50 protein-coding genes and 1 pseudogene (1 of these 51 running past the window's edge) are annotated in these 57,671 nt (G+C 43.5%); 18 read left to right on the top strand and 33 right to left on the bottom strand.

Annotated features, from left to right (window positions below; genetic code table 11):
• The 17 genes and pseudogenes from ABD772_RS15615 to ABD772_RS15535 all read right to left on the bottom strand — a co-directional run.
• Positions 1-451: the 5' end (the start) of a YifB family Mg chelatase-like AAA ATPase gene (locus ABD772_RS15615; protein ID WP_345106500.1), read on the bottom strand. 1,088 nt of this gene lie to the left of the window's left edge; 451 of the gene's 1,539 nt are visible here — the first part of the coding sequence; it begins with the start codon at positions 449-451; its stop codon lies off the left edge, out of view.
• Positions 452-641: 190 nt separating this feature from the next.
• Positions 642-872 carry a GNAT family N-acetyltransferase gene (locus tag ABD772_RS15610; protein WP_486348204.1) on the bottom strand — a complete coding sequence of 77 codons (231 nt, stop codon included), beginning with the start codon at positions 870-872 and terminating at the stop codon, positions 642-644.
• Positions 809-1,159: a hypothetical protein gene (locus ABD772_RS15605; protein WP_345106497.1), complete on the bottom strand. Its 351-nt coding sequence runs from the start codon at positions 1,157-1,159 to the stop codon at positions 809-811. The genes ABD772_RS15610 and ABD772_RS15605 overlap by 64 nt, the downstream gene beginning before the upstream one ends.
• Positions 1,160-1,208: 49 nt before the next feature.
• Positions 1,209-1,433: pseudogene (locus tag ABD772_RS15600) on the bottom strand (apiosidase-like domain-containing protein); the annotation flags it as partial.
• A gap of 128 nt (positions 1,434-1,561) precedes the next feature.
• Positions 1,562-3,145 carry a M1 family metallopeptidase gene (locus tag ABD772_RS15595; protein WP_345106494.1) on the bottom strand — a complete coding sequence of 528 codons (1,584 nt, stop codon included), beginning with the start codon at positions 3,143-3,145 and terminating at the stop codon, positions 1,562-1,564.
• An 81-nt stretch (positions 3,146-3,226) separates the two neighbouring features.
• Entirely contained in the window at positions 3,227-4,552 is a 1,326-nt protein-coding gene (gene ffh / locus ABD772_RS15590) for a signal recognition particle protein (protein ID WP_345106491.1), read from the bottom strand.
• Positions 4,553-4,670: 118 nt separating this feature from the next.
• A complete protein-coding gene (locus tag ABD772_RS15585; RefSeq protein WP_345106488.1) occupies positions 4,671-5,696 on the bottom strand; it encodes a DUF3078 domain-containing protein in 1,026 nt (341 codons plus the stop codon).
• Positions 5,697-5,770: 74 nt separating this feature from the next.
• Entirely contained in the window at positions 5,771-6,472 is a 702-nt protein-coding gene (locus ABD772_RS15580) for a hypothetical protein (RefSeq protein WP_345106485.1), read from the bottom strand.
• Between the two features lie 99 nt (positions 6,473-6,571).
• Positions 6,572-7,462: a glucosaminidase domain-containing protein gene (locus ABD772_RS15575; protein ID WP_345106482.1), complete on the bottom strand. Its 891-nt coding sequence runs from the start codon at positions 7,460-7,462 to the stop codon at positions 6,572-6,574.
• A gap of 20 nt (positions 7,463-7,482) precedes the next feature.
• Positions 7,483-8,040, bottom strand: a complete 558-nt coding sequence (locus tag ABD772_RS15570) for a glucosaminidase domain-containing protein (RefSeq protein ID WP_345106479.1) — start codon at positions 8,038-8,040, stop codon at positions 7,483-7,485.
• Between the two features lie 2 nt (positions 8,041-8,042).
• Complete coding sequence (locus ABD772_RS15565) at positions 8,043-8,681, bottom strand: O-methyltransferase (protein WP_345106476.1); 639 nt, start codon at positions 8,679-8,681, stop codon at positions 8,043-8,045.
• A gap of 187 nt (positions 8,682-8,868) precedes the next feature.
• Entirely contained in the window at positions 8,869-9,681 is an 813-nt protein-coding gene (gene dinD / locus ABD772_RS15560) for a DNA damage-inducible protein D (protein WP_345106473.1), read from the bottom strand.
• Positions 9,682-9,712: 31 nt separating this feature from the next.
• The gene (ruvX, locus tag ABD772_RS15555; protein ID WP_345106470.1) at positions 9,713-10,126 is read right to left on the bottom strand and encodes a Holliday junction resolvase RuvX; all 414 of its coding nucleotides are present in this window, start codon (positions 10,124-10,126) and stop codon (positions 9,713-9,715) included.
• 203 nt (positions 10,127-10,329) lie between these two features.
• A complete protein-coding gene (locus ABD772_RS15550; protein ID WP_345106468.1) occupies positions 10,330-10,773 on the bottom strand; it encodes an Hsp20/alpha crystallin family protein in 444 nt (147 codons plus the stop codon).
• Between the two features lie 457 nt (positions 10,774-11,230).
• Positions 11,231-11,842: a SprT-like domain-containing protein gene (locus ABD772_RS15545; RefSeq protein WP_345106465.1), complete on the bottom strand. Its 612-nt coding sequence runs from the start codon at positions 11,840-11,842 to the stop codon at positions 11,231-11,233.
• Between the two features lie 89 nt (positions 11,843-11,931).
• Positions 11,932-14,046 carry a ferrous iron transport protein B gene (gene feoB, locus ABD772_RS15540; protein WP_345106462.1) on the bottom strand — a complete coding sequence of 705 codons (2,115 nt, stop codon included), beginning with the start codon at positions 14,044-14,046 and terminating at the stop codon, positions 11,932-11,934.
• Entirely contained in the window at positions 14,047-14,265 is a 219-nt protein-coding gene (locus tag ABD772_RS15535; RefSeq protein WP_345106461.1) for a FeoA family protein, read from the bottom strand.
• 267 nt (positions 14,266-14,532) lie between these two features.
• Between ABD772_RS15535 and ABD772_RS15530 the strand changes: the two genes are divergently transcribed.
• Together ABD772_RS15530 and ABD772_RS15525 are read left to right on the top strand one after the other, a co-directional pair.
• Positions 14,533-14,985 carry a 3-oxoacyl-ACP synthase gene (locus ABD772_RS15530; protein WP_345106458.1) on the top strand — a complete coding sequence of 151 codons (453 nt, stop codon included), beginning with the start codon at positions 14,533-14,535 and terminating at the stop codon, positions 14,983-14,985.
• A 31-nt stretch (positions 14,986-15,016) separates the two neighbouring features.
• Entirely contained in the window at positions 15,017-15,670 is a 654-nt protein-coding gene (locus tag ABD772_RS15525) for a YceH family protein (protein ID WP_345106455.1), read from the top strand.
• Positions 15,671-15,785: 115 nt separating this feature from the next.
• Here ABD772_RS15525 and ABD772_RS15520 read toward each other — a convergent pair whose 3' ends face one another.
• From ABD772_RS15520 to ABD772_RS15510, 3 genes are all read right to left on the bottom strand, one after another.
• A complete protein-coding gene (locus tag ABD772_RS15520; protein WP_345106452.1) occupies positions 15,786-18,773 on the bottom strand; it encodes an outer membrane beta-barrel protein in 2,988 nt (995 codons plus the stop codon).
• A 28-nt stretch (positions 18,774-18,801) separates the two neighbouring features.
• Positions 18,802-19,590: a hypothetical protein gene (locus ABD772_RS15515; protein ID WP_345106449.1), complete on the bottom strand. Its 789-nt coding sequence runs from the start codon at positions 19,588-19,590 to the stop codon at positions 18,802-18,804.
• Between the two features lie 151 nt (positions 19,591-19,741).
• Complete coding sequence (locus ABD772_RS15510) at positions 19,742-20,848, bottom strand: sensor histidine kinase (protein WP_345106447.1); 1,107 nt, start codon at positions 20,846-20,848, stop codon at positions 19,742-19,744.
• Positions 20,849-20,966: 118 nt separating this feature from the next.
• Between ABD772_RS15510 and ABD772_RS15505 the strand changes: the two genes are divergently transcribed.
• On the top strand, positions 20,967-21,677 hold the full coding sequence (locus ABD772_RS15505) for a LytR/AlgR family response regulator transcription factor (protein ID WP_345106444.1): 711 nt from the start codon (positions 20,967-20,969) through the stop codon (positions 21,675-21,677).
• A 62-nt stretch (positions 21,678-21,739) separates the two neighbouring features.
• Here the strand turns inward: ABD772_RS15505 and ABD772_RS15500 are convergent, their stop codons facing one another.
• The 7 genes from ABD772_RS15500 to ABD772_RS15470 all read right to left on the bottom strand — a co-directional run bounded on the left by ABD772_RS15500 (position 21,740) and on the right by ABD772_RS15470 (position 28,746).
• Complete coding sequence (locus ABD772_RS15500; RefSeq protein WP_345106441.1) at positions 21,740-22,369, bottom strand: NAD(P)H-dependent oxidoreductase; 630 nt, start codon at positions 22,367-22,369, stop codon at positions 21,740-21,742.
• A 66-nt stretch (positions 22,370-22,435) separates the two neighbouring features.
• Entirely contained in the window at positions 22,436-24,664 is a 2,229-nt protein-coding gene (locus ABD772_RS15495; protein WP_345106438.1) for a transglycosylase domain-containing protein, read from the bottom strand.
• 89 nt (positions 24,665-24,753) lie between these two features.
• Positions 24,754-26,139 (bottom strand): hypothetical protein, encoded by a 1,386-nt coding sequence (locus ABD772_RS15490; protein WP_345106435.1) that lies wholly within the window; start codon positions 26,137-26,139, stop codon positions 24,754-24,756.
• 81 nt (positions 26,140-26,220) lie between these two features.
• Positions 26,221-26,607, bottom strand: coding sequence for an HYC_CC_PP family protein (locus tag ABD772_RS15485; protein WP_345106433.1), 387 nt, complete (start codon positions 26,605-26,607; stop codon positions 26,221-26,223).
• A gap of 167 nt (positions 26,608-26,774) precedes the next feature.
• Positions 26,775-28,118, bottom strand: a complete 1,344-nt coding sequence (locus ABD772_RS15480; RefSeq protein WP_345106431.1) for an MFS transporter — start codon at positions 28,116-28,118, stop codon at positions 26,775-26,777.
• Between the two features lie 126 nt (positions 28,119-28,244).
• Positions 28,245-28,427, bottom strand: coding sequence for a DUF6358 family protein (locus ABD772_RS15475; RefSeq protein ID WP_345106428.1), 183 nt, complete (start codon positions 28,425-28,427; stop codon positions 28,245-28,247).
• A gap of 4 nt (positions 28,428-28,431) precedes the next feature.
• Positions 28,432-28,746 carry a rhodanese-like domain-containing protein gene (locus tag ABD772_RS15470; protein ID WP_345106424.1) on the bottom strand — a complete coding sequence of 105 codons (315 nt, stop codon included), beginning with the start codon at positions 28,744-28,746 and terminating at the stop codon, positions 28,432-28,434.
• Positions 28,747-28,869: 123 nt separating this feature from the next.
• On the opposite strand from ABD772_RS15470, the gene ABD772_RS15465 reads away from it, so the two are divergent.
• The gene (locus ABD772_RS15465) at positions 28,870-29,988 is read left to right on the top strand and encodes a DUF4407 domain-containing protein (protein ID WP_345106423.1); all 1,119 of its coding nucleotides are present in this window, start codon (positions 28,870-28,872) and stop codon (positions 29,986-29,988) included.
• Between the two features lie 66 nt (positions 29,989-30,054).
• The gene (locus ABD772_RS15460; RefSeq protein ID WP_345106421.1) at positions 30,055-31,920 is read left to right on the top strand and encodes a M61 family metallopeptidase; all 1,866 of its coding nucleotides are present in this window, start codon (positions 30,055-30,057) and stop codon (positions 31,918-31,920) included.
• A 259-nt stretch (positions 31,921-32,179) separates the two neighbouring features.
• Here the strand turns inward: ABD772_RS15460 and ABD772_RS15455 are convergent, their stop codons facing one another.
• The 4 genes from ABD772_RS15455 to ABD772_RS15440 all read right to left on the bottom strand — a co-directional run bounded on the left by ABD772_RS15455 (position 32,180) and on the right by ABD772_RS15440 (position 36,306).
• Positions 32,180-32,674 carry a GNAT family N-acetyltransferase gene (locus ABD772_RS15455; protein WP_345106419.1) on the bottom strand — a complete coding sequence of 165 codons (495 nt, stop codon included), beginning with the start codon at positions 32,672-32,674 and terminating at the stop codon, positions 32,180-32,182.
• A gap of 48 nt (positions 32,675-32,722) precedes the next feature.
• Positions 32,723-33,469, bottom strand: coding sequence for an ABC transporter ATP-binding protein (locus ABD772_RS15450; protein WP_345106416.1), 747 nt, complete (start codon positions 33,467-33,469; stop codon positions 32,723-32,725).
• Positions 33,470-33,471: 2 nt separating this feature from the next.
• The gene (locus ABD772_RS15445; protein WP_345106413.1) at positions 33,472-34,950 is read right to left on the bottom strand and encodes a DUF5687 family protein; all 1,479 of its coding nucleotides are present in this window, start codon (positions 34,948-34,950) and stop codon (positions 33,472-33,474) included.
• Positions 34,951-35,025: 75 nt separating this feature from the next.
• Complete coding sequence (locus ABD772_RS15440) at positions 35,026-36,306, bottom strand: replication-associated recombination protein A (protein ID WP_345106410.1); 1,281 nt, start codon at positions 36,304-36,306, stop codon at positions 35,026-35,028.
• Between the two features lie 64 nt (positions 36,307-36,370).
• Between ABD772_RS15440 and ABD772_RS15435 the strand changes: the two genes are divergently transcribed.
• Positions 36,371-37,018, top strand: a complete 648-nt coding sequence (locus tag ABD772_RS15435) for a DNA-3-methyladenine glycosylase family protein (RefSeq protein ID WP_345106408.1) — start codon at positions 36,371-36,373, stop codon at positions 37,016-37,018.
• A 74-nt stretch (positions 37,019-37,092) separates the two neighbouring features.
• Here ABD772_RS15435 and ABD772_RS15430 read toward each other — a convergent pair whose 3' ends face one another.
• Positions 37,093-38,004 (bottom strand): hypothetical protein, encoded by a 912-nt coding sequence (locus ABD772_RS15430; RefSeq protein WP_345106406.1) that lies wholly within the window; start codon positions 38,002-38,004, stop codon positions 37,093-37,095.
• 276 nt (positions 38,005-38,280) lie between these two features.
• Here ABD772_RS15430 and ABD772_RS15425 point away from each other — a divergent pair, with 276 nt between their 5' ends.
• The 7 genes from ABD772_RS15425 to ABD772_RS15395 all read left to right on the top strand — a co-directional run bounded on the left by ABD772_RS15425 (position 38,281) and on the right by ABD772_RS15395 (position 48,326).
• The gene (locus ABD772_RS15425) at positions 38,281-39,855 is read left to right on the top strand and encodes a glycoside hydrolase family 10-like protein (protein ID WP_345106403.1); all 1,575 of its coding nucleotides are present in this window, start codon (positions 38,281-38,283) and stop codon (positions 39,853-39,855) included.
• Positions 39,856-39,863: 8 nt separating this feature from the next.
• Positions 39,864-40,322, top strand: coding sequence for a D-aminoacyl-tRNA deacylase (gene dtd, locus ABD772_RS15420; protein WP_345106400.1), 459 nt, complete (start codon positions 39,864-39,866; stop codon positions 40,320-40,322).
• 53 nt (positions 40,323-40,375) lie between these two features.
• The gene (locus tag ABD772_RS15415) at positions 40,376-41,116 is read left to right on the top strand and encodes a hypothetical protein (protein WP_345106396.1); all 741 of its coding nucleotides are present in this window, start codon (positions 40,376-40,378) and stop codon (positions 41,114-41,116) included.
• Between the two features lie 126 nt (positions 41,117-41,242).
• The gene (locus ABD772_RS15410) at positions 41,243-43,870 is read left to right on the top strand and encodes a glycoside hydrolase family 38 C-terminal domain-containing protein (protein ID WP_345106394.1); all 2,628 of its coding nucleotides are present in this window, start codon (positions 41,243-41,245) and stop codon (positions 43,868-43,870) included.
• Positions 43,871-43,932: 62 nt separating this feature from the next.
• Positions 43,933-44,715, top strand: a complete 783-nt coding sequence (locus ABD772_RS15405) for a carboxylesterase family protein (RefSeq protein WP_345106391.1) — start codon at positions 43,933-43,935, stop codon at positions 44,713-44,715.
• Positions 44,716-44,950: 235 nt separating this feature from the next.
• Complete coding sequence (locus ABD772_RS15400) at positions 44,951-46,777, top strand: glycoside hydrolase family 35 protein (protein ID WP_345106388.1); 1,827 nt, start codon at positions 44,951-44,953, stop codon at positions 46,775-46,777.
• Positions 46,778-46,790: 13 nt separating this feature from the next.
• Positions 46,791-48,326, top strand: a complete 1,536-nt coding sequence (locus ABD772_RS15395) for a glycoside hydrolase (RefSeq protein WP_345106386.1) — start codon at positions 46,791-46,793, stop codon at positions 48,324-48,326.
• Here ABD772_RS15395 and ABD772_RS15390 read toward each other — a convergent pair.
• Entirely contained in the window at positions 48,319-48,873 is a 555-nt protein-coding gene (locus ABD772_RS15390) for an RNA polymerase sigma-70 factor (RefSeq protein ID WP_345106384.1), read from the bottom strand. The two genes, ABD772_RS15395 and ABD772_RS15390, sit on opposite strands and share 8 nt — an antisense overlap.
• Before the next feature lie 128 nt (positions 48,874-49,001).
• Here ABD772_RS15390 and ABD772_RS15385 point away from each other — a divergent pair, with 128 nt between their 5' ends.
• The 5 genes from ABD772_RS15385 to ABD772_RS15365 all read left to right on the top strand — a co-directional run bounded on the left by ABD772_RS15385 (position 49,002) and on the right by ABD772_RS15365 (position 57,503).
• Complete coding sequence (locus tag ABD772_RS15385; RefSeq protein ID WP_345106381.1) at positions 49,002-50,093, top strand: FecR family protein; 1,092 nt, start codon at positions 49,002-49,004, stop codon at positions 50,091-50,093.
• 198 nt (positions 50,094-50,291) lie between these two features.
• Positions 50,292-53,663 (top strand): SusC/RagA family TonB-linked outer membrane protein, encoded by a 3,372-nt coding sequence (locus ABD772_RS15380; protein ID WP_345106378.1) that lies wholly within the window; start codon positions 50,292-50,294, stop codon positions 53,661-53,663.
• A gap of 19 nt (positions 53,664-53,682) precedes the next feature.
• Positions 53,683-55,191 carry a RagB/SusD family nutrient uptake outer membrane protein gene (locus tag ABD772_RS15375; RefSeq protein ID WP_345106375.1) on the top strand — a complete coding sequence of 503 codons (1,509 nt, stop codon included), beginning with the start codon at positions 53,683-53,685 and terminating at the stop codon, positions 55,189-55,191.
• A 22-nt stretch (positions 55,192-55,213) separates the two neighbouring features.
• Positions 55,214-56,266 (top strand): LamG domain-containing protein, encoded by a 1,053-nt coding sequence (locus ABD772_RS15370; protein WP_345106372.1) that lies wholly within the window; start codon positions 55,214-55,216, stop codon positions 56,264-56,266.
• A gap of 79 nt (positions 56,267-56,345) precedes the next feature.
• Positions 56,346-57,503 carry a glycoside hydrolase family 130 protein gene (locus ABD772_RS15365; RefSeq protein WP_345106369.1) on the top strand — a complete coding sequence of 386 codons (1,158 nt, stop codon included), beginning with the start codon at positions 56,346-56,348 and terminating at the stop codon, positions 57,501-57,503.
• The last annotated feature ends 168 nt before the right edge of the window (positions 57,504-57,671 follow it).

The raw sequence follows: 57,671 nt of genomic DNA, 5'->3' as shown, positions 1-57,671 counted from the left end.
GTTCATTGACAATGGCGGCTTCGCGCGCGTTTTGCCTGGGTAAAATAAAGCCTTTAAAGCCGTCTTTGCGGGCTTGTATAGCTATAGGTAATGCGCCTTTTATAGGCTGCAAGCCGCCATCCAGCGACAACTCGCCCATGATAAGGTATTTATCCAGCTTTTCGGCTTCGATCTGCCCTGATGCCGCCAATACTGCTGTGGCAATAGTGAGGTCGTATGATGAACCTTCTTTCTTGATATCGGCAGGCGCCATATTAACTACCACCTGTTGCCTCGGCATCCTGAAACTACAGTTTTTTAATGCCGATTCGATCCGGAAATAACTTTCTTTAACGGCAATATCGGGCAGGCCAACTATAAAATACTTGGTGCCGGCGGCTATATTGACCTCAACAGTAATGGTAATGGCCTCGATCCCGTAGACGGCGCTGCCAAAGGTTTTAACTAACACTATGATATAGATTTATGATAGCGTAAGATATAGAATTTATTTGGGGAGAAAAAAAGCGGCCTGCTCACGTAATGTTTATTATTAAACGGATAGACGGTGCAATATCTTTTAGATGAGGGCTATTGCTTTTATAAGCAGCCCATCGCTTGGTATTGCTGTAAATCCGTGTAAGCAATATCAAAGCAATGAGTTACAAAATCTTTTTCATCATAATGTCTGTTTGCTCCTCATCGCCCAGCCTGAAAATGTGTTTGTCGAACGCAGCAAATCCATTTTTTTGGTAAAAACTTATGGCCCGGTGATTTTCTTCCCAAACGCCGAGCCAAATAAAATCTACCCGGTTTTGCTGTGCTGTGTTTATGGCTTTTTCGACCAGGAACTGTCCGGCTTTTTTACCATGATATTCTTTGAGTACGTATATCCGTTCAATTCCAGGCTGTTGGTGGTTTTTAATTCGGTTTGCGCCTGCCCGGTGTTTAGTTTCAAATAGCCTATTATTTTGTCGTCAAGTACGGCGAAGTAAAACGCAGAGCCAGGGGTATTTAACTCATCAATAAGCCTTTCTGCTGAAAGGTTGCTTGCCAGATAATCAGCCATATTTTCGGAGCTGTTCAGCGAGGAGAACGTTTCGGTAAACGTTTCGATGCTGATATCGCGCAACTGCTTAATGTTGGTATGTAAAACCTGTATAGCCTTTAAATTTTCCATGAAAAATTAACGTGTGCTTATAGCTTATATTCTTTCGAGGCATCATTGATCACCAAAATCCAGTCATTGCCATAGCCAGCAAATCATTTTCTACAATGATACTTTGGTCCGGCACTCTTTCAAGCATGGGGTGCGACTCCATCAGCCTGCGTACAAATTGCATTTGTTTTGCCCCTGGCAGGTCTACAGCTTTATTCCAAAAAACAAGAGGGCCGTTTATGGGGTCATTCGCCGGCGAATACATTTGCCACACATCATGGCATCCGTAGGTGTGGCCAAGGCGCCCGAAAACAGATCAGTATAATGGCGTATGTCGTAAGCGCTTGAGGTACCGAGATCGGTAACGTTAGACGCTTAACAGGCGCTTTTCTAAGGTTCATTTATGTTGATTTACAAAAAATATTATACGCCATTAACCGTATAGTTTGCTAATAAATTAACATTCGGGTCAATCTTTATTTCGGGAGCCATTTTACCGGCGGCTATATGTACGGTGGTTGATTTTTCCGTTATGTCAATAGTTCGCGGTGCGCCGTCTATCTCAATCTCAAGTGGAAAAACATATAAGTCGCTTTGTTTTTGGTCTACCGTCATATCAACAATACGGGTTTTCTTATCATAACTCCATTTTATAGCCAGATCCGGGTGGCCGGCTGTATTGAGCCATTGATGAAAAAACGGCTTCAAATTTTGCCCGCTTATTTGCTCCATCACATTGCGGAAATCGTCAGTATTAGCGTTGGCCCCCTGATATTTCAGATAATAGGTATTTAATCCTTTCCAAAAAGCGCCATCGCCGAGCTTGCGACGCAGCATATGTAAAACCCAACTGCCTTTTTCATAACTGTTGGCATTAAGCAATGACATATAGTCTGTTTTAATAGCCGTGTCAATAACAGGTTCCAGGTGCCTTTTTTCAAACTTCAGGATCTTTATCCTGTCGGCCATTAGGCGTTTTTTCAGGGTATCAATGCCGTATTTGTTTTCCAGGTAATAGTTGGTCAGGTAAGTGGCAAAGCCCTCGCTTAGCCAAAGGTGGTGGAAATCTTTTTCGGTAACGGCATCGCCAAACCATTGATGTGCAATTTCATGAGCCATTAACTCCTCAATGCCTTTTGAACTGGTTGAGTTTTCAAAGTAAAAAATGCAGCTGGCGTTTTCCATGCCGCCAAATATGGTTTTTGATTGCACGTTAGCCAGTTTCTTATAAGCGTACGGGCCAATCTTTTTGATATAAAACGGCAGAATATCGCCGGCTATGGCGTAGCTTTTAAAGCCAACCATGGCATCCTGGGGGAACACATAGGTATAAATCGGGATGTTATTCACGTCTTTAGGATGATCGACAGCAAAATCTGCAACGCCGATTACCATTACTTTGGTGGGCAGTTGGGCGGTTTCTGCCCAATGGGTTTTTTTGAGCCGGCCGGGCAAAACGCGTTCGCTTTCCTTTAGGCCATTAGCTATAACTACATAATGATCTGGCGCTGTGACCGTAAAATCGACAGAGGCTTTGTCGGCGGGGTCATCAATGCAGGGTATCCAGTTGTGGGCCCGGTTGGGCCAGTTATCGCCAAAAAAAGTACGTTTACCAAATTTATTGGTGTCGATGATCAAGCCATTGGCAGGGATGCCCTCGTAATAAATAGTATAAATTTTTTGAGCGTTTTGTTTGGCTTGAGTACTTATGTTAATAGCAGTGCTATCCTGCTTAAAACGTATCGGTTTCCCATCTTCCAATACACGGTGCACGGTCATGCCCCGGCCGTCGGATTTTTTCCTGACCAGGTCGATGCGGAAGGTTTTAGGTGTTTTTAAAAATTTAACAGAAATGTCTGCCTTACCTTTGATAGTATTATTGGCATCGGTAAGCACAATATTATACCCATAGTGCAATACATCAATTGGAGCATTGGGTACTTGCGCCTTTGCTGATAGCGAAAACAGTGCGCATCCGGCAAAAAAGTATAACGTCGGTTTATTCATAGCGTTACTATCTTAATGTAAGATAAGCTAATTTGTTCAGATAAAAAAAAGCGACCTAAGTCGCTTTCTATATATTGGGGCCTATCTCGGCATCCTTTTCATCATGGCTGCCATGGCTGCCGGATTACTCATTTGCTTCATCACCTTACGCATATCTTCAAATTGCTTAATAAGGCGGTTAACTTCCTGGATGTCGCGGCCCGAGCCTTTCGAAATGCGGTTACGGCGGCTTGGGTTTATCAGGTCAGGGTTTTCCTTTTCGGCGGGGGTCATGGAGTTAATAATGGCCTCAATACCTTTAAAGGCGTCGTCGGGTACGTCAACATCCTTCATCATTTTACCAACGCCTGGTATCATGCCCATCAGATCTTTCATGTTACCCATTTTTTTGATCTGCTGTATCTGGTTAAAAAAGTCGTTAAAGTCGAACTTGTTTTTGCGGATCTTTTTTTGCAGCTCGGCAGCTTCCTTCTCATCGAACTGCATTTGTGCACGTTCCACCAACGAAACCACATCACCCATGCCCAGGATACGTGAGGCCATCCGATCAGGGTGGAAAACGTCGATAGCTTCCATCTTCTCGCCTGTACCGATAAATTTGATCGGTTTATTTACAACAGACTTGATCGATAAGGCCGCACCACCACGGGTATCGCCGTCTAGCTTGGTTAATACAACGCCGGTAAAGTCCAGGCGATCATTAAACACTTTGGCCGTATTCACGGCATCCTGACCGGTCATGGAATCAACCACAAATAAGATCTCATGGGGATTAACGGCAGCTTTTACCTGCTCAATCTCCACCATCATAGCCTCGTCAATAGCTAAACGGCCGGCGGTGTCAATAATGACGATGTTATTACCGTTTTGTTTGGCATGTGCAATGCCTTCTTTAGCTATAGCTATCGGATCTTTCGATTCGCGGTTGGTATAAACCGGCACGCCGATCTGCTCGCCTAAGACCTCTAATTGGTCAATAGCGGCAGGGCGGTAAATATCATCGGCAACCAACAGGGGCTTTTTGTTTTTCTGTGTTTTCAGAAAATTGGCCAGCTTACCGGTAAAAGTTGTTTTACCCGCACCGTTTAGTCCCGCAATTAATATAACTGTTGGCGATGCAGTAAGCGTTAACTCAGAAGTGGTGCCACCCATCAGCGCAGCCAGTTCGTCATTCATTAACTTGGTTAACAACTGGCCCGGCGAAACCGCTGTCAATACGTTGGCGCCCAATGCTTTTTGCTTTACATCATCAGTAAATGATTTGGCAGTTTTATAATTTACGTCGGCGTCAAGAAGGGCTTTTCTGATCTCCTTCATGGTTTCGGCCACGTTTATTTCTGTAATAGTTCCCTGACCCTTCAGGACTTTAAACGCCCTGTCTAGTTTATCCGAAAGATTTTCAAACATATTTTACCTGGTACTTTAATTAATCTTTTTTGAGGCTACAAAGGTATGATTTTGTATCAATTATGCCTTAACCACCTAAACAGATCGCTATAAATAAAAAGAAAATTTAAAAATTAGCTTAATAAGGGAAACGGTAGGTTATCCCCAGCGACAAACCCTCTGAAGCTTGCGGGTCTGGTTTAACACTTCTGTCATAAACAAATGTGCCGTTAACGGCACAGCTCACCAGGCGGGTTACCTGGGCGCTAAGGCCGGCATCTACACGGTGAGTAATAAATTTTATATTCTTTTCGTATGGGATGAATAGCGCATAACGGGTAGTCAGGTGCAATGTTTTTCTTTGGTCGAGATACTTATCAATGGTTGTAACCATCTGGAACGCCAGGTCATTATGGAACTTTTTACCTTTAGGTACGCCATAGTTATTGCCACCCAGATTTTTGTAAAGCGTATCATTGACCAGGAAGGTTTGACGGGCAGTACCGGTACCAATACGTAAGTCGAACCAGGGACTTGGCTTACACTCAAAACCGATAGACTCTGTCAGATAACCAGGCGCCAGGAAATCTGATATCAGGGTTAAAGAGCCATTGCGATTGTAATTATAACCCTTGTCAAACTGCGACTCGAACGTTAGCGACCCGAAGAAGAACCAGCTTTTTGACAATTGGGTTGCCAGTTTATTGTCAAAGTAAATGCGGTCGTTTGTTTTACGGGCGCCCTGACCTTTGTTTTTTGATTTAGCATACCATAAATGTAAATCGGTGACGTAGTCAAGCGTTCCCCTTTTGTATTCCGACCGATACTCAAAGTCTCCGCCGACGGCAATAGCGTTAGCGCCCCCTGAGACATAGTTATTGCTAAAAGACGATTGATTGAAGGCAATATTCAGGCTTATCCATTTGCGCCAGTAACTTACATGGTAGTCAAGCAGGGTAACCGGAATGAGCTCCTGTTTGACCTGGATGGTGCGTGTACGTACAGGCAACGAGTTTTTAGGCGCGTCAATATGATATTTGTTTAAGAGAGCGGTATCTATTTTAACGCTGTCTTTTTTTAATGAGTCGGTATTTTGCGCTGACGCGGATAAAGACGCAACGGTTAGCAGACCTAAAAAAAAATATCCAGATATGTTTTTTAACATAGGCAGACAAAGAAACACATTTTTCCCTTTAAATCAGATAGCAATAGTGCTATAAGGTTTAAAGCGGGGTAAATTTATTTTTTTAGCGAATCCAAAGGCATTAAAGCATGAGCAGCCGGATTGCGTAAGTATCGTTTTAAATTAGTACGGATGGACGTTATCAGTTCATAGTCGCTGGCACTTTGCAAAAAATAATAACCGGGGCGATATTTTTTCATAAAATCCTTTAAACGCTCGCCCTTCAAGCCGGTTATTTGTCCAACCAGGGCACTGTTAAAACGCGAATCTACCACATCTTGTTTGTAATCATTTTCAATTGTTTCGCGCAGGTGCGCAGCATTGCGGCCGCTGCGACTCAGCGCGTTCCAGATAGCGTCGATGCCTAACCCTACGCCCAGCCCGGGAGTAAGTGCTAAAAAGTCATTGCTGGCCAATGAACCATAGGCTTTGCTGTAGTCTTTTTTCTTTGCGTTGAGCCGCGCTTGCGGGTCCATCCTGTTCTCAAAAATATTTACTGGTTTAAGGTGGATGGAAATGCTTTTTAAGTATACGGCTATGGGAGTGTAATTACGAACGAGAATGGTATCCGGGTGATGGTCGGCCTGCGAGAAAACCAGCTTGTCGCCTATTTTGGCATCGATCTCAAAAACGCCGTTCAGGTTATCAAACACAAAGAAACCGCTTGAAAGATTGGTAATGTTAACCCGCGACAACCGGTCCTTGCTATCAGAATCAAAAATAATACCGGATAGTTTACCTTGAGCAAACGAGCGCATGAAAAATAAGCAGAATAACAAAATTAACGCATATCTCATTAAAGCAAAACTAAACTATGCTTGCGTTGCAGCGAAGTATTTAACAATAATTAACCAGGCTCATTTTGCTATTATTAAAGTCTGGCCAACTTTTATAATATTGTCTGACATATTGTTTAAAGCCTTAAGCTCATCAACAGTTAAACCAAAACGCCTGGAAACGTTGTATAGTGTGTCGCCGGTTTTTATAGTATACAATTTAGCAGATGGGGTGCTTTGTATCAGAGAGTCCTTTACGGCTTTGCCTATGTTTTGATTGATCTGTGCCAGCACCCGGTCTTCCCGCTTAATTTTCTGGATCTGGCCTTCGGGACGATCGTATTGGTCAAGGTGATATTTTTCGATAATGCCGATCAGCAGGTCTGGATATTTTGGATTGGTAGCGTAGCCGGCTTGTTTCAGGCCGTAAGCCCAGCCTTTGTAATCGTTCTTATCTAACTCAAACAGTGGCGCATAGCGCTTTCTTTTTAAAAACTCAGAATGGTCGCGGTAAGAGTCTTCAGGGTTATCATAAACCCTGAAGCAATCGTTCACCTGGTCGTCGTCTCGATAGTAGCTGCGCCCTTTCCAGTCGCTGGTGCATTTAATGCCGAAGTGATTGTTTGCGATTTTAGCCAGATCGCCATTACCAAAACCCGACTCAAACAACCCTTGCGCCAGCGTGATACTGGCGGGTATGCCATACAGGTTCATTTCTTTTATGGCGATGGTTTTAAACCGATCGATATAGGAGGCTACGGTGTATGGGACAAAAGCCGCTATGGCATCTTTGCGCTCTTTTTTAATAATGTCGTTATTCCGGCTGGCCTCATTGTTTGAAATAAGGCGGATGCCCGGAGCTTTGCTAACCGCTCTGCGGTGTGCCGAGCAGGACATTAAAAATATCGGGGCAATTAAGAAACAGCCTATAATTTGCCAACAGGCAATAGCACGTGGCTTTGCATTAGTCATGCTGCCAAAATAAGGATTTATTATTTTAAGTTACTGGCCTTGGGGTCGGTTTGTGCAACTTCTGCAGTTTTCACATCGTCCGGGGTATGGTCTAAATCATTTAACTGGTATTTGCGGATGATAGCCAATACCTGCGAAGCCCATTTTTTACTGCTGGCATAACCGCTTTTTTGAATGCCTTTAACCCATTTTACGTAATCATGCTGGGTAAGCTGATCTGATATGCGGCCCAGTTGACGGCGCTCAGTAATAATACGGGCAAAATCATCAAACGAGTCAAGTATAGAATCGTACTTTTTATAGGCCGATCTTACTTTCTTTTGATTTTTGTAGTAAACCGCACCGCCGCCGCCCTTTACACCAAACTGGTTGTTGAGGTGCTGTGCTATGCTGCTATTACCATTGCCAGACTCGTGCATGGCTATGCCTAAAATAATGCTGGCGGGGATACCCGTTTCATGCATAATTTTAATGGCATTATCTTTGAACTGTTCGATGTAACCTAATGAAGTGTTCTTTTGTGCAAACGCGCCAAACGATGATGTGAGCAGCGCTAAAATCAGTAAGGTTTTCTTCATAATTATTTTTTTCTGATGAGCAGAATGCCATCACGCACCGGTAATATCAGTTTTTCAACCCTGGTGTCAACAGCTATCTGGTCATTTAGTTTGCGGAAACTTTCGGTATCGGCGTCTTTTTCTGTGCCATAAACCTTCCCTTTCCATAAAACATTATCAATTATTATGATCCCTCCGGATCTGACCTGGTCTAAAATCAATTCAAAGTAAAGTAAATTATTCTTTTTATCGGCATCAATGAACACCATATCAAACACTTCTGTCTTCAAATCGGCCAGAATTTGCTCAGCAGGGCCAAAATGTTGTTTGATTTTTTTTTCAACATCTGTTAATGAGAAGTGCTTTTTCAGCATTTCGTCTAATTCGCGGTTCACTTCGATGGTGTGGATGATACCGTCCTCAGTAAGCCCTTCGGCCAGGCAAATGGTGGCATAGCCGGTAAAAGTGCCAATTTCAAGGATGCGGCGCGGGCCAATCATTTTACTTAGCATACTTAGCAGCCGCCCCTGGTAATGGCCCGAAAGCATATTTGGCTTGAGCACCTTTAAATACGTTTCGCGGTTGATAAACCGCAGGGCATCTGGCTCAGGCTCGCAATGGCTATTCAGGTACGCTTGTAAGTCGTCTGGCAAAATTTCCATGCGGCAAAGGTACGCATTTTGAAATTAAGGGGTTTTTTGCTGAGGTTGTTTAGCTATAATATAGCCCATGAAAAATCAGTGCCTGCCGATGAGGGCACGTTTAGAATTATTATGCAGGGCGCTAAAAAACCCGCTCGTTGTGTGAGGCAGGTAGTTGGGTTGAAGGTTATTTATTGAAATAAAGTTATTAGAGTTTATCTTTTTTTGACGTATCGACTTTTTTGATACTATCTTCGGTTGGTAAGTTTTCAGGCAAAGTGCCCCCTAATTCAATAATCGTTTGTCTAACTTTCTTACCGACCTCAAAATGTGCTTGATTGGCTTTTGTTTTCCCTTTGATTTTTTCTCGTCTGAGCTTTTCTTCTGTTTGTGTAGCCCGAAATAAGTTTGCCGCTAGCTCAGTACTTCCCATGTGGTCTAAAATATTCTGGCTCTTTTTTAATCCCTTTTTGGCCTGAATTTCTTTTGCCCCTAAACCATTATAAAGCCCCATGTATCCATGGTTTTGAAAGATCGCGTATTCCCAAGGCTGAATTACACCAGCATCTTTAGCCGCGTCCGCTAATTGTTTATTGTGTTCCGTCATTTCTTTTCTCAAAAAAAGACGCTTTTCATCCTCGTTCTTTAGTTGCTCAAAGGCTTGTTCTAATAGTTCCTGTTTTCGTGTTTGTATCGTAAAATATGTTTGTCCAAGAGCCACAACCTCTTTTGATGGATCAGAATTTTGAATTATCAAATAACAAGCATATCTAGAAAGGTGTAAGTCACCAATATCTCTATTTGCACCTGAGCCAATTGAGACCATTTTCTCCACCCGGGGAAAATGGTATTCCGAATCTTGTCCCGAGTTTTTACAGGCATCTTTGGCTTTATTAATAACATTAAGAAACTTATCCCATTTTAGGTATTCTAAAACCTTAAATAGTTCTCTTGCGCTCCAATATTCTTGGCCGATATCATTGAGGTGTTTAATTGATTCAAATTTATTTTGAGTTGTCATGTAATGCCCTGGTTGTGATAATTCCAATATACTAATAAATTTTTCTGTCCATCCAGCTTTGCAGCAAAATCACCGCCGAAATATTATCCACCAGTTCCTTATTTTGCCGGGCCTTTTTGCCCATGCCGCTTTGTGCTATAGTGGCCGACGCCATCTTTGAAGTAAAGCGCTCGTCCATCATCTCAACCGGAATGGCCGGAAAGGTTTTTTTAAGCAGATTAACAAAGCCCTTAACATGCATAGCCGATTGTGAAGGCGTGTTGTCCATTTGCTTAGGTTCACCTACCACAAAACGTTCCACTTGCTCAGTTTGCATATATCGTTTTAAAAAATCAATGATTTGCAAGGGGTGTACGGTGTCCAGTCCGGTAGCTATGATCTGCAGTGGATCCGTCACCGCTACCCCAATGCGCTTGGTGCCGTAATCGAATGCCATTATGCGCATGGTGCAGATGGATTTGGTGTCATGATCATGGTGGTAAAGATAGGCAGAATTAATTTCTGTTATTTCGGCAGAAAGAAAACGCTACCATACAAGTCTATATTGACAACGGTATATACATATCTCCCATGGGCTGCTTACCAACAAAAAAGCCGTCTCTGAAATCCGGAGGCGGCTTGCATTATTACAATTAATAAAACCAGGACTTATTTAATTTCTATTTGCCTGCGTACGGCTTTTGCTTCTTCGCGTTTAGAGATATCGATCTTTAGCACGCCATCTGCATATGCGGCATCGATCTGCTCTGCGTTAGCGCTTTCAGGCAGGGTAAATGAGCGCACCCATGAGGTGTAGCTGTACTCGCGTTTACTGTAATTCTTTTGCTCGTCGTTTTGCTCGTTTTGTCTTTCGACAGAAATGTTCAATACGTTGCGTTCGAGATTGATCTTAAAATCTTCTTTTTTTAAGCCCGGAGCAGCAAGCTCAACGTGGAAATGGTCTTCGCTCTCGCTAATGTTAGCTGCCGGAACACGCATGGTCATGCGATCGTTGAAAAAGGTGTCGTTAAAGATAGAGTCGAAAACGTCATTAAAGCCTGGCAATAATGAACTGTTGTTTCGTTTGTCGGAATTGAATTTAACCAATGTCATAGGTCTTCCTCCTTAATTAGTTTAATGAATGTTACGAATGCTATTAATTAAATAAGAACGCGCGTTCAACAGGCAATATTCAAGCGGCATGCCAAAGCAAAAAACTGAAAAAATTTCAGCAGGATCCTGTCAGATTTTCGTTGAGTGCAGCGTGAGCGTGGTGCTGTAGTGAAAAATTGTCACTTCCCGTTAATATATCCTAAAGTTGTAAACGTTAAAGACGGGTCACTAACATCGTATACGTACCCGGGGGGTGTTTCACTTTAGATTTTGCAAAAAAGTCCAAAAATAGCATAATCAGCTGTATAACAGGCGATTAAATGCATTTACCTAAACCTTTTGTACTGTTTCAAAGTGTTTCACTCTGTTTTTATAAACACCTGTATGGCAGCTTGTTATGGTAAAAAAGTGTTTCAGGTGTTTCAAAGTGTTTCACTTTTTAGTGAAACACCTGCACTCAATCGTTAACCACTTCAACCTCGGCAACCGGGCTAAAAAGATAAACGCGCCTGGTGGCAATTTCGGTGCATTTGTAGCGCTTCCGCAGCTTCTCTTCGCGGCGGAAGATGCGACCGTCTTTGAGTTTAAACAGTGCGTGTATAGGTAGCTTCTCTACGGTATGAATATCCTCCTTCGGCGCATCGTATTTGCGTAGCGAACGGTACAGCGTCAGGTCAGAACAGCTTGATGCTGCGGGATTATTGAGATAGCTAATTATGGCGTGTTTAACATCCGGCGGAAAGATATCCTTTTCAAAAAAAGGCTGCATCATTTTTTTAAAATTATGCTTCCACTCAGTGCCATGCGGCTTTGCCTTATGCTTATGTTCATTAAAGGTGTGCAAGTGTGCAAACTCATGGACAGTGGTCACCAGGAAAGCGTAGGGATTCAAATCATAATTGACAGATATGCGATGACCCTTGCCCTGATAGGGTGCCCGGTAGTCGCCAAATTTAGTGCCGCGGTTACGCGATATCTTAAATTCACATTTAAAGTAATCTATCCAACGGCCAATCAGCGGCGCAGCCTCGGGTGGCAGATACTTCTCTAATACTTTTACTTTATCCAATTCTTACCTCTATTCAAATATAGTTGTTTGAGCTGAAAGCAAAAAGACTAAAAGGCAAAGCTATTCGGCGTTATTTCAGGCAGAAGCTTTCATCTCAATAAATGATAAGCAATAAAACTAGCGGCATAAGCCAACACAGTCATATAAGCAAACTGTGCGGCTGGCCAGCGCCAGTTTTTGGTTTCGCGATATACAACAGCCACGGTGCTGGCGCACTGCATGGCGAAGGCATAGAACATCATCAAAGAGAAAGCTACAGCTACAGTAAACACGGGCTGTCCTGTCTGCGTGTTTTTGGCCTGCTGCATTTTTTCCTGTACGGATTGGATATTGTCCGCATCGCCGTTTACACTATAGATAGTTGCCATGGTACCTACAAAAACTTCTCGTGCGGCAAATGAGGTGATGAGCGCAATGCCGATCTTCCAGTCAAAACCCAGTGGACGGATAACCGGTTCAATAGTATGACCCAGCATGCCGGCGTAAGAGTTTTCCAGTTTTTCGGTTGCTATATCGCGGTTTATCTGATCCTGACTAATGGTTTTGGTATATTGCGGTTGCTTGTATTTGGCTTCGATGCGTTCAAAGCGGTTTGCCGGCCCATAAGATGCCAGCACCCACAAAACGATAGAGACCGCAATAATCACTTTCCCTGCCTGTACCACAAATGATTTTGAGCGCTCATACATCGAGAAGGCTACGTTTTTCCAGCGCGGCATGCGGTATACCGGTAGCTCCATAATAAAGTACCCACGCTCACGGCTCTTCAGTATAAATTTAAATACCCAGGCTACAATAATTGCCGATACCATGCTTAACACATACATGCCGGTAAGGGCCAGCCCCTGAAGGTTAAGCACCCACCAAACGTTTCTATTGGGTACTACTAAGGCAATCAATAAAGTATAAACCGGTAATCGCGCCGAGCAGGTTACCAACGGCGTAACCATGATGGTGATCATGCGATCTTTCCAGTTTTCAATGGTCCGCGTACTCATAATAGAGGGCACCGCACATGCAAATCCACCAATTAATGGCACTACTGATTTACCGTTCAAGCCAACCTTACGCATCAGCTTATCCATCATAAAGGTAACCCGCGACATGTAGCCGGTATCTTCCAGTATGGATATAAAGGCAAACAAAATGGCAATTTGCGGGATGAACACCATGATACCGCTTAAGCCGGCAATAACACCGTCGACCAGTAAACTTGTCAATGGCCCCGCAGGTAAAACCCGGTGTAATTCGTTTTGGGTCCAAACGAAAGAGTCTTCTATCAGACTCATCGGGTATGACGCCCAGGAGAATATCGCCTGGAACATAAATAATAGTATGGCAAAAAAGATTACAAAGCCAAACACCTTATGAGTTAAAACCTTATCGATCTTGTTACTTACGGTTTCGTCATGCGCTGTCGCCGGAATTTTTACCGTGTCGTACAACAATTCATTTATAAAACTATAGCGGGCTATGGTTTCGCTGCCCTGGGCCTTTTGCGAATGGAAAGAATGCTGTTTTTCAAGTGCTTCTATACGATCTGACTGCTCTGGGGAGAGGAATTTCAAGGTTTCATGCTGATGCGCAAGCTGTAAGGCGAAGTATGGGTTATCAACATTCATCTCTGCGCTGATGCTGTCTATTAACTCAGGAGCAAGAGATCTGACATCAATGCTTTCGCCTTGCATAGCTATCTTATTGGCATTAGCAACAGCTTGTTTAAGATTGTCTATGCCTTGTTGGCGGCGGGCTGCAATAGGTACTACCGGTACGCCCAGGTTTTTAGCCAGTAAATCAATATTAATGTCAATACCCGACTTTTTAGCCAGGTCCATCATGTTCAGCGCTATGATAACCGGGATCTTCAGATCGGCAACCTGGCTGTATAGCAATAAATTTCTTTTAAGGTTTGATGCGTCCAGGATGACAATTACGAGGTCGGGATTCAACCCGTTAGCTTTATCAGCTAATACAGAAAAAACAATGGATTCGTCCTGGCTTTTGGGATATAGACTGTAGGTACCTGGTAAGTCAACAATCTCGGCTGTACGGCCGTCTGGTAATTTAGAGTAGCCTACCTTTTTGTCAACGGTAACTCCTGGAAAATTTCCAATTTTTTGATTTAATCCGGTTAAAACGTTAAAGAGCGTTGATTTACCGGTGTTTGGATTTCCAACAAGTGCAACTCTTATATCGGCTTTCAATTATTTATGCAAAATGATAGTTGAAGCTTCGCGTTTACGCAAGCTCAGCTGGTATCCTGAAACGTTGATGGCTATAGGGTCGCCAAGCGGTGCAATGCGGTCAACTCTGATCTCTTCGCCCGGCAAGCAGCCCATTTCCATTAATTTTACTGACATTTCCAGATCAGTAAATTCTTTTACTACACCCTTTTGTCCTACTTCAAGTTGTGAAAGTTTCATCTTAAAATGTTAACGTTACAAATGTAGTTCTTATTTAAAATAAATCCAAATAAGCCGATTTATTTTATACTGATGATCAACTTATTGTAACAAAGGCGCCATCTAAAAATTTTTTTGCATGTATATACATCCATTTGGTAAAAAATGACGTTCTTTGTGTATTATCTGTAAGCTCACGCTTACAATGTGATAAGGTTTAGGTTGAAAGCCCCCAAGCAGCGAGTGTGCGGGGGCTTTTGTTTTGCCTTTTTTTTAGCATAAAACCCAGTGAATCAACTCAAACAACTATTATATCAGCAATGCCTTGATTATGTGCAGCAGCGCATGGATGCCGCCCAGCAAGGTATTGACGAAGCGCAGCAGGCATCAAAAGAGGATACAAAAAGCAGCGCCGGCGATAAATATGAAACGGGCCGCGCTATGATGCAGCAGGAAACCGACCGCAATATGGCACAACTTACCGAGGCCAATAAATTAAAAGTAGCTTTGAATCAGATTAATCCGGCAGTAAATAATGATCGCGCTGAAACGGGTAGCATAGTCATCACCAATCTTGCTAAATTTTATATATCCATAAGCGCCGGTGCTTTAAGTGTCAATGGCGATACTTATATGGCCATATCGCCGGCATCGCCCATTGGTTTAAAAATGAAAGGCCTGAAGGCCGGCGATGAATTTAATTTGAATGGGAAAGCTTATAAAATAGAAAGTATTTTATAAGTTCAACAATTTAAACTAATAACCAATTTAAATGGATACGCCGCAAGCTCTGCCCACACTTGACCCTATAGAACTAAGGGTACTCGGATCATTAATCGAAAAAAGTCGTGCTACACCCGACTATTACCCCATGACCGTCAATGCCATTACCCTGGCCTGCAACCAGAAAACATCGCGCAAGCCGGTGGTGCACTATGACGATGAGACAGTAATGGAGGCGCTGAATATGTTAAAACGGCGTGGATTGGTATCAACAGCAACGGGTGGTTCTATCCGCTCAGTAAAATATAAGCACAACTTTGCTATTGCATATCCGCTTATCCCGGCCGAACTGGCTATTATGTGCCTGCTAATGCTACGCGGACCGCAAACACCAGGCGAAATCAACACTAATGCGGGCCGCCTCTATGAATTTGAATCGATTGAGGAAGTGCAGGAGATGCTGGAAAAATTAGCCGATGGCGATGTCTCCTTTGTGTTGCAGTTACCAAAGCGGCCCGGGCAAAAAGAAGCACGTTATGCACATTTACTGGCCGGTGTCCCCGAGATAAGTGAAGAAGAAGACTATGACGATCAACCGTCAGGCCGATCAAACAGTGGGTTGGAGCCCCGCCTGGCTAAAGTAGAACAAGAACTGGCAGAACTTAAGGAAGCATTTGACAAACTGATGAAAGAATTGAGCTAATGGGCGGTAATTAGCTTTATGCTGCTGATTGATCCATAATTAAAGCATCTGTACAAAAAAGAAACGGCGATAGTTTAATTAAACTATCGCCGTTTCTTTTTATTTGAAATGTCGCTTAGTTGTAAATGAAGCTGCCATCGCCGCGGCGCTGCATATTGCGGCCGTTACGTTGCGGTGTACCGCTCCATTTTTGTAAGTTAAGGCGTAAACCCACCATAAAGTAACGGCTCAGGGTGTTAGATATGGTATTGGTTTCGCCCTGACCGGTTACGACTTTTTGCAGGTAGTTGTTTTGATGCAGTAAGTCATACACGTTGAAGGTCAATACCAGGTTACGCTTGGCCAGAAATTCTTTTTCAAAACCCGCATTGATAATCAAAGGGGTTGTATTTCCTCCATTTATCCCGCTGATAAACCTTTTTGTGGCGTCATAATTAATCTGCCAGGTTTTGAAAAAATACATGCGCCCCTGTAAACCCAATGAAGTAGTTTGCAGTTGAGTGGCGGTACTGTTAAAACCGTTGATTGATGTAGACCCCGATAAACCTGAATCCGGGATATTAGGTATTGAAGTAAAGTAACGCGCTATATCATACCCGAGAAACGGATTGATTTCAAAATCATCGGATGGGGTGATACGCGGACCCAACCGTTCGTCGAATCTCCAGGTAGTTTGATGATATAATTGGCCAGAACGCATTTGAGGTGAATAAGAGTAGGATACATTGCCGTTCAGCGCCAAATTTATAGCCCGGTTTTCTGACTGTTTTGAGATTGAATACCGACCCACCACAGACTTAGTGCCGTTAATATTCAGATATTCTGTTTCAGTTACTTTACGGCCGTTTACAGTTGGCGTGTTATTGTTTTGGATGATAGCATCATCTATCCGGGTGGCCACAACGCCAAATGATAAATTAAACTTCGAGTTTGCGAAATAGTTATTGTATTGGGCATTAATAGCGTTACTAAATGATGGCTTCAGATTGGGATTACCTACTATAATATGGCCCGGATTTGATATGTCGGTAAAAGGTTGTATCTGTGTAAAGCTTGGCTCTTGATTCCGGCCGCTATAGTTTAAAGTAAACCTCTCGGTTCGAGACCATGAATATGCAAAACGAAAGGCAGGAATAAATCTGAAATTACTTATAGATGAAGACGCATTTGTTCCTAAAGCGGCGTTTAGTTTAGTGCCATCCAAATAAAATGGTACCGCCGATGCACCCAATGATATATTAACCTTAGTATTCACAAAGCGATAGTCGACTGTAGCGCGGGCATCGGTCACTGTATAGTCGTAAATACTGCTATATTGAGGCGCGGCCTGTAAAGTATTGGTCAACGAATCATAAACAGACACTAATGAAGTTACTGTATTATTCCTGCGGCTCCAGTTGGTGCTAAATTCTAATAACGATTTGGTACCCAGTGGTTCAACATAAGTCATAACAGCTTGCAGGCTTTTAGTTTCGTTAGTACGGTTGGTGATGTTATGCGCTATTGAGTCCAAACCGGGCAGTGGCAGATTTAAAGTTTCGTCTGCAAAATAACTATAGACAGTGTTTTGCTCACTGTTAGCTTTTGATTGTGAATAATTATAAGCTAACTGAAGTGACAAATTACGTTTGGGTTTTTTAAACAAGTGCAGATAAAATGCAGTAATACCATAATTGCTGCTTGAATTAAGCGACGAATTGGTGCCATTATCTACACGGTGCTCAAAACGAGCAGAATCTCTAGCCGTTGCCGGGTAATAATTTACAGCATCTTGATATGAACTATTCATAGACGATGAATTATTATAGCTGTAGTTTGGCGTTAATTGTAAGTAATTGGCACTATCCAGGTTAATATCCATCTCGAAACGCAGGTTGTGCGATTTACTATCATTCTCAGAATTACTTTTATTGGCAAATGTACCGTTGGTTACATAATTTTTGCCATAGTTTTCGTTGAAGGAGTTATTGTCTCTGAAATTATAGGCATAGCTACCTACTACCTGTATTTTCTTGTTCCATTGATCGCGATAGTTAAACGACGGCGAACCCGAGCGTGTGGTACCTCCACTCGGGGCGTTTCCGCCACCACCACCGCCGCCGTTTCCGCCACCACGGGCGTTACTGCCTACACCGCTACCCCCGCCGCCATCATTGGTGGCCCCGCCTTGTAAGCCGGTAGACGATACGCCAAGCACCGTATTACGTAGATTGCCTATAATACCCAATTGCTGATTAGCATTAATCCGCTGAACAAATAATTGCGCATTGTATCGGCCGGCGCTACCATATTGTCCCGTGATTCGCCCCGTTGTACCTACTGATCGATCGGCTTTGGTGGTAACGTTCAGCACTTTTTGTGGATCACCATCTTTAATGCCGGTACGCGCAGCCTGGTCGCCGTAGTCATCAACAATCTGTACTTTTTCAATAATATCTGCCGGAAGGTTTTGAATAGCCTGGGCTACATCGCCGCCGGCATATTCTTTACCATTTAACTTGGCGCGGGTTACCTGCTGGCCCTGATGGGTTAATGAACCGTCACTGCCTACCTCCATGCCTTCCATTTTCTTTAAGAGTTCGTCGAGTGTTGCGTTTTCGCGTACTTTATAGTCGCTGGCACGGTACTCAACAGTATCTTCTTTGTATGTTACGCTTGGTGTGCCGTTAACGGTAACTTCACCAAGCCTGTTGCTCGCATTTTTCAAGGTAATGGGATCAAGCACCAGATTTTTTTTACTGGCGCTAAAGGCATACTTCTGTACAAATTGTCTAAGCCCTACGCTGGTAACGGTAACATTAAAAGTATTTTGCTTAACAGCGTGTATTACAAATATACCATCGGCGTTTGTTGCTACACTTATGGTATCAGACTTCGATTTAAGGACAACTGTAGCACCGATAACCGTTTGTCCGCTTTCATCTTTTACAATGCCGCTCACATCGCGGTTTGCCAATGGCGGAGCCACCGTGGTGTTTTGCTGCTGCGTGCCACGGCTAAACTGGCTGCGGCTACCTCCGCCGTCATCTCCACGGTCGCCCCTTTGAGCCCACAGCTGCCCTGCCGACAGCATAAGCAACGTAATTAGTGTTATTTTTTTCATTTTGTTGTGCTTGTTATGAGCCTGGATATTATTGTTTTTTTGCCAGCGTGTATTTCCCCCAAAAGTCGCTCGGTGTTACAAGATCCAGAAAGTCTAGAGCATTGCGCCCGCCTCCGCCACCACCAGCTCCTCCTCCTCCGCCGCGGCCTTCAACCTGGAAACCGTTCAATATAATGTGGTAAGCCAGCTCTTTGGTGTTATCGGCGGTAAGGTTGATCAGTTTTAGCGGGACAGCCATTTCAAATGTCAGGCTGCCATCTTTATCAAAATTGATAGCGGTTTTAATGCCATCGCTATTATAAATTGAAATCAGGGTGTCAGTAATACCAGTTATACCCAATACCCTTATTTGCTTTGCGGCTATAATTGTACGCTCATGTACCCTGTTCATTAACTCTGTGTCGGCACCGGCATTTCGGTTTTCAAACCGATTGCCCAAACCGCCCGCGAGCCGTTCTGGGTGCTCAATAATTGGGAAAGTGATGCTTGGGGCACCCTTATCTTTTTTCTTGCCGTCAGTGTTTATCAACAGGTTTATGCCACCTGAAATGATCTTGGCTGTCGTAGTAAAATCGGTTGATTTGGCCGCCAGGTATATGTTTTTTTCATCGTTGGATAAAATATAAAGCAACCGGGTGTTTCGGTTATAAGCTTTGAAATCGTTATTCCACTCGGTAAGTTTTCCGTCTATTTTAACCCGGGGTGTCAATACATTCCCCACTTGTACCGTGCTTAGTTTCTTTGGCTCGACCCCTTGCGCAAATAAGCAGGTGCCCGCCAATACGAATAAAACCGTTAAAGGGAGTAGCTTTTTCATTTTTTTTTATAGGCCCCGGGTTTTAACAAGGCATGAACAAGGTTAGCAATAGACTATCAAAGTAAGAAATAAAGTATACCACCCCGATGATTGTAGCGACAAATTTACGGATTGACGCGACCAGCAATTTGAGTTTTAACCGGTTAACGCGTTATTTAGACAGGGTTATGTAAAGGTTAACCGTGAAGGTATTGCGCTCATTAACGATGTCGAGATTGTGTTTGCCGGGATATAAAATAGCCAGGCGGCGGCGTACATTGACTATACCAATGCCCGAGTTGCTGTCTTTTGATACATCTTGAGGACTGATGATATTATCTACCTCAAAATGTAATTCATTTTTATCGCTATCCACCGAAACCAGGATATTGATAACAGGGTTCTCGATCATACCGATGCCGTGTTTAAAGGCATTTTCGACAAATGGGATAAGCAGCATCGGCTCGATAGTGTACATGTCAAGCTCACCAAAGGTTTGAAGGTTAATCTTTACATTGCTGCCATAACGCAGCATTTGCAGATTTATGTAACTTTTCAGGTAATCGACCTCTTTGCCCAAAAACACGCGGTTGTCATCGCTTTCATATAACATATACCGCATTAGCTGTGACAGGTTGATGAGCGATGGCTCCAGTTTGTCAGACTTTTTGCGTGCTAAAGAAACCAGGTTATTCAGCACGTTAAACATAAAATGCGGGCTTATCTGAGATCTCAAAAATGTAAGTTCCGACTGCAGGTCTATATTCTCACGCTCTTTAACCATTTGCTGACGGGCGCGGTTGTCTAAAATAACCCGGTAGCAAAAGCTGCACAGTATGGCTATGAATGACGATAGTATGGGCGACAAGTTAAACGGGTTTCGGAAATCGCGGCGCCAACGGCGCTCATGGTAACCTTGTTGTTCAAAAGGGTGATTGCCCCCCATCGGCAGCCTGTGCCCGAAATGGCCGGGGCGTGGAGCTTCGATATGTAATAAATGCCAGCAAAACCAATAACCGACAAGCAGAGCCAATAAGGCAAAAATGTAAAAAATGATCTTTTTATCCCAAAGCGGATATACCACATAGGTATGAATGTAGAACAGGCAAAGCAACAGGCTATAGCTGATCATTACATTAGTGATAAAACGCGCTCGCTCGGCGGTTGGAGCGTTATTATTACTATCTATGCCCAGGATAAAAGGCAGAACCAGTAATGATAGCCATACTATAAAAGGGATAGCCACCAGGAACCAGCGGTTGTCAATCAGTTTTTTCACAATGCAAATAAAACCAGAAAATAGCACAATGTAACATATATGAGACAAGACGCCGTATTGTTGCGACGAACAGTACATACTTTATGACAATAACTTAGTAATATTGTATAAACCAACCATGAACTGTATTATAATTGACGACGAACCCCTGGCACTCGAGCTGCTTGAAGACAATATCCGCATGGTAGAAAGCCTTGAACTGGTGGCGAGTTGCCAATCGGCTGCACAAGCCATGCAAGTATTGCAGCAGCAACCGGTCGACCTGATATTTTGTGATATACAGATGCCGGGTATAAATGGCTTGCAGTTTGTTAAAAGCCTGGCCAATAAACCTCTTATTATCTTTGTAACTGCTTATGATCAGTTTGCGCTGGATGGCTTTGAGCTGGACGTGGTTGATTATCTTTTAAAACCTGTAGCGGTGGAGCGCTTTTTAAAGGCCTGCAACAAGGCACGAACTATATTTGAGCAAAACAAGCGTAATGCGAATGCTGAAACCGACAAGCGCCGGAAATATATTTTTTTATATGCTGACTATAATCTGATCAAGGTAAATCACGACGATATTACTTATATAGAAGGCCTGAAAGATTATGTAAAGATATACCTGAACAACGCACCCAAAGCGATAATATCAAGAGTCACCATTAAATCGCTGGAAAGCCAGTTGCCGGCTGATGGTTTTTTCAGGATACATAAATCATACATCGTAAACCTTGACCATGTGCATTCTATCCGGAAGGGCCGTATTAAAGTGGCTGATGTTGAGATACCCTTTAGTGATAGCTATAAAGAAGTAATAGACAGGATGACGGGGCGATTGAATTGAAAGCAAAAAAAGCGATTCAGTTTTTAACCAGATCGCTTTTTTCTTTTGCTTAACATTATAGTTTATAGGTGAATAAACAACTCTTCTTTTGGCTTGCGTACTTTGGCGGCCTTGCTCATATGGTCATCCTCTGCGCGAAAACCAATGGGGGCAATAACGGCCGATGTAAGTCCCAACTCCTTCAAACCCAATATCTCGTCGAATTTAGCCGTGTCAAAACCTTCCATGGCACAAGCATCAATGCCTGCTTCTGCAGCGGCGCTTACCAGTACACCTAAAGCAATATAACATTGCTTTTTATTCCAGGTAATTTTATCATCTTCTGTTTGGCTGCTGATATTGTTATTGATGTTGTTTTCGAAAATTGAGAGCGTTGAACGGTCAATCCCGCGTACTTCTGCAATACGGTCTATGTAGTTTTTTACGTAAAGACTGTCTAATCCCGTTTCGGCAGCAAACACAAATATATGTGATGCTGTGGTTAGTTGTTGTTGCCCGTAAGCGGCCTCACGCAACTGTTCTTTTAGCTTGGGGTCGCTTACTACAATTACACGGTAAGCCTGCAGGCCGGCCGATGATGGCGATAACTGTATTGCGTCTAATAAGGTGTTTAATTGCTCGTTGCTTACTTTTTTAGCAGTATCGAATTTTTTGGTGGCATAACGCCAGTTTAATTTATCTAAAAGTGCCATATGCTTTAAATCTAATTAAAGACAAAATTAGATGTTTAAACACACAAGTGCGTCATCCCTGCGTAATTATAGCTTTCCCTGATCTTTTAATGCTTTTCGTTTGGCTTTGATGTCATCTTTGATAGCTCGTTTTTCCTGACGAATTTCCTTGTTAGTTTTACCGGTTGGGTCAATCGCTTTAATGCGTTGGTCCTCTTCGTCTTTCAACATCTGATCTGTTTTTTGTTGTACGGTGTCTTTTTTACCAAATAAGCGCTGAAAGAAATTTGGTTTTTTCTCTTGTTGCGGCTCTTCGATGATCGGCAACGCCAAATCAATATCGTCGTCAACAGGTGCATTAAGTATACGGTTTGCAGAGGCAGAGTCGACCGGAGCCACGTTGCGGCGCAGGCTTTCTTTTAAGCGTACCGTGTAAAACCCGTATGAGCTGCTATCGGCCTGTACAAAACCTTTACCCATCATCATGCGGCCTAACGAGTTAAAATAGTTTTCTAATCCGGGGCGTAAACTTCCATCAGGTAAAAAGGCATATAAGCCGGCTTTAGGCCGCGGCACAATACTGGCCAGAAAAATACTTTCGCCCAGGTCAAGCTCGGCGGGTGTTTTGCCAAAATAATAATGCGATGCCTCGGCAATGCCATAAATACCTGGCCCCCATTCTATGATGTTAAAGTAGACCTCCAAAATGCGGTCTTTGGTCATGACGTGATTATTTTCAATCAGCCAAACTATCAGGATCTCCTCAATCTTCCGACTTAGCGTTTTTTTACGGGTCAGGAAAGAGTTTTTAACCAACTGCATAGAAATAGTACTCCCGCCACGTTTAAATTCATGTTTTTTAATGTCGGTAATAATTGACTGGCGAATGGCCTTCTCTACAAAGCCGTGGTTTTTATAAAAGGTTGGGTCTTCGGCTGTCATTACTGCGTTGCGCAGGTATGGTGATATATCCTCTAACGGCGTATAATTGGGGTTTGATGGCCCGATCATCCGCGAAGGCATCGGTTTGTTCTTTTCGTACGGCGTATAAACAAAAGGCTTGTTCAATTTACTCAGATCGGTTTTGCCATAGGCAAGTATTTTAAAATCGGCATCCTTCTCCATGCGCGAGTCCACACGCAGGCTGTCCGGCAAGTTCTTGTTCAGGAAAAAATAAGCCGAATAGTTTAATTTGCCCGCCACCTTAATGCCTGCCAGCGACTCAAACATCCCGTTAGGAAATGAATCAAAAATATCCTGTGCATTTTGCCAGCCTGTGCTTATTTTAAACTCATAGAGCTTTACGGGGTTAAGCGTGTATTTAATGAAAGGATGTGCGCTAATTTTTTTAAGATGAATAACAGACGAACTGTCAAGCGAAATATAGTTGGGCCCTATAAAAAAGTTGGCTTCTATCGAGCCATCAGGCACTACTATATCATTGGCTGCTAAACCAGGCTGATTAATAAGCAGGTTGTGAGCACTGCAATAGGTTTCTATTTGCGTTTCGTTATTGTGATGTTTAACGTTGTTAAGCTTGATGGTGATGTTATCAAAATTCACTTTCGCCTTAAAGCGTTTGCCTATAAATGGAATTTCCACCTTGCCATTGTCAGCATAAAGTTTAACGTCTATTTGTTTATCGCTTGGGTGCATAGTGCCCGAGAAATGCCAGGTTGCCACCGTATCATTCAGCTTAATGGTTGAGGACAATTGGCCGTCATCGATCCTGGCTGTTTGGGTAAGCAGTTTAAGCTGCGTACTGTCATTGGTGAATGATACAAGGAAATTATTTACAAGCAGGTTGTCGGGTATCTTATACAAAACCTGTTTGATAAGGTTATTCGATAGTTCACCCAGATCAACTTTGGTATGCGTTTGGGTAGAATCGGTTTTCTTTTTAAATAGGAAGTCAAAGTTCTTTACACCTTTGATATCGGTCAGATTTAAGTGCCCATTCAACAAATCGACGTTAGCCAGTTTGATGTTACCGAACAGCAACGGGAACAGCTTGATACTGACATCAAAGTGTTTAATGCTTAACAGGCTGTCGCGATTTTCAGGCACGATAGTGATATCGGTGCATGTAATTGTGGTCAATCCGGTAAAATGTGCGGAGCCTATTATTAAGTCAAGACGGTATTGTTTTTTGGCCCGCTCTTTAGCCTTTGTAATTTCATGTTGCAGTATACTTTCGCGTTTGTTGTAGGCTATATAGCCGCCGATAAGCAATAGTACAAATAAAGAAGCAGCAATAATTACCGCCAGGCGGATGTATTTAGGATGAAGGCGACGCATCAACGAATTTTTATCCAAAACTAAAGTAATTTGTAAGTTTACAAACGTCAGGAGTGTTAAAATGTTTATTTAACGTGAATGCGCCGCCTTTTATTTTGATACCGGGCTTACATCTGCATCCTCTGATCCATTTTCATCATTGATGGGCTAATTCGCAAATAAACCTGCAAACTTACGGGTGTCGCGCCGTAATAGCTTTTCAGCGGAGACGGTGACACATCAACCGTTCCCTGTACGCCCAAAGTTAAATTGGTGTTTTTAACGTTGCTTAAAATATAGTTGGTACCTAAAGTAAGTGCATGAATGTTGAAGTTAGGATTGGCCGGGAACGCTATATGCATATCCAACTCCTCGGCGTCTTTTTGAACATATTCGTACCGGCCGTAAATAGCTACGCGGCGATGCTGCAGGCTGCTCTCTAATAAAACTGAGGGCAGGGTTTTGCCATTATCCAAGTAATGATTCTGTCCATAAATCAATGTAGTAGCCATATAGCTGTCATCGCCAAGCATTTTAGTATTCATGATTGACGCCGTAAAGCGATTTACATTTTGTGCCGGCTCGGCTTCTTCCGGGCTATGGATATAACCGTCCGACACTTGCAATGCCCATTGTTTTGATGGATTATAAGATACCCGGAAGGAGTATGAATCGAACCTCATCTGGTCGAAGTTATACCTGAACTCATCCGGTTCGCGACCGGTAAATACTGATCCTTCAACCTTCATGTCCCGGTAGCGTAAACCTAATGTTGCCACGCCGAATGCGATATGGGTAGCATCCTGGTAATGGTGGCTTAACGGTGCATTGGGGTCATTCATACCAGACAGGCGGTGCATAAACACGGGCGGCCCAAGGGCCGGCTCGCCCGGGAAACCAAATGAGGCAGTTATGTCTGTCTGACTGGCCAGGCGTTGTGTGTAAGCCACGTTCAGTTCGGCAAACAAGTCATGCGGATGTTGTCTGTCAACCAGTTTGTTGCCTTTATAGGACTCGCCGGTTTGATACAGCAGCGGGTATCCACCTGCGCCCACCAAAAATGGATCGGCAGAGAACATGGTATTGATAGCAAATAATCCATTGCTGCCCACTTTAGTTTGTGTCATGGCCATGATCATGTTGGGCACATCAAACTTCTGTCCGCCGCGGCTACCTGATTTAAAGATATCCTGGTTGTTATATCGTAAAAAGAAATTGCCATGGATCATGGTCATCCACTTGTTGCCGTGGATCATGTATGCATACATCGGCGACGCGTCCGGCATCCAAGAGGTACCCGAGCCGTCGCGGTTCATAGGCAAGTCGAGCGAGAACTGGCTGTTCATTTGCATAGATCCCATATCCATCATCATGTCGTCGTCACTCATTTCGACGCCATTCATCATGTGGGTGTGTTTTTTGGGCCTGGCAGTATCTGGTTGGGTTTGCTGCGCGTGTAGTGGTGTCGCGGCAGCTAAAAATATAGCAGCAGTTATAAATAATATAGATTTCATGGGTGATAAAAATTAATCGTAAAAACAAAACGGGGCACCCGGAGGTCGGTCCGCCGGCGCAAAATAAAACGATTAAATTAATCAGATGCGCAAGGTGCAGTTTTTAATATACTGTGCCTCTTTGCCTGAAGCTGGCGGCGGCGGCGGTGGCGTAGCGTTAAGTTTATCTAACAGCGCTTGCTGGGCCGATAATACGTAATCGCCGAATGGGATTTTTGAAATTTCGAAGCCAAACAGCTTCATCATCAATGACGGCGACTCTGCTTGATGAGCGTCTTTTATCTTTACGTCGACCTGCTTTTCTTTGCAGCACTTTTTAGCCGCCGATGGCTGTTCGTAGGTTTTTGTAGGGCCGTTAAGTTTTACGGAAGCCAGCACGTTGCCGCAAAAATGGAGATTCAGCGCGAAGCCTACAGCTGTAATCAGGTACACCTTAGCCATAAACATTGCTGAAAATCTTTTCATCATGCTACAAAACTAATCTATAACATTTTAAAATGCAAGTGGTTGTGAGTTATATTAATAGCTGCGTATGTTTCATGAAACAGTGAAACACTTGAAACTGATTTTGGGGTCAACATGTTTATATTTAAGCGGTTATAAAATAGAGTGAAACACAATGGAACAGGACTTTACTATCTGCGCCTCACTTCTTTAAACCGGCTAAAAATAATGAACGCCAATACGCAAAGAACACAACCGCAAATGCCATTTAAACGCAGGCCATAATCATTGCCGGGGTCTTTACCGTACACGGTTAGAAAGGCAAACAGCGCTATGCCCAGGGTTTGGCCAAGCTTTACGAACAAGTATTTGACAGCAAAGAACATCCCCTCGCGGTTTTCGCCGGTTTCGTCGGCTTCGTGCTGGGCGATATCGGCCAGGATAGCATTGGGCAATATACCTAATGATGCCAAAGGTATAGCGGCAGCCAATACCAGTATATAAGCCTGTGCGATAGGTGCCAGCGGGATTCTCCCCAGAAAAAATATCGCTACAAAAATTAAACTTAGCAGCGCGAAAGAAAACAATACGATTGATTTTTTCCCGATCTTTTTTGACAGATAATTAATGAGCGGATAAAATACCAGCGAAAACAACACCATAGCCGCCATTAGTTCTCCGCCGCGCGATTCTGGCAGCAACAGCAGCACCTTTACGAAATACAGCAAGCCGCTGGAAATGATGCTGAGCGCCATGTAATACGAGAAATCAGATACCAGGTAATATTTAAAGTTACGGTTACTAAAGGTTTTGCGGATCGCCGGTAACAGGGGTAAGTGCGACGGCTTGCCGCGCGAGTATTTCTTTTCGTTAATTGACATCACCGGGATCAACATAAACAGACCTGCAAAAACACTCATAGTCCATATGGTATATTGAAGGGCTGTATCGCGCTGGTTTATATGGATAAATCTTTGAAAAAGATCTGCAAAATTGTTAATCAGGCCCGAAAAGATAATACCTATGATGAAACCCACCTGCTGGAAAGATGACAGCCGCACCTTTTCGGCTGCTGTCTCGGTAACTTCCGGTAACAAAGCGTTATAAGGAATGATGTATGCTGTAGCTCCCATAAAGAAAAATATCATGTTAATAGTAAGCCAGGCCGCGTTATACATGCTTTCGCCTTTTACCAGGGGGTAAAATGTTAAACAAAAGAAGAGCATGGCCGGTAAAATGGCCCATTGCATAAATGGAATGCGTCGCCCGCGTTTATTGGTGCTCTTGTCGCTTAATGATGCTATAAAAGGATCAAACACGGCATCAACAAAGTGTCCCGAAGCTGCAATTACAGACAGAATATTAAACAGCCCGAAAACCAACAGCTGCGGTATATATTGAGTTAATCTCGAGTTTGAGGGTGGAAGGTAAAAGTATGGTAGCATGACGATGATGGTGTTTGTCATCATGCTCCAGCCTATCATACCGCAGGTATAAGCCAGTTGTTTGCTGAATGGGAATTTGGCAACAGGCATTTATCTTATTTAACAGCTAATATTTAATAAGATAATGAATTTAAAATGAAATAGTTTTTGGCTACAACCCCGGAACATTAAAAACAAAGCCCGAAGTGTTATTGGCTTCAGACTTTGTTTTTAATACTATTTGAGCGTTTTTCGTACTTCTTTAATCAGGCGTACTTTAAGTACCCCAAATATCGCGAGGCCAAAAACTCCTGCGGCTACATATTCATAGTGCTTGTCCTTAATACCGGTCCACGCCAATATCAGGCAAACAAAAATGCAAAGGGTATAAAGCGTGTTCAGAAAAATATTTTTCTTCATGATATTAATAAACTTGCATATCAGGGTCAATTTCGGCTGCCCAGGCCAAAATGCCGCCTTGCAGGTTTGATAGGTTAGTATATCCCCGTTGTTCTAATTGTGCAATGGCTGCTGCGCTGCGTTTGCCGCTACGGCACATTACCACTACAGGTTTGTCTTTACTTATTTTATCGGCCTCAATTAATATGCCGCCGAGCGGTATTAGCTGGCCGCCTATATTAGAGGTTTCGTACTCAAAATCTTCCCTAACATCAATCAGTTGAAAGTCTTCGCCGTTATCTATTTTGTCTTTAAGTTCCTGGACTGTTATCTCTTGCATGATATTTAAAAATTAAATTTACTTGTCAAATGTAGGGCTTATGTGTAACAAATGCGTCCTAATTTTGTAACAATTAGTGCCTTGCGGCGTTTCATATACAATTATTGAATTACGATAACATACATGGATAAAATAACCCGGTTTTTCTGGTTCTGTTCGGGCACACACGTAGACACGTTAAAGAAGTATCCTATTGAACATAATAAATATGTAGGTATAGGCGCAACTATATTTTTTACAGCGCTTTTTGCCTCGCTATCCGGTGGTTACGCCATGTACTTTGTTTTTAACGGCGATGGCTTTGCCGTAGGGTTTGCCATCCTGTTTGGCTTGTTGTGGGGTTTTGCCATTTTTAATATGGACCGCTATATCGTATCGAGTATTAATAAAGAAGGCACCACCAACCAGCAGATATTGCAGGCATCGCCGCGTATTTTATTGGCTATCATGATTGGCCTGGTTATATCGCGCCCATTGGAGCTCAAGATATTTGACAAGGAAATTCGGCAAAAACTAAAATCGGCTTATCTTAAGGGCCAGCATAGCAAGATTGATACGCTACAAAAAACCTACAATGAGAAATACAGCATGGAGCTGGCCAAAAATGCCGATCTGAAAAAAGAAAAAGATTCGCTCGAAAAAGATATTAACCGTTCGCGTACTCAACTAAATGAGGAGGTATTTGGCGAAAAAAATAGCCAAACCTCCGGCATAGTGGGATATGGTACTTATGCGAAACAAAAGCAGTCAGTATTAAAAGAAAAAGAAGATCGGTTGAAACTGGTTACCCAAAACGCCGACAATATGGATCAGTACCTGAGTTCAAGAAAGGAATATGAAGGCGTAAACAGTACCAGATTATTCAGTGACCATCAACTGGATAGCCTTGCGAAAATAGCAGGCTTTGCCGACCGTAACTGGGCACTGGGCCAGTTAAGTTATAACGAAAACGGAACTCGCGATGTGGATACTTACCTGGCGATATCATTTATAGGGTACCTGTTTATTTTATTTGAGTGCCTGCCGGTTTTTGTAAAGCTAATGTCGCCCAAAGGGCCCTATGATGTGGCCATTGCTAAAACCTATGAAGCCAACGTTTATTATGCCGAGCGGGATAAGGAGCGGGATATCGAGGTAATTGACAGCGTTTACAAAGACCATGTTGACGAAGATATTAAGCGACGGCGGAATACCTTAAGCAATCGCACAGGCCATGATCGTGACTGGCACCGGTATGATTAAGGCGATGCCTCATGCATTTTGCCGGTCATCAGATTATTCGTATTTTAACAACATTTTATTGATCTGATGAAAAAACAATTTCTTGTTGGCGCCTTAACTTTAGCTATGGTTGGTGCTTTTGCGCAGGCTCCTCAAAAACCCATCTCCTATTCGATATCATTTCCCAATGCTCAGCACCACGAAGCCGAAGTGGCCATGACCATTTCTCCGGCACCGGGCGGGCCGTTAGTATTACATATGAGCCGCTCATCTGCCGGGCGTTACGCCACGCATGAGTTTGGTAAAAATGTGTACAATGTAAAAGCTACAGACAGCAACGGCCGGGCGTTAATAATTAAACAAATAGCCGGTGATGTATATCAGATTGCCAATCACGGTAATGCTGTGAAAGTATCTTATACCCTATATGCAAACTGGACCGACGGTACTTACGCCGGTATAGACCAAAGCCACGCGCATTTAAATATGCCGGCGGTGTTTATGTGGCTGGCCGGCGCAGAAAAGCGCCCGATACGTTTTGAATTTCAAGACTTGCAAAAATATAACTGGAAGGTGGCTACGCAATTAAAGCATGAAGAGGCTAATATTTATTCGGCGCCCAATATGCAATATATGATGGACAGCCCGACAGAACTATCTGATTTTAAAGAAACTCACTGGAACGTAACCAATTCAGATGGCAAAAAAGAGCGTATAAACCTTACCGTTCATTCTAACGACGATCAGGGCACCATTGACAACCTTGGCCAAATGGTACAAAAGGTGGTGCAGGAAGAAAAGGCCGTTTTCGGCGAGTTGCCGACCTACGATTATGGTGAATATACCTTTCTTGACGACGTCTATCCAAATAATGCCGGCGACGGCATGGAACACCGCAACTCAACCTGTATTGTTGATGCTGCTGACAAAGTTGCAGGGAATGAGATTGGCTTGTTGAGCACCTTCGCGCATGAATATTTTCATAGTTGGAATGTTAAGCGCATCCGGCCAAAATCATTGGAGCCGTTTGATTTTACGCATGCCAATATGAGCAATGAGCTTTGGTTTGCCGAAGGGTTTACACAATATTATGGCGAACTACTTTTGGTGCGTGCCGGTTTTCATGATGTGAATGAGTATGGTGCAACACTTTCAGGCCTGGTTAATTCGGTTTTAATTACACCGGGAGCGATGAAATATCCCGCTACCGAGATGAGCCGCAAATCGGTGTTTACTGATGCTGGTGTCGCCATTGACCCTACCAACTACCAGAACAATTTTACCACCTATTATTATTACGGCGGCGCTATAGCTTTGGCGCTTGACCTGCGCCTGCGTAGTGAATTTAATTTAACGCTTGACGATTATATGCGTAGTGTCTGGCTGTCGCGCGGTAGGGTGATGAAACCGTATACCGTGGCCGATTTGCAAACCGACCTGGGTGCAATAACAAAAAGCCCCAAATTCGCGGCGGATTTTTTTGACAAATACATAAACGGGATAGAAAAAAACGACTACGAAGCCTTATTGGCAAAAGCCGGACTGGTATTGCGTAAACGTGCACCGGGGAGACCCTGGATTGGACTGCCGCCCGATTTTACAGGTGGCCGTGCGGCTATTTTACGTGGTGTTGGGGCAGGATATCCGATAGTGATATCCCCTGTAAAGAATACGCCGGTTTATAAAGCCGGATTGGACGCCGGCGACGTGATTGTTAAGGCCGATGGAAAAGATGTTACTGATGCCGCATCTGTAAATGCAGTATTTGCCGACAAAAAGCCTGGCGACAAAGTAACCATAATTTATAATAACCGCAGCGGGCAGCACACCACTACATTGCTGGTTGAAGAAAGTCCTGCTTTGGAGATAGTGACTTTTGAAAAAACCGGCTTAAGTTTATCTGCCAATCAAAAGGCGTTTCGGGGCGCCTGGTTGTCATCTAAAGTGAAATAACAACGGCTAAACCCTTCAGGAGTTTAGGTACAGCGCAGCAGATATTTCTTAGTTGGCTATTAATAATAGTTCATTCTGAGTTTTAAAATCCGTGGCCTCTGGAGTGAAGTGACAATGTTTTATTTCGTTGTCATATCGACCAAAGGAAGAGATGACAAACGTAAATGTCGTAAAAACAGGATGAGCGTCGGGATTCAAAGCGGTCATTTCCCTTTTCAGTCCAACCGGTATTCTATTACTTAGCGTTACAAAGTAGAGTTTACAGGTCTTTCCGCATAACATAATCATTCAGAAAATATTTGCCAAAAGGGATATCAACCTCATAAGCTATAACAAACCCCATTTTTTCATAAAATCCTCTGACGGGGTTATCGCGATGTACGTTAAGTTCAAGAGTGGTTTTCCCGGCGGATTTAACACGTTCGATCACTGCATTCAATAATGCTTTGCCTACCCCTTTGCCCTGGGTTGATGGCAGGCTATACAATTTATGCAAACGGTAAACCTCCGGATCTTTGTCATCAGCCGAATAGGCAGCAAAAGCCAATGGCTGTTCATCCGCATATAGCAATAAAAAGGTTTGTTCGCCACTGTTGATCTGTTCGGTCAGCATTGCTGTCGAGTAACGATCGGCCAGCATAAACTCAATTTGATCGGCCGGCAAAATAGGCAAATAAGTGGGCCACCAGATTTCATGGGCCAATTGTTTTATAGTTTCGACGTCATTAACCGTGGCTTCTCTTATCGTATACATCGGTGAAAATCAAACTATCTCTGCTTACCTATCCTCTCTTATCTCTACCTAATGATTCTCTTCCGGATCGATATTTAACTCAACAGCAGGTGTGTCAGTCTGACCGATAGCAAAATAATGCTCCAACTCGTCCAGCGTCGATGAATTAGTTGCCAGATCTTTAATGATCTTACCTTTTTCCATCAGCAGGATCCTATCGCACACATCGGTAATGTGGTTTAAATCGTGGCTGGATACGATAGTAGTAGCGCCATTAGCGGTTTGTTCTCTGATGAGGTTTTTCAAGCGGAACTGCGTAGTTGGGTCGATATTGGCAAAAGGCTCGTCCAGCATAAACAATTCGGGGTTTTGCAGCAGGCAGGAAACAATGCCCACTTTAGCTTGATTACCCTTTGACAGATCACGAATGTATTTGCCGCGCTTTAAGATCTCGCCATTGAAAAATTCAGTATAACGGCCCAAAAAATCGTCGACATGGGCGCGTGATAACTGATGCAGACCACCGATAAAGTAAAAATATTCTTCGGGCGTAAGGTAATCAATCAGGAAGCCTTCGTCGAGGTAAGCACCGGTATAGTTTTTCCAGTTCTCGCCGCCGGCTACCAATTCTCCGTTCGATTTCACCTGACCAGTATCGGGCCGAATCAGATCCAGAATAATGCGGAACAGCGTAGTCTTGCCCGCGCCGTTATTACCCACCAGGCCAATGCTCTCGCCCTTAGTTATTTCTAATTGTGGGATGTTAACTACAATAACACCGCCATATACTTTTTTAAGGTCTTTTACTTGTATCATCCTTATTTGTTTCTAAAACCTTCTAATACAGAAAATTTATGTTTGTGGAAATCAGCCTCAAGAAATTTGATAAAGAAGCTGCGGGTTAATATACCGGCTAAGCCGCAGGCCCCTAGCACAGCAAGCGCCAGGTCGTGGTAGCCCAGCCATTTAAATGGCAGGTAAATAATAAATGGAGGTAAAAACAGTAGGAACGATAAAATGAACTGTGACGCGCCTACGCCCTCCCAGTTAAATGATGCACCCTTGCTCAGGTCAATGCGTTTGCCGTTGCGGTTGGCAAAGTAAAGTACAATGTTTGTGGTTACGCCCAGGTTCCATAAATACATCATGAAATGAATTAGTAATACACGCCAGCCAAAATATACATAGGGTGTAGTAAGTATAAATGCCACCGTAGATGCTGCGGTAAACAGCAGATATTTTCCTTTTAAAAAATCTGAAAAACTTACTTTGCTTACCATCAATCCGTCAAAATGAGAGGCCTGCCAGCTGAACATAAACTGGCCGTAGTTAATAATGAAAAAGCCCGTCATAAACAGACCTACAAAAACTTTAGAGCCTTCGCTGCCTTTTAGCCCGGGGTTGGCATAAAAAATCAATCCGTAAAACAGGAATAACAATGACATGGTTAAGGCAGAACGTGGGCGTTTGTTACGCAGAATAAGCTTAACTTCATTAGCCACTAAATCGCCTACGGGGCCAAAGCTATTTAGTATCGGGAACTCTGTGCTGCTTTTGTATTTGTCCTTTTTGGTGCTGAGCTCTTCCAGGTAAAGGTTTTTTTTGAGGTATGAAAAATTAAAATAAAACATAAATGCACCCAATGCCAGCGGTATCAATGCCAGAGCAGGCGACTTTAACACGTTACCAAAAAACAGGTAAGATATATTACGAATGGAATACAGGTGCCATTTAAAATCGCACATAACCAGTAAGACTAAAAAAGCTGTGAATATTAGAAATATCCAGCCGTTTAAATTTGATTTACGTTTGATATACAGCGCCAGGTAGTTATTAAATACCGATAAGCCTATCAGCGCTATGATAAAGCTAAAGGACGCTAGTCCGCCGGCCAAAGGCAATATCTGCTTAAAAATAAAAGGCCAGAACAGCAGGAACGGCCACAGGTTAAATACCGAAAACAACGCAGTAAAAGTTAAATAACCTACAATGGTATTGCGCCTGATAGGTAGTTGCAGGTAGGGCTGTACGCGCAGCGTAGGTAACTCTTGCAGTTGTATCCTTGAAAAAAGTTCGCCCAGAAAATAAATGAGCACAAAGCCGCAGAATGAGAAAATGATCGAATCGTGCGGAAAAACTTTTTTGAGGATCAGGGCCATAAAAAACCCGGCGGCTACTACATAGAGCATCAGTAGCAAGATCAATAACGCCAGGATAATGCGCACAGTCAACGTTTTACCTGTGTTTTTAGAGCGCCAAAAAGCTTTAAATTCGTGTTTAAGGAAAGTTGTTATCATGCACGTCTTTTAATAAGAAATAAGGTACTACATGTAATTATCGGAATAATAAATAAAGATTTATATAGATGCCGACTAATATTTATACCTGTCGCCCCAAAGTTTCTTCAATTTTTCTTTTGATTCGTGCTCACGTGAATTGTTACCGGGTTCGTAAATTTTTGTTCCGCGGATGGCCTCAGGCAGAAAATCCTGTTCAATAAAGTTATTGTCGTAGCTGTGGGCATATTTATAGTCTTTACCATAGCCAATGTTTTTCATCAGCCCGGTCGGCGCATTGCGCAAATGCAAAGGTACAGGCAGATCGCCGGTTTGTTTTACCAGGCTCAAAGCTGTGCCGATGGCTGTAGTAGCCGAATTACTCTTAGCCGAAGTAGCCAGATAAATAGCCGTTTGAGATAAGATAAGCTGTGATTCTGGCATACCAATGACGTTGACCGAATTAAAGCAGGCCTGCGCCAGCAGTAAAGCATTTGGGTTGGCATTGCCAATATCTTCTGATGCCAAAATGAGCATGCGGCGGGCGATAAATAGGGGATCTTCACCTCCTGCAATCATCCGGGCCAACCAATACACCGCGCCATTAGGGTCGCTGCCGCGCATAGATTTTATAAAGGCCGATATGATGTCATAATGTTGCTCCCCAGCCTTGTCGTACAGCGCCATATTTTGCTGCACATGCTCGAGCACCACCTTATTGGTGATCTCTATCTTTTTGCCAGCTATAGCATTAGCCAGCAATTCAAAAATATTCAAAAGCTTACGCGCATCGCCGCCTGACAAGCGGAGCAAGGCTTCATATTCTTTAATGTCGATCTTTTTACCGCTTAATACCACATCTTCGGTCATGGCCTTTCGCAGCAGGCTGATCAAATCACTTTCGTCCAGATGTTGAAGAATATAAACCTGGCATCGCGACAGCAAAGCCGAAATGACCTCGAACGAAGGATTCTCTGTAGTAGCACCAATCAGCGTAACTATGCCACGCTCCACAGCACCTAAAAGGGAGTCTTGTTGCGATTTGGAGAAACGATGGATCTCATCAATAAATAAAACCGGCAAGGTATTTCCTGAATCTTTAAGCCGGGATGCGGTCTCGATCACCTCTCGTACATCCTTAACACCTGAATTGATGGCACTGAGCGAAAAGAAAGGCCTGTCCAAAACCTGCGAAATGATATAAGCCAGCGTGGTTTTACCCACACCCGGGGGCCCCCAAAACAGCATAGAAGGCAATACGCCCGACTCGATAGCTTTGCGCAATACCGCACCTTTGCCAACCAGGTGTTTCTGGCCGACATAGTCGTCAAGATTTTTTGGGCGCATGCGCTCAGCTAAAGGCGGCAAATTGTTCATGTAGTAAAAATCTGAAAAGCCAACGGAAAATCCTAAATATTTTAGTATTTTAGATAACAATTAGATGATCAACAAGTTTACTGAATCCAATTTCAAAGCGATTTGCGATAACCTGGCCGCTAAAGATGCCGACTTAAAGCAGGTAATAGATAATTATGGTTATCCGCCTATATGGACACGGCCCAATAATTTCGACTCGCTGGTGCATATTATTCTGGAGCAGCAGGTTTCCCTGGCTTCTGCGCTGGCGGCATTGAACAAGCTGCGTGAACGGGTTCAGCAAATAACCCCGACCAGGGTGTTGTTGTTAACCGACGAAGAATTTAAAGCCTGCTATTGCAGCCGCCAGAAAACCGCTTACATCAAATACCTGGCTGAAGCCATTGTAAACGGTGAGATTAACCTCGAAAACTTCGAGCAAATGCCAGACGACGAGATTCGCACTAAACTCACGGCCTTAAAAGGCATTGGTAACTGGACGGTTGATATATATTTGATGTTTGTGCTTCATCGGACTGATTATTACCCTATTGGCGATTTAGCGCAGGTTAATGCCTTAAAACGTTTGAAAAGCTTGCCGGCATCAACACCCCGCGAAGAATTAATACCAATTGCTGAACGATGGAGCCCTTACAGAACAGTTGCTTCGATGATACTTTGGCACTTTTATTTATCCTCACCGAGGAAAATACAACTACATCTGTCATCCTAAACAAGTTCGGCATGACTTGGTGAATAAAAAAGCGGCTTCTGATAGGAAGCCGCTTTTTTATCGGTCGAGAAGTCTTATTTAAATGTTACACTGGTTTTACCCATGGTGAAACCATCAGCATATAGTAGCACAGTGTAAGTGCCTTTCTGGAATGGTTGATCATAAACCCAGTCGACAGTATAAGTGGCGCCATTGTCCTGATAGTCGATTGAGGTTTTATAAGTAGACTGCAGGTCCTGGCCATCAGCAGTAAAAGTGCCGCTGTCGGCGCCTGTGATCAGGTTTCCAATTGGGTCGATAATGCGAATATAAACATCATGCGACCCTTTGGTGGCGATGGCATTGCTGGCCACGCTAAAATTGATTTTTAGCTTGTTAACATTTTTTGCCTTTTTTTCGTCAACCTCTTTGCCATTCTTTTTAACCTTATAGCCGACGACTTCGGCAGTAGCTGTTTTAAGTGCTGAACCAACTTTTACTTTGTTGTCTAAATCCTGATTTTGTTTTTCAAGGGTACTTGCTTTTTCGCTAACAGTAGTTAGGTTGTTTTTTAAGGTATCTCTTTCAGTAGCTAATGAAATATTTTCCTTACGCAGTTCTTCAATGTCGGCAGTGTATTTGGTAACAAAGTAGCGCAATTGCTTTACATCTTCCTGTGCTTTACTTAGCTCGGCTGCAGTTAGAGTGCCTTTAGCCAGTTCGGCTCTTAGTACTTTTATTTTAGCCCTCAACGAGTCGTTTTTCGCCTGCAGGTCTTTGGTCATTTTGGTCTTGCCGGCGTTTACTTGTTCTATTTGGGCCTCTAAGCTGTCAAGTTCAGTTTGTAAGCGGGTTTTTTCATCACTTTGTACGATAATTCGTTGGTCCGAATTATTTTTCTTCATGTACAGGTACACGTCGGTGCCTAATAATGCCACAATTACCACCACTAAAAAATAAATGACATTCGAATTCTTTTTTGGTTCTTGTGTCGATTGGTTTTCCATAAAAATTATCTGTTTGGTGCTAAAAACAATTAATGTAACCGGCCACGGGTCGGAAAGCATCTACAGTTGCGGGCCGAATTTAACTATTGTTAATTTATTAACTATACGTAATAATGAAAATTTTATGATAATGTTTTCGTAAAAAACTATAAATAAATTGCCTTTGTGTAGCTAAAAGTAGGCACAAAATGCATAATACGCAACAATTATGTTTCATAATAAACGGTCGTGAGAAGGAGTTTATATCTTTGCACTTCTTTTGATAAAACCCGTTACATGTACCGATTACGTCCTTTAATATACCTGTTGCTATTACTAACTACCGTTGCAAAAGCCCAAACTACCCCTGCAATTACACCAGCCGACAGCGCTGCCCTGCGCAAACTGCAGCAGAACCCCAAGCGCGAATTCCGCGGTGTTTGGGTGGCTACCGTTGACAATATAGATTGGCCGAAGCCCCACTCAACTGTTGAGCAGCAAAAGCAGCAACTGATCGACATTTTAGACCAGCATCAGCGTACCGGGCTTAATGCTGTGATATTCCAGATACGGCCTGCTGCCGATGCTTTTTATAGTAAAGGGCGCGAGCCATGGTCAAAATGGCTGATGGGCAAGCAAGGGCAAATACCGACACCGTTTTATGACCCGCTGGAGTTTGCAATAACCGAGGCCCATAAACGCGGGCTTGAATTGCACGCATGGTTTAACCCATATCGTGCAACAAATGATGCTAATTATGGCGCTTTAAGTGCCGACCATATTACCCGCCAGCATCCCGAATGGTTTTTTACTTACGGCGGATTGAAAACATTTAACCCGGGTTTGCCCGAAGTGCGTGAGTATATAGTAAGGGTGATTTTAGACGTAGTGGAGAACTACAATATAGACGCCGTACACATGGACGACTATTTTTACCCCTACCAGATTGCCGGGCAAAAAATAAATGACGCCGATGCCTACCAGCAATATGGCACAGATTTCAGTGATATTCGAGACTGGCGCCGTGAGAATGTAAACAAGCTTATCAAAATGCTGAGTGACAGTATTCATGCACATAAGCCGCGGGTTAAGTTTGGTATTAGCCCGTTTGGGATATGGGCCAATAAAGCTCAGAATGCAGAAGGGTCTGATACCCGTGGGGGCGACTCTTACTATGAGCTTTATGCCGACTCGCGCAAATGGGTGCAGGAAGGCTGGGTTGATTATATCAATCCGCAGTTGTACTGGCCCCTGGGCTATAGCCTGGCGCCATTTGAAAACTTGCTGTCGTGGTGGAGCGAAAACACATATAACCGACATTTATACATAGGCCAGGCGGCATACCGCATTAACGAGCGAAGAGCTACCAGCTTTAAGCATCCTGAAGAAATACCTGACGAAATTAAACTTTTGCGTACTAACCCCAGGGTGCAGGGTAGTGTCTTTTTTAGTTCACAATCGCTGACGGATAATAAATTGGGCTTTACAGACTCGTTAAGGCTAACTTATTATAAACATCCGGCTTTGCCACCACCCATGTTGTGGCTTGATTCAATAGCTCCTAATGCACCGCAAAATGTTAAAGCAGTGGCTGTGCCTAATACTACCCGGGTGTTGGTAACCTGGGATGCCCCATTGGAAGCCCAGGACCATGAACCTGTTTATGGGTATGTGGTTTATCGTTTTGAAGGAACCGAAAAGATAGATATCTCCACATCGGAAAACATTATGCATATTCAGTATGATCCTACAGCGTCATTTATAGACACAACGGCTCAACGCGGTAAGACGTATTTGTATGTGGTTACGGCTATTGACCAGACCAAAAATGAAAGCGACCGCAGCCCGGCTGTAGCCATAAAACTACCTTAACCTGTAGTATGAGAGCGGTAATTCAGCGTGTAACCCGGGCCAGCTGTAAAGTTGATGGCAATGTCACCGGCGAAATTGACCTGGGTTTCGTGGTATTACTCGGTATTGAAGATGCCGACACCGAAGAAGATCTGCAATGGCTGGCACAAAAAATTACTGCGCTAAGGGTTTTTAGCGATGATAACGGCATGATGAATAAGGCGCTTGCAGATGTAAACGGCAGCATCCTGTTGATATCCCAATTCACCTTGTTTGCACAAACTAAGAAGGGTAACCGTCCTTCGTTTATTCGTGCGGCGCGGCCCGAGAAAGCAATTTCGCTTTATGAGCAAATGACCCGTATGCTTGATAGTATTACCGGTAAAAAAACCGCTACCGGTATTTTTGGAGCCGATATGAAGATCGACCTGGTCAATGACGGACCAGTTACTATTATTATGAATACCAAAGACAGGGATAATCATTAATTCTTATTTCCGGGTAGTTTTAGTAAGTTTACTATCAATTAAACCTGAATCTTATGACAGATATAGCTTTGTCTGAATTTGAAATAGCCGAAGACTACATTAATGTAGTTAAAAAGCGCAACATTATAGTCATTGTATCATTAGGTCTGTATTGGTTACTTTTATGTAATCTCCACTCAACGTGGAGGGTAAACGGCCATCCGGCCACAACACTCCAAACCTTAGTGATGTCATGCGTGCAAGGCTTGTTTTATGGCGGCGTGGTGCTTTTTGTGATGTTAAATAAAACCGGGAAAGCTTATAAAGGATTAAAAATAACTTTATATGAAGATGAGGTTGTGCAATCAACTGCACAAGGATTGATGAAAGGAATCAGGTTTAGCGAGATAAAATACGCGGTAAAGCTTTATAGCAACGATTTAATTGTTTATCATACCAATGATGATTCGATTGGTATACCCTACCAGATAGAAAGGTTTCATGAGGTAGAGGCCTTTTTAAAAGAAAAGGCGCCTGTTTTTGTAGCCGGGCCGTATAACATTTTAAATAGGAATGCCCAACCGGCAAATGCCTTAGTCTTTGCGTTGATTATAACCGTCTGGAACCTCTCAAACCCGACCGCCATTTTACTTTTAGGTGCCGTTTCTATAGCATATACCTGGGGCATGTACCTCGCGTCATATCGCAAAGTGAGCAGTTATGGAGTATCGGTTGGTCGTCGATTTTTATATGCACCATTAATTTGGAGTGGCCTGGTAATAGCAACTGTGCTTTTTCAGCTTTTTATAAAATAGCATAGATTCTGTAACAATAACACCTTTAATTTCATTGAATTAATTTAGTCGCATAAATTTAGCATCAATGATATTTCATGCCGGGTTTTGCTAATTAAAGCCGGCATCAAACCGATCATGCCTTTTATGACCAAAAATATCTTTAGTAAAACCACCATTAATGCGGTATTCGCTTTATTGTTAAGTGCGCCGGTATCAGCCCAGCAAAAGGCTTATTTTATCGACGGCTATCATGGCGGCGTGTGGGGGCATTATCCCGATTGGAACACGCGCTTTATGGCCGATCAACTAACCGGTCATCCCGACTGGAAGATAAATCTGGAAATTGAACCCGAGACCTGGGCTGTTGCCAGGCAAAAAGATGAAAAAGCTTACAATGACTTTCGCGCGATATTTGCCGACCAATCTGTTGCCGGCAGGCGTATAGAGTATGTAAACCCGGCTTATGGGCAAAGTTATATGTACAATATCAGCGGCGAAAGTATTATACGCCAGTTAGCTTACGGGATGGAAACCATCAAAGCGCATTTTCCGACGGCTGTATTTACTACTTATTCTTCAGAAGAGCCTTGTTTTACGAGTGCTTTGCCGCAGATCTTGAAATCATTCGGCTATAAATACGCCTCTTTAAAAAACCCCAACACCTGCTGGGGCGGTTATATCCGCGCACATGGCGGGGAATTGTTAAACTGGGTTGGCCCGGATGGTAGCGCGCTGGTTACGGTTCCTCGTTATGACATGGAAGCACTAAAACCCGGCTCGACCTGGGAAACAATTGGCCACAACAACGACAAAAGATTTATCAACGCAGCATTTAATAAGGGTATTAAACACCCGGTAGCTTTTACGCTGCAAGATGCGGGATGGAAAGGCGGCCCCCTGATGGGCGACGGAAAAGGCGGTTACCAGCCTACCGAATACAAAACCTGGACAGACTACATTGAAAATGCAGCTATTAAAAACCCGGCAGAAAACTGGAAATTCTCGCAGGAGGACGTACTAACCAGCCTGGTTTGGGGCTCGCAGATATTACAACGTATAGCGCAGGAGGTGCGTGTGTCAGAAAACAAACTGATCAAAGCGGAGAAAATAGCGGCAATGGCGGCAATTTATAAAGGTGAGACATGGCCAAAGGCCGCACTTGACCAGGGATGGACGCGCTTGCTGCTGTCGCAACATCATGACTGCTGGATTGTGCCTTACAACATGGGCCAGGGTAATACCTGGGCCGACAAGGTGGTGAACTGGACGGGCATAGCTAACAGGAACGCCGATAGCATAATGAGCTTTAGCGTGCATAAGCAAGTGATGGACCTGGCAGGAGGAATATATGCCGTTGTATTTAACACGCTTGGCATAAAGCGAAATGAAATAGTTAATGTCGTCATTCAGCTGGGCATGGGAAGGGAGCTGCAAGTTTTAGACGATAATGATAAACCGTTATTAAGCCAGGTTTTGGCAGATGGAACCTCGCTTTTATTTAAAGCTACAGATATTCCACCCATGGGATTTACCACCTATCGCATTAAAAAGCAGCAACCGCCGGTAATGACCGGTGCTAAAGTTTCAACTCAAAGCGATGGTAAATATAAAATAGAAACCGATCTGTATACCGCTGTTATCGACCCGGCAAAAGGTGGCACCATTCAAAGTTTAATAGCAAAGCAATTAAATAATAAGGAATTTGTTGACAACACAAACCCACGCAAATTCAATGAATTACGGGGCGACTTCTTTAAAGACGGCGGCTTCCATTCAAGCGCCGATCAGCCGGCTGCGGTTGCCGTGATAGAGAAAGGCCCGGTACAAGTGACGCTACAGGTTAAAGGGGCGATAGGCAATAACCCATTTACCCAGTTGCTTACTTTTACACAAGGGCAAAAACGTATTGACATTCATTTAAAAATAGACTGGCGGGGAAATCCGGGCATTGGGAACCCTTACGGACAAACCGGCCGTTATGAGGCAACATCTCTCCAAAAATCATTTTATGATGACCGTGATAAGCTGCTGGCGCTGTTCCCGCTTAATTTAAAGGGCCAAAAGGTTTACAAGAATGCGCCTTTTGATGTGACAGAAAGCAAACTGGATAATACCTTTTTTAACCGTTGGGATAGTATTAAAAACAATGTAGTACTTAACTGGGTGGACGTGACCGACGCCGGCAATACTTATGGCATGGCAATGCTGACTGACCATACCACCAATTATGCACATGGCGAAGATTTTCCGCTGGGGTTGGACATTGCGTACTCGGGCATAGGTTTATGGGGACGCAATTATACACTGAAATATCCAACGGAAATGAACTATGCTTTGGTGCCACATGCCGGTAAATGGGATAGAGCGGGTATCTGGACAGAAAGCGACAAGTTTAATGAGCCACTGGAAACTGGTGCGATTCTTACAACAACCACCTACCCGGGGACCGGTACTGCACCAAATAAAATTACACATTCAATGGTCGGCGTTTCAGATACAGGCTTAGAGGTATCGTCAGTCACCATGCAGGGTAAAGATTTGCTGGTTCGTGTATTTAATGCCGAAGGGAATGATCAGCCTAAAAAGATCAAAATAGATTTTGTAGCTGACAAAGCTGAAATAGTTTCGCTGAATGGCAATGCCAAACAGAGACTTACTTTTGGAAAGGGCGCCTCATCAGCAAGCAGTGTAAATATAGCAATGCCGCGATTTGGTATTCGAACTATAAGATTTACTAATGTCCGGACCTTAAATAAAGCCAGACATTTTTAGATATTTTTCTTTGCCGCGATAAAAGATTAGTTTTATATAACCATCCATAAAAACCAGTTACTATGAGAATTTTTAGACCCATTTTAGGTGCATTTCTTTGTTTTGCACTTTGTTTGTTAGCAGCAAATTGTTTTGCCCAACGCGAGCGCTTTACGGCGAAAAAGTTTGTGGACAAGGCCGGTGATACGTTGCGTTATTGCATCCTGGACCCTGACCATGACACGTTGCGGAGCACCCCGTTGGTGATCTTCTTACATGGCAGCGGCGAACGTGGCCTCGATAACCAGGCTCAACTAAAATGGGGGGCCATGAATTTTGCTACCGATCAAATGATGGCTATGCATCCGGCAGTAGTAATAGCACCGCAATGCCCTCCCGGCCAACAATGGGCCAACGTGGAGCGGACAAGGAACAGCGCACAAGGGACGCTAAATGCTCAACCTTCAAAATCTATGCAGGCATTGCGCGAGTTGATAGACCAGATAATCAAAACGCAGCACATTGATACCAAACGTATTTATATCACGGGGTTAAGCATGGGTGGTTTCGGCACTTTTGATGCGCTGGAGCGTTATCCGGATCTGTTTGCTGCTGCCCTGCCCGTTTGCGGCGGTGGCGATGCCTCAAAAATTAGTGTGGCAGCTCACGTACCTATGTGGATATGTGCCGGTGCCGATGACCCGACTGTGAACAACCAGTATTCAGTAGATATGTTATTGGAGCTGCGTAAAGCGGGGGCACACCCGGGCTTTACTTTATATCCTGAGACAGGTCACCTGTCGTGGTTGTCTGTTTATAGCGATCCTCATATTATCGAATGGCTGTTCAGTCAGCATAAAAAATAAATTAACCAAAGGGGTTATCAAGCGGTAACTCCTTTGGTCTTGCCGGCCTGTTAAACTAAGCCATATTAACAATATCGTTGGCCAGACAAACTGCGCCTTAGAAAATGGCATTCAGCCACGCGCATATTAATTATGCTTTTATTGCAAAACAAATAGCCTCATTTCGTGATAACACACTTCATTATTAACCATACATTTATACCTTCATAAGCGTCTTATAAACCCTTGTATGTGTATGAAAAAGTTATTATTCCTTTTGCTGATTACATCAGCAATAATAAGCCATAAACCGGCAAGTGCTCAGGCCAAACACACCTTTGCATTGGGCGACACTCAATTTTTGCTGGATGGCAAACCTTTCCAAATGATCAGCGGCGAAATGCATTACCCCCGTGTACCGCGCGAGGCCTGGCGTGCAAGAATGAAGATGGCTAAGGCAATGGGGCTAAACACCATAGGTACCTACGTATTCTGGAACCTGCATGAGCCGGAGAAAGGTAAATTTGATTTCACCGGCGGTAATGATGTGGCCGAATTTGTAAAAATAGCTCAGCAGGAAGGTTTATGGGTTATTTTGCGGCCCAGCCCATATGTATGTGCTGAGTGGGAATTTGGCGGATATCCGTACTGGTTGCAAAATGAAAAAGGGTTGATCGTGCGCAGTAAAGAAGCACAGTACCTGGCCGAATATAAAAAATACATTCTGGCGGTGGGTAAACAACTGGCGCCGTTACAAATAAACCACGGCGGCAATATCCTCATGGTACAGATTGAAAATGAATATGGTTCTTATTCGGACGATAAAGAATATCTGAAGATCAACGAGCAAATGTTCAGAGAAGCAGGCTTCGACGGATTACTTTATACCTGCGACCCCGCACCAGACCTGGTAAAGGGCCACCTGCCGGGGATGCTGCCTGCCGTAAATGGGTTGGACAACCCTAAAAAGGTGAAACAACTCATCAATGCCAACCATGGCGGCAAAGGCCCCTATTATATTGCTGAGTGGTACCCTGCCTGGTTTGACTGGTGGGGCACTAAACATCATACGGTACCGTCAGAACAATATAGCGGCCATTTAGATTCGGTATTAGCTGCGGGCATATCTATTAACATGTATATGTTTCATGGTGGCACAACGCGCGGCTTTATGAACGGGGCAAACTATAATGATAAAAACCCGTACGAGCCACAGATCAGCAGTTATGATTATGATGCACCGTTGGATGAAGCTGGCAACGCCACCCCGAAGTTTATGGCTTTCAGAAATGTCATTGAAAAGCATTTGCCTCCGGGCGTTAAACTTCCGCCGGTTCCGGCGGCTAAATCGTCGATGGCTATTTCAAATATTAAGTTGAGCCAATCGGCTACTATATTAAAGGGCTTACCAACTCCGAAAACAAGCCTTCGACCATTAACTTTTGAAGAACTGAACCAAGCTTATGGTTTTGTGTTATATCGTACAACCCTTACCGTTAATAGGAGCGCCTTTTTAAAACTGACTGATTTGAGAGATTATGCTGTAATTATGGTTAACGGTAAGACCGTTGGCACGCTGCACAGGCGCTTAACCCAGGACAGCATAGCATTAAAACTGCCTGCCGGAAAAGTACAGTTGGATATACTGGTTGAAAACCTGGGCCGTATAAATTTTGGCAAGTATCTGCTTCAAAATAAAAAAGGGATAACAAATAAAGTAACCTTTGGCGGGCATGAGGTGCTTAACTGGAAGATGTATAGCCTGCCCTTCAAAAATATATCCACTTTTGATTTCGCTGATTACCATATCAATACAACATCGCCTCAGGTTAAAAAAGGCACATTTACGTTAGATAAGGTTGCAGATACTTATCTGGATATGCGCAAATGGGGCAAAGGTATGATTTGGATAAACGGCCATAATCTGGGCAGATATTGGAGCATCGGCCCACAGCAAACGTTGTATGTACCAGCCGAGTGGCTCAAAAAAGGCGCGAACAATATAACCGTATTGGAACTTTTAAAGCCTGAAATGACCACGATATCTGCTATTGACAAACCGATTTTAAATATGCTTCAGTAATTAAATATCATTGATGGTGTTAAAATCTTTTGTAAAAAAATCAGTGATAGCTGGCGTAACTATCTGGCTAAGTATGTTTTCTGCGGTTGCGCAAATTAAGCAACTTACCCTGTCGATTAATCCCGGCAAAACTTACCAAACTATTGACAACTTTGGCGCCTCGGATGCCTGGGCCTGTCAGTTTGTTGGTAATTGGCCCGACGATAAGAAAAATAAAATTGCCGACCTGCTTTTCAGCGATGAAAACTATGCTGACGGCTCGCCCAAAGGTATCGGGCTATCTATGTGGCGCTTCAATGTTGGCGCAGGCAGTGCAGAGCAAGGAAAAGCCAGTGGCATACGGGATGAGTGGCGCCGCGCCGAATCGTTTTTAGATGCTGATGATACTTATAACTGGAACAAACAGGCAGGCCAGGTCTGGTTTTTAAAGGCCGCCAAAAAGCGGAAGGTGCCGCAGTTCTTGGGTTTTACTAACAGCCCCCCGGTTAAGTATACCATTAATGGTAAGGCTTACGCAAACCGGGGCAAGATAAATATAGCACCAGAACATTATGCCGATTTTGCAAGCTATCTGGCGCGGGTTATTCAAGGGGTAGAAAAGATAAGCAAGGTAAAATTTAATTATATAAGTCCGGTAAATGAGCCGCAATGGGACTGGAGCGACGGCGGCCAGGAAGGCTGCCCTTATACTAACGCTGAAATAGCAGGTCTGGTAAAAGCTATCGACAAAACATTTATTGCAGGCAACGTGCATTCAAAGATCATTATCGGCGAAGCTGGAAGTATCAACTATCTGTTTACCAAGGGCGATAAACCGGGCAAGGGCTACCAGATCAATGATTTTTTTAAGGCTGCGTCGCCGGGTTATTTAGGCAACCTGCCATCGGTGGCACCTGCAATTACTGCACATAGTTATTTCACCACATCGCCAATGACCGCGTCTGTTAAGGCACGTAAAGCATTGGCTGACAGCGTTGATAAAATAAGCGGATTGACTTTCTGGCAATCTGAATATTGTATTTTGGGCGACAATGCCGGCGAAATAAACGGCAGCCATCGCGACCTGGGCATCGACGCGGCTTTATACATGGCCTCTGTGATTCATACTGACCTGACTGTCGCCAATGCTTCGGCCTGGCAATGGTGGACAGCAATCTCTGCCTATGACTACAAAGACGGCCTTATTTATATCGATAAAAACAAAACCGACGGTAACTTTTATACCAGCAAAATGCTATGGGTGCTGGGCAATTATAGCCGCTTTATTAAACCCGGGGCAAAACGGATCGACGTTAGCCTGTCGAAGGCTGATTTAAAAAAGCCACTGCTGATATCGGCTTATAAAAACAAAAGGGGCCTTGCGGTCGTAATCGTTAATCAAAATTCTGAAGATATGGATATTACGCTCGATACCAATGACGGTAAAATAAAATTCACGACGAGCTATACAACTTCGGCGACCGACGGGTTAAAGGCTGCCACAATAGCCAAATCAGCCGTTGTCGTTAAAGCGCGTTCCGTTATGACGTTAAGTGGTAAGTTTAAATAGCATTCCCGCTATTTTTCAGTGCCGCGGAAATTTTTTTAAGGGCGATGATCAATTGGTTTTCGACAGTTTTAACGGAGATATTGAGCAGCGCCGCTACTTCTTTATATTTCATTCCGTCTTCTTTGATGAGCTTAAAAATGAGCTTGCATTTTATAGGCAGGTTATTAATATAACTGTCCAGTGCTTCCACTTTTTCCTTGCTGATCATTACACTTTCGGGATCAACTGAACAGTAGGCCGCTTTGTCATACAGAACTTCTTCATCTACATATATACGATTGCCTTGATTTCTGAGGTGGTTAAGCGATAGGTTCTTTACGGATACAAAAAGATAAGTATTCAGATTTTCAATTTCCTGAAAGGCACTTCGTTTTTTCCAGAGATTGATAAGTACATCATGCACAATCTCCTCGGCCGATTCGCGGCAATGCACCAGAGACATCGCAAAGCGGTACAATTTCACAAAATATTCCCTGTACAGTTCTTTAAAGACCTGCTCATCGTGCAATACAGCATGATTCAATTCTTCATGGAGTATAACCTGCATAGGTACTGGTGGTTATATTGGTTTAATAAAGGTATGGGTATTTTGTTTATAAACCAATCGGTAGTAAAAACGTTTTAAAAAATTATTTCTTTGGGGGTATTGCAGGTTTTCTGTGTCTTACTATTATTATGACATCAGAAGACAGAGCCTGGGTTTTAATTGCACGATCCGTTTCGGGCGACATGACGCCTGAAGAAGTGCAAGAGCTTGAACTTATTTTTCAGGCGTTGCCTGAATTAAGAGCCGACTATGATCATGTCAAGCGATTAAAATTGAATACTCCGGTAGCGGCCTCTATCCAGGAGCGACAAGCGTTAGAAAGAGGCCTTCAAAAGCTCGACCATTCACTGGCTAATGAGAACCGGTCGATGGAAAGACTTTTATTTAATAATGAGCCGGAACCATTATACAGCAAGAGCTCAAAATGGTGGATGGCTGCGGCGTCCATTGTGGTGCTGTTTACTGTTGGCGCAGTTGCTCGATATTTTAAAAACCCCACGATAAATCACACCCAACAACAGCTGGCAGCAAATTATGGCAAACGCATACATGCTGTATTACCCGATGGCTCATCGGTTTGGCTCAATTCCGGCTCTACTATTAAGTACGCCGATAATTTAACTGTGGACGGTAAAAGAGAAGTTACCTTAAATGGCGAGGCTTATTTTGATGTTAAGCATGATACTGTGCATCCGTTTATCGTACATGCCGGCAAGATGAATGTGGTGGTATTAGGTACGGCTTTTAATGTTCGCGCTTATCGGGGCGATGGGTTTATAGAAACTACGTTAATACGTGGTAAGGTAGAAGTAATGAACCTGAATAAACCAGGCGAAAACATTGTGTTATATCCTAATGAGAAAGTAACGCTGGCCACGCAATCAGAACTTACGCAGAAATCTAAAGTAATCTTGAAAAACAGTATGCCGGTTACCGACTCGATATCGACAACTGCTGATATTGTGCTGCCTAATGAGGCTATTATCGAGACTGCCTGGGTAAATGACAAACTAACTTTTAAGAAAGAAAACTTCAGCGATCTGGCTAAACAGCTGGAGCGATGGTACAATGTTGAAGTTACATTTGATAATAGCAACTATAACTCAAGAGAATTCACCGGGACATTTAAAGACCAAAACATTGACGAGGTAATGCGCGCACTGCAACTTATCGAGCCGTTTCATTATAATCTGAAAAACAACCAGATACACATATGGTAACAACCAATTAAACACAAAACTTAAACGAGAAGAAAGGAAAACCGCATGACATAAATCTATATACCTGACAGCTTTTTAACCTCAAACAAAATGAGGAAGTGCTGCAACACTTCCTCGGCGTTGGGGTTAGCTCGCAACCAAATATCTGACTGTATACCAGGCTTTTTAAGCTTTTATTAACCTCAACAATTCAAAAGTATGAAAAAAACTTTAAGTTCTTTCATTGACCCTGCTATTGGCAAAAAACTACTATTGTTTGTGAAACTAACCACATTACTCATACTGGCTGCCTTGTTACATGTCTCGGCAGCAGTACGTTCGCAGGAGAGACTGGACCTCAGCGTCAAAGACGTTAAATTCGATAAGTTCCTGGACTTGATCGAGAAAAAAAGCAGCTACACTTTTTTATATAGCAATGGGGCCGTCCCAGGCAACAAAATAAGCATCGATGCCAAAGATGTTACTGTTCCGCAAATTTTAGACAATGCCTTGAAAAACACGGGCTTCATGTTTAGAATATTACCTAATAACCTCATCGTCATAACCAAACAGTCGGCACCACAGACAGCCGATGTCACCATCAAGGGTAAGGTGGTCGATACTAAAGGAGAACCACTTCCCGGCGCTACTATAGCCATTAAAAATGGCAGCTCGATAGCGCAAACCGACGTAAATGGAAATTTTAATGTTACCGTGCCTGATAATACCATATTGGTGGTAAGTTATATCGGATACAAAACGCAGGAGATTGAGACCGCCGGCCGGTCGGACATCACTGTTACCCTCACCGAAGATGCAGGTAATTTAAATGAAGTAATAGTTACCGGTTACGGTACGCAACGTAAAAAAGATCTGACGGGTGCTGTATCGGTTATAAGCACCAGAGATATTGCCGGCATACCTGTTGGCGGTGTCGATCAGATTATTCAGGGTAAAGCAGCTGGTGTAACGGTAACGCAAAATACCGGCGCTCCGGGCAGCGGCATAAGCGTACAGGTACGTGGTTTGAATACGATCAATGGTATTGCTCCGCTTTATGTAATTGATGGTGTACCGGTAACCGATGGTATTAATCAGTTGGCACCAGACGATATAGAAAGCGTCAACATTCTCAAAGATGCGTCATCGGCAGCCATTTATGGTGCCCGGGCTGCAGGCGGTGTCGTTATTATTACTACAAAACATGGCAGCGAGGGTAAAGCCAAATTAAGTTTAAATGCTTACACAGGTGTACAATCGGCTACACATCTAATTAAAATGGCTAACAACGCGCAGTATGTAAGCGCGTATAATGCCGCCGCCAGGAATGACGGACGCCCCATCATTTCTGATAGTTTAGCCAGTACGCTGTCTGATGTTAACTGGCTGAAAGAACTACTCAAACCGGCCCCGGTAACTAATGTCAATTTATCTGTAAGCGGAGGCAACGAAACCTCAAATTATATTGTTTCGGGTAACGTTTTTAGTCAGAATGGTTTGATCCAAAATTCATCCTTCAGACGTTATAACCTGCGTACAGGTATAAACAGCAGCCCTACCAAATACCTTAAATTTGGAACAAATGTAAATTTGAGTTATGAAAAAACCCGTTTGGTAGGTTCGTCAGGTGATGGCTATACCGGCGCAGCAGCCAGTGTAGTGCGTTATGCTTTATTTCGCACCCCGGGTACGCCGGTTTTTGGTCCAAATGGCCAGTTTGTAGATTTACCTAAGCAAGATGCCACTTTAGGCAACTTTTTAGGCGACGGGATTAACCCAATTCAACTAGCAGCATCAACCAATAATAACAATTATAATTACACCGTATTGGGCGATGTTTTTGGTGAGCTTACACCAATAAAGAACCTTAGAATAAGATCTGATCTGGGCCTAAATCTGATCTTTACCGATTATAAACAATTTTATGCAACTTATGGCGCCGACAGGCATTTTAATACGCCGGCTTCATTGGCCCAATCACACAACCAAAACCTCAATTATAACTGGACAAATACAGCCACTTACGATCTGAGCTTCGATAAACACGACGTCACCTTTTTATTGGGTACAGAGATCATAAAACAAGATCAACAGGGCATAGGTGCTTCGCGTACTAATTACGTAAACCAAACACCACCTTTTCAATACCTTGATAACGGGGCATTAACGGGTTTACTTAACGGGGGTGGCGAGACATCCCGAAGCCTTTCATCGGTTTTTGGCCGCATTAATTACCAATATAACAATAAATATCTGGCAAGCTTTAATTATCGTTGGGACGCTTCTTCGGTACTTGATCCTACCAACCGGTCTAAATCGGTTTACTCTGGCTCATTAGGCTGGCGCATTGATCAGGAAGAATTTATGAAGGATATCAAGCCTGTTTCAAATCTTAAATTGAGGGTTGACGTTGGCCAATTAGGTAATGAACGGTCTTTAGGCTCATACCCTTATTTGTCTACATTGGGAGGAACCAGTTATTATCCGTTTAACGGCGTTACCAATCAGGGCTATACTATTAACGTTATTGGTAATCCAAAAATCCATTGGGAAGTTACTACGCAGGAAGACGTTGGTTTAGACCTTGGGCTGTTTAATAGCGCCTTGCAAATAACCGCCGATTATTATATAAAAAACACTAACAACGTGTTGCTGCCTTACCCGATGCCAAGCAGTGCCGGACAAGCACAGGTGCCGTTTATTAATGCAGGCAAAGTGCGTGATCAGGGCTTTGAGCTGGATATTAACTACCGCACCAAAATCAACAGCGATTGGAACATTGGCATTAACGGAAACCTGGCTACAGAAAAAAATACAGTTGTGTCTTTAGCTGATGCTCCTGTTATTATTGCCGGCCGTATTGATAACAACATTTTTGCAACGCGTACAGCCGTTGGCCATCCTATTGGCTCCTTCTATCTGCTGCAACAGGAAGGCGTCTTCCAAAACGCTCAGCAAGTGTTTACGCATGCTTATCAGGGGCCGGGTATTCGTCCGGGCGACGTGATGTATAAAGACGTTAATGGCGACGGTGTTATTAACCAGGATGATCGCGTATTTGCCGGAAGTGCTATTCCTAAGCTAACCTACGGCCTGACGGCTACTGTTGGCTACAAAAACTTCGATCTGAGCGTATTCTTCCAGGGCGTGTATGGCAATAAACTATATGACCAGGTGAATACCGAGTTGGAAGGCTTTTATCGTCCGTTCAATATAACTGAGGAAACCGCTACCAAAAGCTGGAGTGGCCCCGGCACAAGCAATAGTATGCCGCTGTTATCATGGTCTGATGCGGTTAACAACAAACAAGCATCAACTCGCTTTTTAGAAAGTGGCTCGTACCTGAAGCTCAAGAATGTGCAATTAGGGTACAAGCTAGGCAAAAACGCTTTGAGAACGTTGGGATTATCCTCTGTAAGGATATTTGTAAGCGGGCAAAACCTGCTCACTTTCACCAAGTATAAGGGCCTTGATCCGGAGCAGTACACCAATGATAATAATTTAGGTGACGGCGTGAAAGCGGTAGGTATTGATTGGGGTACTTACCCATCAGCACGCATACTAACGGCCGGTATTAACGCTAATTTCTAACTTTTTAATTACAGAAAAGATGAAAGCAAAACACAACTTCTATATATTTCTGGCGGCCACCCTGTTTTTTGCAACTACAGGATGTAAAAAGATCCTTGATCAGCCGATCAGGGGCCAGTATACAAACACTGATTTTTTTACCAATGATGCTAATACCGTTCTTGCGGTAAATGCTGCTTATACCTCATTAACGTTTACCGATGCAGCTTCAAATGCGATATGGGTTCTAGGCGATGTGGCTTCTGACGACGCAATAAAAGGTGGCAGTGCAGGCGATCAAGGCGATTTCCAACTGGTGAACGATTTTAATATTAATCCGTCTAATTCGGCTGTTGAAGCGGTATGGAAAAGATATTTCCAGGGCGTATTTACCTGCAATGTGGTTACTGACGGGCTGGCAGGAAACACGCCGGGCATATCCGCAACGGTGAAAGCCCAGGCCCTGGCGCAAGCCAAGTTTTTAAGAGCTTATTACTACTTTGTATTGACCAATTGCTATGGCAATATCCCTCTACACTTGAAAGTAGAAACGCCGGCCGAAGCGCAAAAGCCAGTATCGACACAAGCAGCAATTTACGCGCAAATTGAAAAAGATTGCACCGAAGCGGCAGCAGATTTGCCGCCAAGCTGGGGGGGCGCTGACAACGGCAGAGCTACCAAAGGCGCCGCGTTGGCCCTCTTAGCTAAAACTTATTTGTTTGAGCAAAAATGGGCACTAGCAGCCTCTACTGCTAAAGCTGTGGATGACCTGCATGTTTACGATCTGTTACCTGTTTTTGCGGATAATTTCCGCGCTGCTACAAAAAACAACATTGAAGCCGTATTTACCGTTTGGCACCAATCTGGCTTAACACCTTTTCAAGGTAACAATTTAAACGTTTGGTTTGCACCGCGCTCCATTAATGGCTATGGGTTCTTTTATCCGACGCAAAGCCTGGTAGACAATTTCGAAAAATCGCCGGGTGGGGTTGACGACCCTCGTCTGGATTATACCGTGGCACGTGCTGGCCACCCTTATTTTGACAGCGCTTTTGACCCAGCCTGGACAACTACCGGCTATCTGAGCAAAAAAGAGGTACAGCCATTGTCAGAAATACCAACAACCATTAAAGGCGATGGCAACCTGAACTATCCGGCCATCCGTTTCGCAGATGTGCTGTTGATCGAAGCTGAAGCTTTAAATGAATCCGGTAACAGCTCAGCAGCCTTGGCGCCGCTTAACCGGGTAAGAAAACGCGCAAGAGAAAGTTATTTATATGATAACACATTGCCGGGCTTCGGTGCAGTACCTCCGGGTTTATTGCCGGATATCACCGCGACAGATCAGGGCCAATTGCGGGATATTATCCGCAGGGAAAGACGCTCAGAACTTGCACTTGAGTTTCATCGCTTTTTTGACATTATACGCTACGGTTCTGCTTATGCCAATGCGGCGTTATCTGATGTGCCATTGTTTAACTACAATGCCAACAAGTTTTTCCCAATTCCGCAAAGCGAAAGAGATAGTAATCCAAAATTAGGTTTATAAACACGTTTTAAAAAGAAAGCAAATGAAACGACTAACCAAATTGGTGACAGCTGTCGCGCTATTGGCAGCTGTGATAATATTGATCCAGTCTTGTAAAAAGAACGAGGACACACGCGATACTAATTCTAACAAAACTAAACTAACCTTACAAATAGATTCTGCAAATACCTTGTACAACAGTGCTACAGAGGGCAAACAAGCGGGGCAATATGCTATAGGGTCAAAAGCTACATTGAAAACGGCTATAGAGATGGCTGTGCAGATTAAATCCGGCGCATTTACACAGCAGGAAGTGAATAATGCAACGTCCAACCTTATCCGGGCCGAAAATGATTTTAAAAACAAACAGATACAGGATGTTTCGCCGGATAACCTGGTGGCCTTCTGGAAATTTGACGGCGATGCTACTGACGCCTCAGGCAACGGCCATAACGGGGTTTTAAAATCTAATTACATAGGTGCATCGACTACTGCTGCGGTGGATGGGGCCACGCTACCCGTACTTACTACTGACAGGTACGGAACTGCAAATCATGCATACGCCTTTAACAATGGCGCCTATGTTGAAGTGCCTTATGATAATACACTATATCCAAACAGCTTTTCTATCAGTGTATGGGTAAAACCTTCAGTCGCTAGTAATGGGAACTATATTTTTTCGGTCGACCATTATTTTGGCTATAAGTTCCAGCTGCAGGGTAATAACTTTCCGTTCCTGACGGTGTCTACCAATACAGGTATACACGACGTAGACGATAATCCCGGAGCAGTACAGCTAAATACCTGGAGCCAGTTGGTAGTTACTTTTACTACCGGTACCATTAACTTCTATATTAACGGAAAATTGACCAAGAACGTGGCTACTACGGGTAGTTTAATTCCTCCGAAAAGCATAGTAAACGTTTGTATTGGTAATGAGCTGCCAAAATCAGTTTATACCTTTACAGATACCAGCGATCCTAACTATTTCTGGGGAGCCAGCTACTTCCAGGGATCGTTGGATGACATCCGGTTGTACAATAAAGTGCTGAGCGACGCCGAGGTTAATTCGCTGTACATAATGGAGCAACCTTGAAACATTGATTAGTTTTATATAGCGAATATAGCGTGCCATAAAAAGCCGCTATATTCACTTTGTTTAAACCATTTTAAGTATGAGAAAAAACTGGACAACGATAAGGGTAGCCGCTCTGCTGTTACTGTCCTTAAATTGTTTTGCGCAAAAAACCGAAAACCGTCTACCAGATTGGGCCCTGGGCGGCTTTGTCCGCTCGGAAGCTATCGACCCAATCATATCGCCAAATAAAAATTCACGATTCCTCGACCCCGTTAGCAAAAAGCAAGTAGCCTGGGAAGCTAATGATACTTTTAACCCGGGAGCTGCTATAAAAAACGGCAAGATAGTAGTATTGTATCGGGCTGAGGATTTATATGGCATTGGTATTGGTTTCCGCACCTCAAGACTAGGTTATGCTGAAAGTGCCGACGGTATACATTATACCCGTCGCCCAAAACCTGTACTATACCCGGCTAACGACGTCGCAAAAAAATATGAGTGGCCCGGCGGCTGCGAGGACCCGCGGGTAGCCGTAACAGCTAATGGCACTTACGTTGTTTTTTATACTGAATGGAATCGCGATGTCCCTCGCCTGGGCGTGGCCCATTCGCGCGACCTGATCCATTGGAAAAAATACGGCCCTATCTTTAGAAAAGCCTATAACGGCAAATTTTTTAATATCGCCAGCAAATCTGCGTCTATATTAACCCAGGTGGTTAATGGTAAGCAGATCATTATTAAAACCCATGGCAAATACTGGCTGTATTGGGGCGAGCATCATGTTTACGCAGCAACCTCGACCGATCTGATCAATTGGAGCCCCCTGGTGGATGCCAATGGCGAACTGGAAGAACTGATGTCGCCAAGAGAGGGTTATTTCGATAGTGACTTAACCGAATGTGGTCCGCCGGCATTGATGACCGACAAGGGCATCATACTATTCTATAACGGCAAGAACAAAGGCGGCGCAGGTCGCGATACCCGCTTCAATGCCAATTCATACTGTGCTGGGCAGGCGCTGTTTAATCGTGATGATCCGTCAAAAAACATAACACGTCTCGACCTGCCGTTTCTGCGCCCAATGAAGCCTTTTGAAAAAAGCGGGCAGTATGTAAACGGCACCGTATTTATTGAAGGCATGGCTTACTTTAAAAAGAAATGGTATCTGTACTATGGCTGCGCCGACTCAAGAGTAGCTGTAGCAGTTTATGACCCGGCGCATCCGGCACCACCAGATCCGGCGACTGATAATTGATATCATCGTTGTAATTTTAATAAATTAAAGAGGCCGTTCAGTTGAAGTGAACCCCAAAAGTTAGACAAAAACTTTTGGGGTTACTTTTATGTCAAAACACACATTTGAAGAGAAACTTGATGTAGTTTTTCAAGTAAGAAAGGGAAAGCCGATTCTGCGGATATCCCG

The sequence above is a fragment of the Mucilaginibacter panaciglaebae genome, assembly GCF_039539265.1.
Lineage (GTDB): Bacteria > Bacteroidota > Bacteroidia > Sphingobacteriales > Sphingobacteriaceae > Mucilaginibacter > Mucilaginibacter panaciglaebae.
Note: the sequence above shows the minus strand (reverse complement) of the source record. Positions and strands in the feature narration are given on the sequence as shown.

Coding starts and splice junctions, on each gene's coding strand:
- ABD772_RS15605 (WP_345106497.1), bottom strand. CDS start 1,159: ATGGAAAATTTAAAGGCTATACAGGTTTTACATACCAACATTAAGCAG.
- ABD772_RS15595 (WP_345106494.1), bottom strand. CDS start 3,145: ATGAATAAACCGACGTTATACTTTTTTGCCGGATGCGCACTGTTTTCG.
- ffh (WP_345106491.1), bottom strand. CDS start 4,552: ATGTTTGAAAATCTTTCGGATAAACTAGACAGGGCGTTTAAAGTCCTG.
- ABD772_RS15585 (WP_345106488.1), bottom strand. CDS start 5,696: ATGTTAAAAAACATATCTGGATATTTTTTTTTAGGTCTGCTAACCGTT.
- ABD772_RS15580 (WP_345106485.1), bottom strand. CDS start 6,472: ATGCGCTCGTTTGCTCAAGGTAAACTATCCGGTATTATTTTTGATTCT.
- ABD772_RS15575 (WP_345106482.1), bottom strand. CDS start 7,462: ATGACTAATGCAAAGCCACGTGCTATTGCCTGTTGGCAAATTATAGGC.
- ABD772_RS15570 (WP_345106479.1), bottom strand. CDS start 8,040: ATGAAGAAAACCTTACTGATTTTAGCGCTGCTCACATCATCGTTTGGC.
- ABD772_RS15565 (WP_345106476.1), bottom strand. CDS start 8,681: ATGGAAATTTTGCCAGACGACTTACAAGCGTACCTGAATAGCCATTGC.
- dinD (WP_345106473.1), bottom strand. CDS start 9,681: ATGACAACTCAAAATAAATTTGAATCAATTAAACACCTCAATGATATC.
- ruvX (WP_345106470.1), bottom strand. CDS start 10,126: ATGCGCATAATGGCATTCGATTACGGCACCAAGCGCATTGGGGTAGCG.
- ABD772_RS15550 (WP_345106468.1), bottom strand. CDS start 10,773: ATGACATTGGTTAAATTCAATTCCGACAAACGAAACAACAGTTCATTA.
- ABD772_RS15535 (WP_345106461.1), bottom strand. CDS start 14,265: ATGAAACTTTCACAACTTGAAGTAGGACAAAAGGGTGTAGTAAAAGAA.
- ABD772_RS15525 (WP_345106455.1), top strand. CDS start 15,017: ATGGATACGCCGCAAGCTCTGCCCACACTTGACCCTATAGAACTAAGG.
- ABD772_RS15520 (WP_345106452.1), bottom strand. CDS start 18,773: ATGAAAAAAATAACACTAATTACGTTGCTTATGCTGTCGGCAGGGCAG.
- ABD772_RS15515 (WP_345106449.1), bottom strand. CDS start 19,590: ATGAAAAAGCTACTCCCTTTAACGGTTTTATTCGTATTGGCGGGCACC.
- ABD772_RS15505 (WP_345106444.1), top strand. CDS start 20,967: ATGAACTGTATTATAATTGACGACGAACCCCTGGCACTCGAGCTGCTT.
- ABD772_RS15500 (WP_345106441.1), bottom strand. CDS start 22,369: ATGGCACTTTTAGATAAATTAAACTGGCGTTATGCCACCAAAAAATTC.
- ABD772_RS15490 (WP_345106435.1), bottom strand. CDS start 26,139: ATGAAATCTATATTATTTATAACTGCTGCTATATTTTTAGCTGCCGCG.
- ABD772_RS15485 (WP_345106433.1), bottom strand. CDS start 26,607: ATGATGAAAAGATTTTCAGCAATGTTTATGGCTAAGGTGTACCTGATT.
- ABD772_RS15480 (WP_345106431.1), bottom strand. CDS start 28,118: ATGCCTGTTGCCAAATTCCCATTCAGCAAACAACTGGCTTATACCTGC.
- ABD772_RS15475 (WP_345106428.1), bottom strand. CDS start 28,427: ATGAAGAAAAATATTTTTCTGAACACGCTTTATACCCTTTGCATTTTT.
- ABD772_RS15470 (WP_345106424.1), bottom strand. CDS start 28,746: ATGCAAGAGATAACAGTCCAGGAACTTAAAGACAAAATAGATAACGGC.
- ABD772_RS15465 (WP_345106423.1), top strand. CDS start 28,870: ATGGATAAAATAACCCGGTTTTTCTGGTTCTGTTCGGGCACACACGTA.
- ABD772_RS15460 (WP_345106421.1), top strand. CDS start 30,055: ATGAAAAAACAATTTCTTGTTGGCGCCTTAACTTTAGCTATGGTTGGT.
- ABD772_RS15455 (WP_345106419.1), bottom strand. CDS start 32,674: ATGTATACGATAAGAGAAGCCACGGTTAATGACGTCGAAACTATAAAA.
- ABD772_RS15450 (WP_345106416.1), bottom strand. CDS start 33,469: ATGATACAAGTAAAAGACCTTAAAAAAGTATATGGCGGTGTTATTGTA.
- ABD772_RS15445 (WP_345106413.1), bottom strand. CDS start 34,950: ATGATAACAACTTTCCTTAAACACGAATTTAAAGCTTTTTGGCGCTCT.
- ABD772_RS15440 (WP_345106410.1), bottom strand. CDS start 36,306: ATGAACAATTTGCCGCCTTTAGCTGAGCGCATGCGCCCAAAAAATCTT.
- ABD772_RS15435 (WP_345106408.1), top strand. CDS start 36,371: ATGATCAACAAGTTTACTGAATCCAATTTCAAAGCGATTTGCGATAAC.
- ABD772_RS15430 (WP_345106406.1), bottom strand. CDS start 38,004: ATGGAAAACCAATCGACACAAGAACCAAAAAAGAATTCGAATGTCATT.
- ABD772_RS15425 (WP_345106403.1), top strand. CDS start 38,281: ATGTACCGATTACGTCCTTTAATATACCTGTTGCTATTACTAACTACC.
- dtd (WP_345106400.1), top strand. CDS start 39,864: ATGAGAGCGGTAATTCAGCGTGTAACCCGGGCCAGCTGTAAAGTTGAT.
- ABD772_RS15415 (WP_345106396.1), top strand. CDS start 40,376: ATGACAGATATAGCTTTGTCTGAATTTGAAATAGCCGAAGACTACATT.
- ABD772_RS15410 (WP_345106394.1), top strand. CDS start 41,243: ATGACCAAAAATATCTTTAGTAAAACCACCATTAATGCGGTATTCGCT.
- ABD772_RS15405 (WP_345106391.1), top strand. CDS start 43,933: ATGAGAATTTTTAGACCCATTTTAGGTGCATTTCTTTGTTTTGCACTT.
- ABD772_RS15400 (WP_345106388.1), top strand. CDS start 44,951: ATGAAAAAGTTATTATTCCTTTTGCTGATTACATCAGCAATAATAAGC.
- ABD772_RS15395 (WP_345106386.1), top strand. CDS start 46,791: ATGGTGTTAAAATCTTTTGTAAAAAAATCAGTGATAGCTGGCGTAACT.
- ABD772_RS15390 (WP_345106384.1), bottom strand. CDS start 48,873: ATGCAGGTTATACTCCATGAAGAATTGAATCATGCTGTATTGCACGAT.
- ABD772_RS15385 (WP_345106381.1), top strand. CDS start 49,002: ATGACATCAGAAGACAGAGCCTGGGTTTTAATTGCACGATCCGTTTCG.
- ABD772_RS15380 (WP_345106378.1), top strand. CDS start 50,292: ATGAAAAAAACTTTAAGTTCTTTCATTGACCCTGCTATTGGCAAAAAA.
- ABD772_RS15375 (WP_345106375.1), top strand. CDS start 53,683: ATGAAAGCAAAACACAACTTCTATATATTTCTGGCGGCCACCCTGTTT.
- ABD772_RS15370 (WP_345106372.1), top strand. CDS start 55,214: ATGAAACGACTAACCAAATTGGTGACAGCTGTCGCGCTATTGGCAGCT.
- ABD772_RS15365 (WP_345106369.1), top strand. CDS start 56,346: ATGAGAAAAAACTGGACAACGATAAGGGTAGCCGCTCTGCTGTTACTG.